This is a genomic window from Acinetobacter sp. SW-226, from assembly GCF_055632855.1.
Window position 1 is genome coordinate 1092054 of sequence record NZ_CM145752.1, and the last position, 57491, is coordinate 1149544.

The following is a 57491-nucleotide window of genomic DNA, read 5'->3' on the forward strand; positions in this document are numbered from 1 at the left end:
TGCAAAGGGTGTTTCACTGATGTTGGTCGATACACATTTAGAAGGTTTTAAAAAAGGGACCAATCTCGATAAAATTGGCCTGCATTCGCAAGACACTTCTGAGTTGTTTTATGACAATGTAAAAGTTCCGAAAGATCAATTGTTGGGACAAGCAGGTCAAGGTTTTGCTTATTTGATGCAAGAGCTACCACGTGAGCGTACAGCAATTGCAGCAACCGCTATAGGTGCAATTCGCGGTTCGATTGATGTCACTATTCAATACGTCAAAGAGCGTCAAGCCTTTGGTCAACATATTTCTCAGTTCCAAAATACACGTTTTGTTTTGGCTCAAGCCAAGATTGATGAACAAGCCACAGCAGCTTTTTACAATCAAAACGTGGAGCTTTATATGCAAGGCAAGTTGGATGTAGAAACCGCAGCAGCACTGAAAAGCTTTTCAACGGATATGCAAATGAAAGTGGCAGATAATTTATTACAGCTCTTTGGAGGCTATGGTTATATGAGTGAATATCCAATTTCACGTTTCTTTGTCGATGCGCGTATACAACGCATCTATGGTGGAACCAATGAAATTATGAAAGAAATTGTCGCACGTAGTTTGTTGGGACGTTAATAGTTACTGAGCGAGAAACCGATCGGTTGGCTAAAGAGCTTGCATTGGTTCTTTAGCGACTGAGTACGAGCAGGCTTTCTTTAATAAAAGCAGGTAAGTCGTGCTGCGTTTGTGATGAAATGTACAAGTTATTGTCATTGACGACCCCTGTATTATATAGCACCGCGCCTGCATCTTCTAAGTCCTGATGAAGGTGGTGGATGCACGTCATACGTCGGCCTTTTACGACTCCTGCATGCATCAAAACTTTTGGGGCATCGGCACTGCATAAAATGGGCTTTTGCGTGTTTGCAAATTGCCTGACAAATAGGACATAGCGTTCATCTTGACACAGGTTGTCAGGTGAGAAACCGCCTGGGATGAGTAAGGCATCAAAGTCATGCACTGAGGCATCATCTATACTTTGGTCGATGGTCACAAAGGCTTTACGCTTTTTACCATAAATAATTTTGCCGGCCTGACTTTCAAGATTAATAATACTATGTCGAGCTGCCCGAAATGCTTCAACAGGTTCAGCATATTCGGCATCCTCAAAGTCATAGGTGACTAAGACCGCAATTTTCTTGTGCATGACAGTACCTACAGTTCATTATTGTTTTGTTTTATTGAGACTATAGAGCAATCTGTCGTGCTGCATACTCTCTTTGTTATGAATACGTCAACTTAAGTAAAGCATATTTTAAAACAAAGTCTAACGCACTGAAATACAGATAAATGGTGATTTTTGCCTAGATGTAGCAAAAATTTTCTAAACCAAGTTTAAGTGTTAAAAACATTAGACTTAGATAAAAATTCAATAATCAGGTGAGGTGTGTTTTTAAGGGTGTTCTGCATAATATGTGCAAGCTCAATACAGATTCCTCAGTGATTTTATTGATGTCGATTATTTAGGCAGTTTATTGATTAACTTGATGATTAAATCAACTGTATGTTTTTAGCACTGAAACATGCAAAGTCTTATTGCGCAAGATTTCAAAGCTAACTATTGTTATACTGTTTGCACAATGTATATGAAGGGCGACATAACAATGATCCAAGACGATCAAAACACAACGACTTCTCTTGACCTCAATCAAATCCGTCAGGATATCGACTCTGTTGATCAGCAGATTCAACAACTTATTAACCGTCGAGCAAAACTGGCGGAAGCTGTTGCAAAAGCAAAATTTGCTTCTGAAGAGAATCCAATGTTTTACCGTCCAGAACGTGAGGCGCAAGTTTTACGTAATGTTATGGAGCGTAATGAAGGTCCTTTGTCTGATGTGACTATGGCGCGTCTGTTCCGCGAAATTATGTCTGCGTGTTTAGCGCTTGAAGCGCCACAAAGTATTGCATTTTTGGGACCTGTCGGCACCTATACACATTCTGCGGTTTTAAAGCATTTTGGTCATGATGCTGTGGTTCGTCCTCTACCTACCATTGATGAAGTTTTCCGTGAAGTGGAAGCGGGCAGTGCACATTATGGTTTGGTACCTGTAGAGAATTCATCTGAAGGTGTGGTTAACCATACATTAGATTGTTTTAAATCGTCTCACTTAAATGTGATTGGTGAAGTTGAATTGCGTATTCATCATCAGTTCCTTGTGTCTGAAAACACCCGCAAAGATAGTATTAAACAAATTTATGCACATCAGCAAACTTTAGCACAGTGCCGTGCATGGTTAGATGCACACTATCCAGGTGTTGAGCGTGTAGCTTTGAGTTCAAATGCAGAAGCGGCGCGTCGTATTCGTACAGAATGGCATTCGGCTGCAATTGCGTCTGAGGTGGCTGCAACCATTTATGATCTTGAAATTTTGCACAGCAATATTGAAGATAATCCAGAAAATACAACGCGCTTTTTAGTGATTGGCCGTGAAAAAGTGCCACAAAGTGGCAATGATAAAACTTCGCTTTTGATTTCAGCACACGATCGTGCAGGTGCATTGCTTGAAATTTTAGCACCTTTTGCAAAGCATAATATTAGCTTGACCAGCATTGAAACCCGTCCTGCGCTGCCTGAAAAATGGGCTTATGTCTTCTTTATTGATTTAGAAGGGCATGTGGAACAAGACAATGTTAAAGCGGCGATTGAAGAGATTCGTCCACTAGTAAAAGAAGTTCGAGTATTGGGTTCATATCCGATAGCAGTATTGTAATCTCCAAGGTGGTTGGGTTTGTAAAGAACTCAACCCTATAACCACTTGTAAGAATGGAAAGGTCACATGTCGTTTGCTCCAGCCAATGAAGGTATTTCAAAGTTAAAACCATATCAACCAGGTAAACCTATTAGCGAATTAGAGCGTGAATTGGGGATTACCGATATTGTTAAACTTGCCTCAAATGAAAACCCTTTGGGTTGTTCTGACAAAGTAAAAGAAGCAGTTGCTGCTGAATTGGCGCAAATTGGACGATATCCAGATGGTGGCGGTTTTATCTTAAAAGATGAAATCCATACTCAGTTTGGTGTGGCGCATAATTGCATTACCCTTGGTAATGGTTCAAACGATTTGCTTGAAATATTTGCGCGCGCTTTTGTTTCTGATAAAGACTCAGTCGTGTTTAGTCAACATGCATTTGCGGTCTATGCTTTGCTCACTCAAGCCATTAATGCTGAAGCAATAGAAGTGCCTGCTCAAGGTTTTTCGCATGATCTTGAGGCGATGGCAGCGGCCATTAAAAGCAATACCAAATTAGTATTTATTGCAAATCCGAATAACCCAACAGGGACTTGGTTTGAAGAAGCTGAATTTGATCGCTTCATGCAAAAAGTACCGAGCCATGTGATCGTGGTTTTAGATGAAGCCTATGTGGAGTATTTCCCAGAGAACTTTAACAGTTTAAAATTTTTAGCCCAGTACCCAAACTTGATTGTCAGCCGTACCATGTCGAAGTGTTTTGGTTTGGCAGCCTTACGTGTTGGCTTTGCTTTAGCATCAGCAGAAGTAACAGATTTCTTAAATCGTATTCGTCAACCGTTTAACGTCAACCATTTAGCTATGGTGGCTGCTGTTGCGGCACTGAAAGATAAAGATTTTATTGAGAAATCACGTGTGGTCAATAAAGCTGGCATGGCGCAATTGGAAGCAGGGTTTAAAGCTTTAGGATTAAGTTTTGTGCCTTCACGCGCTAACTTTATTTTGGTGGACATACAAGCCGACCCAACACAGACTTTTAATGCGTTGTTAAAAGAAGGTGTGATTGTTCGCCCAGTAGGAATTGCGCATCATCTGCGTGTGTCCATTGGTACTGAAGCTGAAAATTCGAAATTTTTAACAGCTTTGGCTAAAGTACTTGGTTTAGAGGCGAACATTTAAATTATGTCTGTGCCACTGTTTGAAAAAGTTGCATTTATTGGACTAGGACTGATTGGTTCGAGTCTTGCACGGGTCATGATTGCTGAGGGTTTAGCAAAGCAAATTGTGGCATCAACACGCTCTGAGAGAACCCTACAGGATGCCAAAGCATTAGGCTTAATCCAACAAGGCTATAGTGACCCTGTAGAGGCAGTTCAAGGTGCGGATTTGGTGGTTTTAGCCTTGCCTGTTCGTGCAACCCAAAAAGTGCTGGAAACCATTAAACCGTATTTGCAAGAACATACGATTATTACCGATGTAGGCAGTACCAAAGGCAATGTGGTCGAGGCGGCTAAAGCCGTGTATGGCGAGGCATTGCCCGCTGGTTTTGTACCGGGACACCCAATTGCGGGTGCAGAACATACGGGTGTGCATGCAGGTAAGGTTGATTTATTTGCAAATCATAAAGTGATTTTGACGCCGCTACCGACCAGTGCTGATTGGGCGGTCGAAAAACTGATTCAACTGTGGCAAGCTGCGAAAGCAGAAGTAATTTGTATGGATGTGGCCAAGCATGATGAAGTCTTGGCGCATACCAGTCATCTTCCACATTTAATGGCCTTTAACTTAGTTGAACAGCTGGCAAACCGTGAAGATAATTTAGATATTTTTCGCTATGCTGCGGGGGGCTTCCGTGATTTTTCTCGAATTGCGGCAAGTGATCCGCAAATGTGGCATGACATCTTTTTTGCTAATAAAAAAGCCATTTTAAATGCCGTAGATGGTTTTGAGAACCAACTGGCAACGATTCGTAAACTCATTGAAGATGAAGATTCACATGCTTTAATGGGCTTACTTGGACATGCGCAAGCAGCACGCCAGCATTTTAACCATATGCTCGCTCAAAAACCTTTCATGGAGAACAATAAAGTGACGACACAGCAATTCACCATATTACCGGGTAAAAAAAGTTTCCAAGGTAAGTTTAGCGTGCCAGGTGATAAATCTGTGTCACACCGTTCAATCATGTTTGGTGCAATTGCGGAAGGAACGACGCATGTGACAGGCTTCTTGGAAGGTGAAGATGCGTTAGCGACCTTACAAGCCTTCCGTGATATGGGCGTGAGCATTGAAGGTCCTAAAAATGGTGAAGTGACGATTCATGGTGTGGGCGTAAATGGCCTAAAAGCGCCAGCAAGTGCGCTTTACATGGGTAACTCAGGGACGTCGATGCGTCTGCTTTCAGGCATGCTCTCTGCACAGAAATTTGACTCTGTAATGACGGGTGATGCATCACTGTCGAAGCGTCCAATGGAGCGTATTGCTAAACCGTTACGTGAAATGGGTGCTCAGATTCAAACCACAGGTGAACGTGGCACACCCCCTGTTTCTATTACTGGAAGTCAAGCTTTACAAGGCATTCACTATGATTTGCCGATGGCATCTGCGCAGGTGAAATCTGGGATTTTATTGGCAGGTTTATGGGCGGCAGGTGAAACATCGGTCACAGAACCAGAACCTACACGTGATCATACTGAACGTATGTTGCGTGCATTTGGTTATGATGTGAAAACAGAAGGCAACCGCATTTCACTGCAAGGTGGTGGTAAGCTCGTTGCTACAGAGATTCAAGTGCCATCAGATATTTCATCGGCTGCTTTCTTTATGGTGGGTGCTGCGATTACCGAAAGTTCAGATGTCACTTTAGAGGCGGTAGGCATTAACCCAACCCGTACAGGTGTGATCGAAATTTTGAAGCAAATGGGTGCAGACATTACAGTTGAGAATGAACGTATTGCGGGCGGTGAACCGATTGCAGACATTCGTATTCAAGGTACACGTACACTCAAAGGCATCCATATGCCTGAAGATCAAGTGCCACTGGCAATTGATGAATTTCCTGCATTGTTCATTGCGGCTGCCTGTGCAGAAGGGCAAACCGTACTAACGGGTGCTGCTGAACTCAGAGTAAAAGAGTCAGACCGTATTCAAGTGATGGCAGATGGCTTAAAAACGATGGGCATTGATTGTACACCGACTGACGATGGCATCATCATTGAGGGTAAAGGTCGATCAGGTGAGTGGGGTGCGATTTTCACTGGTGGTGAAATTGCATCACATCACGACCACCGTATTGCAATGAGCTTCTCAATGGCAGGCTTACGGACTTCTGGTGAAATTAAAATTGTAGGTACTGAAACGGTTGCAACCAGTTTCCCTACCTTTACGCAATTGAGCAATCAAGCCGGTTTAGCGATTCAAGTCACTGAATAAGACCAAAGCTTAACGACTTTGTTGAATTACAGCCAAGCTTTTGCTTGGCTGTTTTGTTTTTACCCTTTATGCTTAAACCCATATAACAAAAAAGCCTTTAGGATGATTAATGAGAAAATTACAATTTACGGCACAGCATGGACAACCGCATAGCCTAAATGACAATGCTGTAGTACAAAAGCAGGTGCAACAGTTACTGGTTCAAAAATTGGGGCAATTTGGCTTTGAAACGTTGCCACAAAGTGGTGATCAGGTGGCTGTGAGTGTGGATAACCATACTTTGCCGTTGTCTATTACTTGCCAAGGTCATGACAACGAAGGAAACTTGGTATGTGAAATTGCTTCTTATCCTGATGAAGAGCAGGACTGGGTAGACCGTATTGCGGAGCGTAGCTTATTGAATCAACTTGCTCAAGCAGTTGAAAATACATTAAAAACAGATAAAAGTTTTACTGAGTTTGAGTGGAAAAATAGTTAGCCGAATGGGGAAAAATGCTGAATATTTTATCATTCAGCATTTTCTAGGACAGAACAAGTTTAATATTTTAATGGGTCAATGCGTCTATTACATGATGTGCTATAAGACCTACTCCACACGTAACCAAGTCTGGCTACGTCCCACAGCTGAAACCCCTAAATACCCACGTAAAAAAAGCTTTTTGCCGTTTGGGCTAATTTTTCCTTTCAGGCTATACAGTTTGCCTGAAACGGGATCAATAATTTTGCCATGCGTATAATTAATATTATTGTCAGTTTTTAAACCCGTAATCACTTGCATGCCAATAATCGGTTTATCTGTGTACGGTGCTGGACAGTTGGTGCAAAATTCTTTTGCTGTGTAACCCGGGCGAGGAGTTGCTTTCAGCGCAGTTCCAGCATAAGTCCCATTAGCTTGCTTTTCAATTTTAACCAGGCCTTTGGGTTCTCCAGTTTTATCGTCGATATAACGCCAAGTTCCTGTAATATCCTGAGCCCAGATGGATGTAGTTGTTACAGCAACTAAAATAGCCCCAATAATTGTTTTCATAAGATCCTTGAATATTTTAAAAATTATTTAAATCTGTAGCTCTATCGAGCCAAGGCATTGATTGTATAATTAATTATTTGAAAAAGGTTATGCAGAATATACCAAGTTAAAAAAGATATAGTTGCATAATGTGCCATGATACGGTTTGAAACTTCACGGATATTTAAATGTGGGGGGCATGTCGGTTTTGAAGCGATCTAATATGGAGTTCAAAAGAGATCATCAAAAAAATATAGAAGATGAAATAAGTGATTAAAAACGCGCTGTTCAGATCAAGACAATAAAATAAAGTGATACCTAAATGTGTAATCAAAGAAAAGTGCGAAGTGAAATGCTGGAAAACTCAAGAAAGAAATGTTCTAAAGCAAGATTATCATTTCTCTCTTGAACTCCTTTAAGCATTAAATCCACAGAAAACGTGTAATCGCGATACGTAACTGCTTTAAATAACCTGTAAAGAAATGGTTTGCGCCCGGTAATACAGTCACTAAATGGCGCTGTGGTTTAGCCCACTGGATCATATCGGAGAGCAATGTGACATCATCGGCTTCACCATGAATAAACAAGATGTCACCCTTAATGTGTGGGGTAACATAGTGACGTACACCCGCTACAGTTGCTGTTGGTAAGCCACATAAAATAGTTTGTACAGGATGAACATCTACTGGAAGCATAGAGTAGCTTTTTGCCATGACATGTGCACCAAAGCTAAAACCACCTGCATAAAAAGGTAAGTCTGCGTGTTGGCTACGTGCGTAGTGTATAACTTCTAAGGTGTCTATCGTTTCGCCGTGACCTTCGTCGTGATCACCAGCACTTTGACCAGAACCACGGAAACTTGGGCGATACACAACGCAACCGCGTTCTAAAAACATTTGTGCAAGTAAAGCAGGAACCTTGTGTTGAGGCGTACCACCTTGCAGGGGATGGGGGTGAGTTACTACCGCGAATCCTTTCACTTCACCCTGTGGATAGTCTACAAAAACTTCAATTTGCCCAACTGGACCTTGAATGAACATCTGCTCAGACATAGAAAATAGATACATATAACAGGAGAATCGGCTAGTTTAACCGTTTATGCTTATTAAAAACACAGATTGGCAATAAAATAAGTCTACTGTTATAGTCTGTTTAATTGTTTTTTAATCAGGTTGTCTATGCTCGCCCTTGTTTCTCCCGCTAAAACTCTAGATTACCAAACTGCTTTACCTACCGATCAGTACACACAACCCAGATTGCTACAACATTCCCAAGAATTGATCGAAGTTAGTCGCAAGTTGTCGGCAAGTGAAATTGCAAACTTAATGAGCGTGAGTGAGAAAATTGCCACTTTAAATGTAGAGCGCTTTCGTGATTGGCAGTCAGAATTTAGCTTTGCGAATGCACGACAAGCCATGTTTGCTTTTAAAGGTGATGTTTATACAGGTTTAGATGCTTATCATTTATCTGCAGATGATATTCAATATGCGCAGCAGCATTTAAGAATGTTATCGGGTCTGTATGGTTTGTTACGTCCATTGGATTTGATGATGCCTTATCGTTTAGAAATGGGCACTAAACTTACGAACCCTCGCGGACACAATTTGTATGAGTTTTGGGGCAATCACATTACTGATTTAATCAACCAAGATTTAGAACAAGCTGGTTCTCAAATTTTGCTGAATATTGCTTCTGATGAATACTATAGATCTGTGAAAGAAAGCAAAATCCAAGCAGAAGTTATTAAACCTGTGTTTTTAGATCAGAAAAATGGCAAATATAAAGTCATTAGTTTCTATGCCAAAAAAGCACGTGGTTTGATGGCTCGCTATATGATTGAAAATCAGATTGATCAAATCGAAGGCTTAAAATCCTTTAATACTGATGGCTATTATTTCGATGCAGATAGCTCGCTAAAAGGCGAGTTGGTCTTTAAACGAGATGAACAGGCAGCATAACGAAAGGGCATTGCAATGGTGCGGTATATAAAACAGTTTCAAGACTATTGGACACATACCGCAAGCCAGTTGGATTTAACTGTGAGTAGTTGTGAAGAACTTTATGGAGCACTGTATAGCGCCTATAGTGAATCACAACGGCATTATCATACGGTGCAGCATATTGTTGAGTGTTTAGCGCATTTTCATGACATTAAAACCCACCTAACAGATGCTTTATCTGTTGAGTTGGCGATTTGGTTTCATGATGTCATTTACAATCCGCAAGCAAATGACAATGAACAGCAAAGTGCAGATTACATGAAGCAGGTGCTTGAAAATGTGCTGGTTGCTGAACAAATGGAAACGATTTATGCATGGATTTTGGCAACCCAAGCACATGCACCGACAGCTAACTTGGATTTAGCTTATCTACTGGATATTGATCTGGCAATTTTAGCCAGCAATCCTATGCGTTTTGCTGAATATGAACGCCAAATTCAGCAAGAATATGCTTGGGTTGAGCCTTCACTTTATGCACAGAAACGTCAGCAGGTGTTAAGGCACTTTTTAGAAATGCAGCCTCTGTATCAAACACCACTTTTCCAAAAGCGCTATGAGCATCAGGCTAAGCAGAACTTAGCCCAAATTTTAAGTGTTTAGAGCCCTTTAAACGCTTCGATGGCTCGCACACGGCTGGATTTTAAATCTACGATTGGTTTGGGATAGTCTAGTTCCATATTCGGCTGCCGAGCATAAGGTTCATGAATGCTTTTGGCATCTAAATGTGCAAGCTCTGGTAACCACTGTCGAATATAGTCACCATGACTATCAAATTTCTGCGATTGGCTTACAGGATTAAAGACTCGGAAGTAAGGCACAGCATCGGTGCCTGTGGAGGCACACCACTGCCATCCACCATTATTGGCAGCCAAGTCACCATCTGCCAAATGTTGCATAAACCACTGTTCGCCCAGTCGCCAATCAATCAACAAGTTTTTCGTTAAGAACATTGCGACAATCATCCGCACTCGATTATGCATCCAGCCTGTCGCAAGGAGTTGTCGCATACCTGCATCCACAATTGGAATACCAGTACGACCTTGTTGCCATGCTTTTAAATCCTCGGGTGCATCTCGCCAAACAATTCGCTGTGTGTTGGCTTTAAATGGCAGATGTTTAGAGACATGCGGAAAATCAAATAGAATATGTTGATAAAACTCCCGCCAAAGTAATTCATCTAACCACGTTTGCTGGCCTGTATTATCAATCATAAATTGACCATGTTGAGCACGAAACAGGGCATTGAGACATTGGCGGATAGATAGGATTCCAATATTTAAATAGGTTGAAAGTTGGCTCGTACTATTCAGAAATGGGAAGTCCCTTTCTTTATGATAGTCACTAACTTTATGCTCAATAAAATCATCGAGCGCCGAAAGTGCATAGGCTTCCGTTTCAGGCCAATAGGCTTTAATTTGATTTAATTCATTCGTATTTGCATCAATCAGTGATTCAATGTGAGGAATGCTTGTATTTAAATCGGTAGGAAGCTGTATGTGCTGCTGTGCAGAAGGGAGTGGGTAGCACTGAGGTAAGCCAATATTTAAACGTTCATAACAGGTTTTCTTAAAAGCGCCAAAGACTTGATAGGGTTTACCTGATTGGTTACGAATACTGTTTAAAGGAAATATCGTCCGATCTTGAAATAGGGTAAATGTAATGGCATGTTGATCGAGACACTTTTGTATTTCAGCATCACGTTTCAGCTCATTTACGCTCACTTCGAAATTTGCAAAGATCTGTTGTACTTGAAGTACATGACATAAGGATGAAAGTTGAACAGGGATATCACGCCACAGAGGAATGTTTAAAATAACCAGTGGAATATTGAGCTCAGCCAGATTTTGTTTCAAATCTTCCAATTGTCGGACATATAAATCTATTTTTACAGGAGCATCATGGTGTAATAGCCATTGTTCAGGAGATAAGATGACTAAAGCAAGCATAGCCCCGTCTTGGCTTGCATGCCAAAGTGCAGCATTATCATGTATGCGAAGGTCTTGTCGAAACCAAATTATGTTCATCAAAAGTTAATCAACTGTAATTTTTTGAAATATAAAATATTACAAAATTGAGCACTTTGATCATATTTTCTTGGCATGTCTTTCACTTAATCTTATGTTATTGAAATAATTAAATCAGAAAAAACTATAAAGTGTGAATATGCTTTTTATCAGATAAGTGTGTTGACCCTCATGTAATTTGTTATGATTTGTAATCATGCTAAAACAGTTATGGATATTGTGAATACCGTGAAAAAGATTCTAATTCCTATTTTTGTATTAGCTGTTTGTTTGCTTGGTTTTGTTGTTTTTCAGGATACTGAAACTAAAAAGCAACAAGAGCTGAATCAACTCATGAACAGTGCTGAACCTAAAGTACAAAACTTGAGTCCGATCTCAAAGGTAACGGTCGTCCCTGAAAAAGTTACGCGCCCACTTCAAAGTGATGCTGAAGTGGTAATAGAACAGGTCTCGATCAAAGTACTTTGATGTTCATAATTGAATAAAAAACGCATGAATCACTTATCATATTGAATTTTAATCAAAAATAAATTTTAAAACAATTAAAAATCAGTGTGTTATAATCCGCGCCGAGATATCTTGAATTTTAGACTTTGATTCTAAAATGACATTTTTGTTGAAAGCTGCATACGGTTTATGCGGCTTTTTTGTTTAGGTATATATGGTGTAAGTTTCAACTTAAATCATTCATGGCTAAATAAACTTTTCCTGAGTTGAGGAAATTTGGCATATCCATTGCTTTAACTTGCAAAAATTGAATTAGATGTTCAGTGTGTTGAATCTAGCAAATTTTGAAAAGTTATACAGTTTTAAAAGTTTATTTACAGGGGCTAGGTCATGACGACTCCTAATCCATCTTCAGAAAATATGCTCGAGCGTATGTTCAAACTGAGTGAAAATAAAACCAGTTTTCGTACAGAGCTTCTTGCAGGTGTAACCACATTCTTAACGATGTGTTACATCATTATTGTGAATCCAATGATTTTATCCGAAACGGGGATGGATCATGGAGCTGTCTTTGTAGCAACTTGTCTTGCAGCCGCAATTGGTTGTTTAGTGATGGGCATTGTTGCGAATTATCCTATTGCACTCGCACCAGGTATGGGTTTAAACGCTTACTTTACCTATTCAGTATGTTTGGGTATGGGGGTGCCTTGGCAGACCGCTTTAGCGGCCGTGTTTGTATCAGGTTTTATATTCATTGCGATCAGCATGTTTAAAATCCGTGAAGCTATTGTGAATGCAATTCCAATGTCACTTAAGCTTGCAATTGGTGGTGGGATTGGTTTATTCCTTGCATTAATTGCTTTAAAAAATGCAGGGATTATTGTTGATAACCCAGCAACTTTGGTGGGATTAGGTGACTTAAAGCAACCAACTGTTCTTTTGGCTTTATTCGGTTTCTTAATGGTGGTTGTGCTACATCACTTTAAAGTGCGCGGTGCAATTATTATCAGTATTCTAGCTTTGACTGCTATTTCAACTGCATTGGGTTTAAGCGAATTTAAAGGTGTGGTGGGTGAGATTCCATCAATTGCTCCGACATTCATGCAGATGGATTTCAAAGGTCTTTTTACTGCGAGTTTAGTGGGTGTTATTTTTGTATTCTTCTTGGTCGATTTATTTGACTCAACGGGTACATTGGTTGGTGTGTCACACCGTGCAGGTTTACTGAAAGATGGCAAGCTTCCACGTTTAAAAAAGGCTTTGTTTGCAGACTCAACTGCAATCGTTGCGGGTGCAGCATTAGGTACATCTTCAACAACGCCATATATTGAGTCTTCAGCAGGTGTTGCTGCGGGTGGTCGTACAGGCTTAACCGCAGTTGTGGTTGCAGTGCTTTTTATTCTATGTTTATTCTTGGCACCATTAGCTCAGTCTGTACCTGGTTTTGCAACCGCTCCAGCTCTGTTATTTGTTGGTGTGTTGATGATTCAGGGGATTACCCATATTGATTGGGATGATATTACTGAAGCAGTACCTGCATTTTTAACTATTGTCTTTATGCCATTTACTTACTCAATTGCAGATGGTATTGCGATGGGCTTTATCAGCTATGCATTGGTTAAACTGTTCACAGGCAAGGCAGCAACTGTACCGTATATGGTTTGGATTGTTGCTGCGCTTTGGGCACTGAAATTTGCAATGTTTGGTGGCTAATTCACCAAATATTGATAAGGGTGTAAACTCCGTTTACACCCTTTTTTATTTTTTAAAGAGGAAGAGATATGAGTCAATTGGAGCTCATTCGTGCTTTACCAAAAGCAGAACTGCATGTGCATATTGAAGGGACATTTGAGCCAGAACTCATGTTTGCAATTGCACAGCGTAACCAAATAGACATTCCCTATAAGTCGGTTGAAGAAGTAAAGCAGGCTTATAACTTTCATAACTTACAGTCCTTTTTAGACATCTATTATGCAGGTGCAAATGTACTGATTCACGAGCAAGACTTTTATGATTTGGCTTGGGCGTACTTTGAAAAATGTGCTGAAGACCGTGTAGTACATACCGAAATGTTCTTTGACCCTCAGACACACACTGACCGTGGTGTTGTATTTGAAACCGTGATCAATGGTTTACAACGTGCTTGTGATGATGCCAAAGCAAAATTTGGCATTAGTTCGCATTTGATTATGTGTTTCTTACGTCATTTAAGTGAAGAAGCTGCATTTGAAACTTTAGCGCAGGCATTGCCTTATAAAGATCAAATCATTGGTGTAGGCTTAGACTCAAGCGAAGTTGGGCACCCTCCTGCAAAGTTTGAACGTGTCTTTGCTAAAGCACGTGAAGCAGGCTTTTTAGTGGTTGCGCATGCGGGTGAAGAAGGCCCAGCAGAATATGTGTGGGAAGCTTTAGATTTGCTTAAAGTGAATCGTATTGACCACGGTGTACGTTCTGAAGAAGATCCTGTATTAATGCAGCGTTTGATTGCAGAGAAAATGCCACTGACAGTTTGCCCACTCAGTAACTTAAAGTTATGTGTCGTTGATGATATGGCACAGCACAATATCCGCCGTTTATTGCAACAAGGTGTGCAAGTGACAGTAAATTCAGATGACCCATCGTACTTTGGTGGTTATATGAATGATAACTTTATTGCGATTACAGATGCATTAGACTTAACAGCAGCAGAGCTAAAACAGTTGGCGCTGAACTCTTTTGAAGCATCGTTTATTTCGACAGAAGAGAAGCAAAAATGGGCGGCTGAAATTGCAACCATTGCTTAATCTAATGTTGCTTTAAAGACAGAGTTCGCTCTGTCTTTTTTATGTGAGGTCGATATGAAAAAAATCATTGCATTGCTTGTGGTTATTTTTGCACTTTTTGCAGTTTATTTACTTAAAACAGATACAGGGCTAACTCAAAAGTTATTAAAGCCAGTGGTGGTATATCAGTGCGGTGTAGAGTTGGAGTCGACACGCTTATGGAAAGTCAGTACAGCATTGATTGGTGAAGAAAAAAAGAATCAACTCCAAACACAAATTTGTGGCTGCGTGGGTGAAAATGCATTAAAGGATATTCCCGCAACAACCTTATTACATGCAGTGGTTGATGAGCAAGTCAAAAAACAGGTAGTACAACAGGGCGTATTGAATACGCTTAAAGGATGCGTGGTGGATGAAGTCCTAAAAGCAACAGATTGATGCTTTTAGGCTGATTCAACTTGGTATTACTTTGCTTGTTTGGTCATGCTGTTTAATACGTTATCTTTATCTATAAAGTGGTGTTTCAGCGCTGCTGCAATATGACCTACCAACAGTAATCCAGCTGCCCATGAAATCCAAATATGTAAAGGTTTTACGATCGCGAGTAACTCTGGATTGTCTTGTACTAAACGGGGAATTTCAAAAAGGTACAAAACCGGTGCAGGGTGTCCAGCACTCCAACTAAATAAACAACCAGTAATTGGCAAAGCCAACAAAATGAAATATAAAGCCAAATGACCAAGGTGTGCCAGTTTTTGCATTAGCGGGGACATACTATCAGGCAGTTTAGGCGCAGGGTGGGTATAGCGCCAAAAGATACGAATCACCACCAGAAAAATAATCGTGGTGGCAATATTTTTATGCAGGGTGATGACATCTCCCTTAAAGCTACCATCCACATCATAACTTAAGAAATTTCCGCTATAAAACCCAATCAGCCAAGCGGCAATAAAGATAATTGCCATCAGCCAATGTAGAACTTGAGCGGTACGCGTGTAATGGGTATTTACTGTGTTCATTAGATTCACATCCATTTTTATGTTGCGCTATTTTATAGAACTATAGATATTGCAAAAATATACGAGATGCAACATAGCGTTGAAATTCTGCAACGCTGTTTAGATGAGTGGTGCGAATGATCTAAAATTATGCAATGGATTAAGTATGATCGGTGCATTTACGAAATAGTATTTCCGAAATGCGAGAATCTTCGGCACAATACGCTGAATTTTAACTGCAAGAAAAGGATAAATCAGTGAAAAAATGTGTCGCAATGTTAGCCCCTTTGGCTTTGGTTCTCTCAGCATGTACCACGACAGGTACTCCGTCAACGGCTGAAACCACAACTCAACAGTTAGGTACAGCGGCGCTCAAAATTGCCATTAATGCAAAATGCACCACTGAGCTGAATAATTTACCCGCATGGAAAACTGCGACTAAACTTATGACAGTAGATCAAAAAGCCGATATCCAAACTGAAATTTGTGGTTGCGTGAGTGATAAAGCTCCACAAAATATTACAGCAGTTGATGTTGCAACGGCAGCGATTGATCCAGCAGCTCGTACAACAATTATTAGCAATGCTGTGACGAAGACCATCAATGCATGTGTGGCTGAAGCGGTCAATTAATCACTGAGTGGCAGGTCAAGAGGTGAGATGAATTCGAACTTCTTGATCAATCTTTTGTACTTTTATTTATTTATCTTTTATATTGAACTGAATAATAAAAATTGAAGCATTATTTGATCAATAAAAAAGGTATATATGTATGAAAAATAATAAATTAATCATGGGTTTATTCAGCTCTGTTTTGCTGACTGCTTGTGTGTCGAATCCATTATCGAGTTCAAACTCAGATGGTTTTTCTGTCATTAAAATGGCGTCTCATGCAAAATGTATGGATGAAATTGAAAATAATCCCACTTGGCTTATGACGAGTAAGTTGTTTTCTGACGATCAAAAACAAAAGAAAAAACGTGAAGTATGTAACTGTGTAGGTGAGAACTCACCAAAGGTCTTGTCCAAAGAGCAACTGGCCTTGGCCGCGATTGATCCTAAAGCAAAGGCGACCTATACCGCTTTAGCAACAACTAAAACTACCGCCACCTGTGCATCCGAAGTGTTAAACTAGACGCAAGAAATTGTTATTAATATTGAGAGTGGCTGTTATCAGCCATTTTTTTATGAGAGTAGAATATGCAAATTGCTGGTGCAGATGAAGCAGGGCGTGGCCCTTTAGTGGGTTCGGTCGTTGCAGCTGCGGTAATATTAGATCCGAATAATCCCATACAGGGCTTAAATGACTCTAAAAAATTGACTGAAAAAAAACGAGAGAAACTCTTCGTTGAAATTCAGGAAAAAGCACTGGCTTGGGCAATTGCAGAAGCAAGTGCCACTGAAATTGATGAAATCAATATTCTACAAGCTTCATTACTTGCGATGCGCCGTGCAGTGGAGAAGCTGGCAGTGCAACCTGACCATGTCTTGGTTGATGGTAATAAAATCCCACAAGGCTTGAGCATGAGTTGTGAAGCAATCATTGGAGGGGATGCTTTACATGCTGAAATTTCAGCAGCGAGTATTCTGGCGAAGGTGACACGTGACCATCAAATGATTGAATTGGATTGCAAGTACCCACAGTTTGGTTTTGCCAAACACAAAGGTTATCCAACTAAGGCACATTTTGAAGCGATTGCTGAACATGGGGTGATTGATGAACACCGCCGTAGTTTTGGACCAGTAAAGAAAGTGATCGAGGCACTTGAGCAAAAAAAGATGCCATAAAAATTTAAAGCGGCTGATCGAGCCGCTTTATGTCAGAAAACTTCAACCTTAACGGTTGTAGTTGTTCTGCTGTGCACCATCATCTTCATAAGCAGGTTGGTAATCCTGATCCAGATGTTGAAGGTGCTCATGCATAGCACGTTCATGCTGAATGCGTTGATAGATCTCTTCACGATGTACAGATACTTCTTTGGGAGCATTGACACCAATACGAACTTGGTTGCCTTTGACACCAAGCACAGTAACGCTTACTTGATCCCCAATCATTAATGTTTCACCGACACGTCGGGTCAAAATCAGCATGTTTATCTCCTTGCAAAACGCTAAACCTGCAGTTGTACTAAAATAAATACATAATTTTTTGTATTTAAAAAAATTTAAACAAATGTTCAATACAACTACATGACATTCTGTTTTTTTTAATGTCTAGCGGTATTTGGCATAACATAGGTTTAAATTTAAGAAAGCCTCGGGTTTAATATAACAGAGCCACTATAGAAAAAACTATAGTGGCTCTGAAATTTTGTAGTCTTTTGCAAAAACTGTCAGACAATGACAAGTTTTTCACTCGATTACTTAAGCACGGGCACTTGACTCGCCATGTTCACGGTCTAAACCGAAAGCCGTGTGCAAAGAGCGAACAGCAAGTTCTAAGTAATTTTCTTCAATAATCACAGAAATTTTGATTTCTGATGTTGAGATCATCAAAATGTTGATGCCTTCATCAGCAAGAGCAGTAAACATCTTACTTGCAACACCTGCGTGAGAGCGCATACCTACACCTACGATTGACACTTTAACAATGTCATCACGTGTAGCAACTTCGCGAGCACCAATAGCTTGAGCGGTTTCTTCAAGAATTTTTGTTGCTTTAGCAAGTTCACCACGGTTTACTGTGAAGGTGAAGTCAGTCGTACCGTCTTCTTCAACATTTTGGATAATCATATCCACTTCAATGTTGGCATTACCAATTGGCGATAAAATTTTAGATGCAATACCTGGTTCATCAGGAACACCTAAAATCGTAAGTTTAGCTTCGTCACGGTTAAATGCGATACCAGAGATAATTGGTTGTTCCATGTTGTCTTCCGCCTCAGTGGTGATTAGTGTTCCGACGTTTTTCTTAAATTCTTCGTCGAATGCGCCATCATCGTCATTATCAAAACTTGATAATACGCGTAAAGGCACTTGGTATTTGCCCGCAAATTCAACCGAGCGAATTTGTAGAACTTTAGAACCAAGTGATGCCATTTCCAGCATTTCTTCAAATGAAATGCGGTCTACTTTTTTCGCCTTTGGCGCAACGCGTGGGTCAGTGGTATAAACACCATCTACGTCTGTGTAGATTTGGCATTCATCTGCTTTTAATGCAGCAGCTAAGGCTACACCTGAAGTATCTGAACCACCACGGCCAAGTGTTGTTGTGTTGCCATTCAAATCAAAGCCTTGGAAACCAGCAACTACAATAACGCGGCCTGCATCTAAATGTTCAGTCATCACATCTGTATCAATTGACTCAATACGTGCTTTGGTAAATGAACTGTCCGTTTTAATGCCGACTTGGCGACCAGTGAGCGACTTAGCTTCAACGCCAATAGAATTGAGCGCCATAGCTAACATTGAAATCGTTACCTGTTCACCCGTAGAAACCATTTGGTCTAATTCTCGTGGGTCAGGGGTTTCGGTAATGGCTTTCGCTAAAGCAAGTAGACGATTGGTTTCGCCACTCATTGCTGATACAACCACTACAACCTTGTGGCCGTGGTCATGCCAACGCTTTACACGACGAGCAACATTTAAAATGCGCTCTGGAGTACCCATAGAGGTACCGCCATATTTTTGAACGATTAATGCCATAGTTGTTCCATATAAACCATGACCCTGAATGCATCATTCAAGGTCAGTTACACAAAAGGTGAAGTTTTATTTCGCTTCAAGCCAAGCAGCTAAATCTGCCATCACTGTTGCAAACTTCTCGTTTAGTGGCGCGCCACCTTGTGCTAAGTCAGGTTTGCCACCACCTTTACCACCGAGCTCAGTTGCTAGATGTTTGATGATGTCACCTGCTTTAATAGAAGCAGTAAAGTCTTTTGCTACAGATGCAATCAGGCTGACTTTGTCACCTTCAACACCTGCAAGGACAATGACTGCATTTTCTAATTTTGATTTCACACCGTCATGTAGATTGCGAAGTGATTTCGCATCCATGTTTTGAACAGTCGTGATCAGCGTTTGACGACCCGCAAGCGTTTGAACTTGGCTAAGCAGTTCAGCAGCTTGGAAGCTGGCAAGTTTTTGATTGAGTTGCTCAATTTGTTTTTGCAAGCTTGATGCAGTGTCGACTAAAGCTTCAACTTTTTCTAAAGTTTGGTCTTTTTGAGCTTTCAATAAACCATTGATGGTATTGATATCACGGTCAGCTTTTTGAGCAACTTCAATGGCTTTTGTACCTGTTACCGCTTCAATACGACGTACACCTGCAGCTACACCACCTTCAGAAGTGATTTTGAACAAGCCGATGTCGCCCGTGCGTTTAACGTGAATACCACCACACAGCTCAATTGAGAAGTTTTTTTCTTCAATGATTGAACCCATTGAAAGGACACGAACTTCATCGCCATATTTTTCACCGAACAACATCATCGCGCCTTTTGCTTTCGCAGATTCGATGTCTAAAAGCTCAGTAGAAACTGTAGTGTTGGCAATTACTTCAGCGTTTACAAGACGTTCAATTTCTTGAAGTTGTTCAAACGAAACGGGCTGATCATTGGCAAAGTCAAAACGTAAGATGTCAGATGCAACCAATGAACCTTTTTGTTGTACGTGTTCACCTAAGATTTGACGTAGTGCAGCATGCAAAAGGTGAGTTGCAGAGTGGTTGCGGGCAGTTGCAGCGCGGATGTCTGCTTTGACTGTTGCTTCTACATGTTGAGCAAGTTTAATGCTACCGACTGTCACGATACCTTGGTGTACAAAAGCACCACCCGATTTCTTGGTGTCTTGGACTTCAAAAATACCCGTGTCATTTTTGAAAATACCTGTGTCACCAATTTGACCGCCGCTTTCTGCATAGAACGGGGTTTGGTTCAGTACGATGAGAGCTTCGTCACCTTCAACCACTTCATCAACTTGTTCGCCATCTTTGTAGATTGCGATAATTTGACCTTCGCCAACCGTTGCGTCATAGCCGTCAAACTGAGTTTCGCCTTCAACTTTAACTACGCTGTTATAGTCAATCGCGAATTTACCTGCATCACGTGCACGTTGACGTTGTGCAGCCATTTCAACTTCAAAGCCTGCTTCATCAATGGTCAAATCACGTTCACGTGCGATGTCAGCAGTCAGGTCAGTTGGGAAACCGTAAGTATCATACAGTTTAAACACCACTTCACCTGGAATCACTGAACCTTTCAGTTGAGCCAATTCGCCTTCAAGCAATTTCAAACCTTGCTCTAAGGTTTTAGCAAATTGTTCTTCTTCTTTCAGTAATTGTGCTTCGATACGGACTTTCTGTGCTTCAAGTTCTGGATAAGCTTGACCCATCACTTCAATTAAAGGTTGCAACATTTTATGGAAGAAGGAGCCAGTTGCACCGAGCTTGTTACCATGACGAACTGCGCGACGGATAATACGGCGTAGTACATAACCACGACCTTCATTTGATGGGTTTACACCATCCGCAATTAGGAATGAACATGAACGTGCGTGATCGGCAACTACTTTAAGTGAAGCAGGGTACTGAACTGGTGTACCTTTTTCGTGTGCTTTTGCTTCAAGTGCTGCGGTATCTAAACCAATAATTTCAGCGGCCGCTTTGAGTAAGTGCTGGAATAGGTCAATTTCGTAGTTAGAGTTAACATGTTGTAAAACAGCAGAAATACGCTCTAAGCCCATGCCTGTATCGACAGAAGGCGCTGGAAGAGGGTGCAATACGCCATCCGCAGTACGGTTGAACTGCATGAAAACGTTATTCCAAATTTCAATGAAACGGTCGCCATCTTCTTCAGGTGTGCCCGGTAAGCCACCCCAGATATGGTCGCCATGGTCAAAGAAGATTTCAGAACAAGGACCACAAGGACCTGTATCACCCATTGCCCAGAAGTTATCTGATGCGTATTGACCGCCTTTGTTGTCGCCAATACGAATAATACGAGATGCATCTAAACCAATTTCTTTGTTCCAGATGTCAAATGCTTCGTCGTCAGTGTGGTAAACCGTTGCATAGAGTTTGTCTTTAGGCAGTGCTAACCAAGCTTCGCCTGTTAGAAAATCCCACGCAAATTTGATTGCATCACGTTTGAAGTAGTCGCCAAATGAGAAGTTACCTAACATTTCAAAGAAAGTATGGTGACGTGCGGTATAACCGACGTTGTCTAAGTCGTTATGTTTACCACCTGCGCGGACACACTTTTGTGAAGACACCGCACGTACATAATCACGTTTTTCTAGGCCTAAGAAACAATCTTTAAATTGGTTCATACCCGCGTTGGTAAACAACAAAGTAGGGTCGTTGGCGGGAACTAGAGAACTCGACGCGACACGTGTATGCCCTTGCGATTCAAAGTAGCTTAAAAAAGCTTCGCGAATTTCAGCTGATGTCATAAAACGAGTACTCACAACCAAGTCACTCCATAATTTCGATTTGGCTAATAGTAGCTGAAGCAAGTCTTATTCTAAATACGCTGACTTCAGTTACTGGCTTAAAAATTTTAAAACGCCAAATTATAACGGAAAAAGGATGTTGCACCAATCACTTTAAGGCGAATTGATGACATTTCTATGTATTCAATCGTTCTTTGATTTTGCTGGTTAATGTTGGATATTTATATCATTTGATAGAAAGAAAGCAGGTTGATAGCTCTAGTCAGGCGGGTCAATTTGTGACTTAAGGGTTCATATTCATCATCTTCACTGATGAATCATAGAAAAAGAAAGCTTAACCAAATCTATATAAATCCATTAATATAGGCCTGCTTTATCTTTCATCATTTTATAAATAAGGGCAAGTCATGCAACGAGTGGCGATAAATGGATTTGGTCGAATCGGACGTAATGTATTACGTGCTTGGTTTGAAAATCCAAAGAACTTTCAGTTTGAAATCGTCGCGGTAAATGATGTGGCAGATGTAGAAACCTTATTGCATTTATTTAAATATGACACGACTCATGGGCGCTTTCCAGGGAAAGTCGATTTAAGTTATGAAAATGAAAGAATTTATTTACATCTTTCTAAAGATCAGGCGCAGCTCAAAGTTGAAGTATTGTGTCAGGCAAACCCGCAAGATCTACCTTGGGCCAGTCTCCATGTCGACGTGGTTCTAGAGTGCACAGGTTTATTTCGCTCGCGTGAAGCAGCAACAGAGCATATCCATGCAGGTGCAAAACGGGTCATTATTGGCGCGGCACCTTTTGACTCGGTTGATGCCGCAATTGTGTATGGGGTGAATCACCATGAGGTGAAAGTCAGTGACCAAATCATTTCCAGTGTGTCATGTACTACGCAGGCCTTAGTGCCTTTGGTTAAAATCATTGATGATGCTTTTGGTATTGATACTGCGCTCATGACGGAAATTCATGCGGTCACTGCTGATCAGTCTGTATTGGATCATGCCCATCGGGACTTAAGACGTGCTCGTGCTTCAGGTCAAAACATTATCCCGACTACATCGTCTGCTTTAGGTGCTTTAAAACAAGTCATGCCAAAAATGGCCGATCGTATTGATGGTTATTCCATCCGCGTACCGACCATTAATGTGGCGGCAATTGATTTGACCTTTATTTCGCAAACACCGATTACCGATCATAAAATCAATGAAGTGTTGATTCAGGCGGCGAAGTCAGACTACCGTGAAATTATGGATGTGACCGATGAACCCTTGGTGTCTTCGGATTTTAACCATTCACCATATTCACTCATTGTTGATTTAACGCAAACCATGGTGGTAGGGCATCAAGCCAAGGTCTTTGCGTGGTATGACAATGAATGGGGCTATGCAAACCGCTTATTGGATTTGTGTGAATCTTTTAGTGCGTCATTAATCTAAAGGACTTTTCTACAGTATCTTTTACTCTGAAAACAAGATGATAGACATAGACCGCATACAGACTTGTGGGTATGATGAGTGTATAAACGAAAATAAAGAAGAGTGCTGCTTATGTTGATCTTAATTTGGGGATTTATTTTGCTGTTGGCGGTCGCAGTGGTGTTTTTAATTTGGTTTCAATTTAAAAATCAGACAGATAAAACTGACCCCTACGCAGAGCAACATCAGCTTCAGGAAAAAGTACACCATCTTGAAGAAAATTTAAAAAAGACTTTAGAGATTATGCAAGATCTTGCAAAAAAGATGCATGTGCAACAGGAAGTGATCGAGCAGACCACCTCTAAGTTGCAAAAAGTTGAGCTACAAAACGCTGAGTTAGTGAATATTCTTGCTAAAGCCGTACAACCAGAACGCTAAAAGTTAAGTTTAGATGAGCACGGTACGCAATAATGCCGCGCTCAGCATACTAATCACAACCGTTGGTAAGAGTGAAAAGCGTGAAGCTGCAAGCAAAGTGATAGCAATAGCGAGTAGATCTGCGATATTGTCCTTCACAAAATAAGGCGCAATCACTGAAATCAGTACGCAGCCTGGGACAACTTCTAAAATTTTCCGCTGTTTATTGGTAAGTGTTTTATTTTTCAGCAAAACATAGCCCAATATACGTGTCAGATAAGTGGTGGCTGCAACCAATAAAATTGCAACAAGAGTCGTGCCGTGAATCATAGCTCATCCTCCTGAATAAATATGAAAGCAGAGGCGATGCCACAGATTGCCCCAATAGGCACATACCAACCCGTCGGTAAATATAAATAAGCAATCGCTGCACTAATGAGACTAACCAGCCAAGGGCGTGCGGCGCTGAAGCCTTTCCACATGCCACGCAATAAAACCAGAAATACCGCAGCAAAGGCCATATCAAAACCGTAACTGTGTACATCTCCAAGTAAAGGACCAAGAATGGCACCTAAACTGGTAAAACTGACCCACATCAAGTACAGGGCAAAACAGATGCCTGCGTAGTAAGACATGCTAAAGGCCTGTTGTAGCCCAAATTTTTTCTTTTGTTCTGCATCGGCAAGAGCTGCTGCCCAACTTTCATCACACATGAAAAACAGAGCAGGGAAAACCTGTCGATTGGGTAAATGGCGTAAATAGGGCACGAGACTTACACCCATGAGTAAATGACGGCTGTTGACTAGAAAAGTAATGAAAATTAAAACGAGAAAATTTGGTGGGTTGGTCCAGACCTCCAGCACAGCAAATTCGGAACCGCCCGCAAAGTTTAGGCCAGTAAAGAGTGGGACTTCTAAATGGCTAAAGCCCTTTTGAGTGGCTTGTGTTCCCAAGACCAAAGCAAAAGGAATAATACCTAGCAGCATCGGGATAGACGTTTTAATTCCACGTTTAAACTCGACATAATCGCTGGAATCATTAAGTTCCTGAGTCGTATTTCTAAAGGAGAGCATTTTAAATCGCCTATACGTGCTATGTTTTAGTGCGGTAGGTGAATAATTTTAGGGTTTTTCCGAAGATATTTTTTACTTTATTTAGCTTAATATTAGGGTTATTTAGCATAATATGCTTTAATTGGTTAAATATGAGCAAAATTATGCTTTAGGGATGGAATTTATGGACCAAACAGATAAGCGCATATTACAAGTACTACAAGTCGATGGAAAACTTCAAAATAATGAGTTGGCTCAGCGCATTGGACTGTCTGCCTCACCGTGTTTAAGACGAGTAAAGCAGCTAGAAGAAGATGGGATTATTCGGGCTTATGTGGCGTTGGTTGATCCTGCTAAGGTGAATTTGCGATTGACCGTATTTGCACGGATTTGGCTCAAAAGTCAGGATCCGCAAACTGTGAACCAATTTGTCGAGTCGATTCGTGAAGTTCCAGAAGTGGTTGAATGTCATTTAATGGCAGGGGATTGTGATTTCTTTTTACGTATTGTAGTTGCAGATTTGGATGCCTATCGACAGTTTCAAATTCACCGTCTGAATAAAATTCCCAATATACAAAGTATAAAAACAGAAATTCCGCTGCAAAATATTAAACAAACGACTGAGTTACCCTTAGCTTAGCGGGTTTAGTCGTGATGTATATTATCCAAGTTGAGTGCAAGCGTGATTAGAGACCTGTTCTGCAAATCAAAGGCGATTTTCCGCTTGGCAAACTTGATCACTACTCTGTGGGCTTCTACGTGAAAGGATTAGTTGTGAGTTAAATTTATAGCTCAATCGTTTTGACTACGCTGTCTACGGAATATTGTCCCCATGCGGAGAGCTGTTCAATAAAGTCATTCAATTGTCTTTGATGAAAGTGGCAGGTCAGCATATAGCATGCGGAGCCACAAACTTTATATGCATATTCAATTTGATCAAACTGTGCTAAAAAAGTTTCAAACTGTCCAAATTGATTATTTTCCATCATGATTCGAATAAATTGGGTCATCTCATAATTTAAATCAACCGTATATTTTTGAATGAGACCTTCGTTTTGCATTTTTGCAATACGATTTCCTACCGCTTGACCTGTGCGATGAACCAATTCACCAATGTCTTTATGACTTAATCGGGAGTCATTTTTAAGAATCTTTAAGATTTTTAAGTCAATTGGATCTTGATTTGCCAGCATAGATGATCGTTCTTTCACTCTGAAAACATTTATAGATACATTCTTTCATATTCAACTGCAAGAGCCGGTTTATTTTACTTATTCTATGGCATTGATACATCAGACTGAAATGAAGATGAGAGGGTGATTTAAATGAATAAAACAGCACTAGTTATTATTGATGTTCAAAATGATTATTTTCCACAAGCTAAGATGGCGCTATATCAGGCTGAGCTAGCATTAAAGCAGATTAATCTTCTAGAAGACGCATTTTTGAAAAATAAACAGCCAATTATCTATATTCAGCATATTTTTAATCAACCTAATGCCCCATTTTTTGAAGCGGGCACGTTTGGTGTTGAATTACATTCAGGCTTGCAATTGACAGCAGACTCAATCGTGGTTGAAAAACATTATCCGAATAGTTTTTTTGAAACCAATCTAAAGACGGTGTTGGATCAGTTTGGTGTTGAAAAATTAGTGATTAGCGGCATGATGACGCATATGTGTGTAGATGCAACTTCCCGTGCTGCCGCGGAGTTTGGCTATGATCCAGTGGTTATTGCAGATGCAACAGCAACACGTGATTTGAGTTATGCCAATAAAACTGTGCAAGCAGAGGATGTACAGACTGCATGTTTAGCAGCATTTCAAATGTTTTCGACGGTGCTGTCAGTAGATGAGTATTTAAACTCATAATTCTTAGATTTGAGTTGCTATGTTGAGGCAAAAGTACACAAGTGATTGGACGAGTACTTTTGCATTGACAACTTACTCTTCGTTTAAAAAGCCTTCTTTAATTTCTTTAGGCAGATCTGCATGCCACCATGCATAAATACTGGCTTTAATTTCTTCATCTTCTTCCGGATCATTTAACGGTTCATCGTCTTCGCGGACAAGCTCGTCTCCGTCGAACTTAAACCAAAACTCCCACGGATCATCATCGCCACAGCCCCATGCTTGTGTGTGAATGTCTGGAAGCAAGGCTTTTAAGAAGAATAAAATCGCTTCAATGAACTCATCGCCTGCTGAGCCATGAACAAAATGGGCAACTGAATAGCCTGCAATAGTGCCTAATGACTCAGGACCCAGATCAAACTCGATGTTATCAATCGTATTTAAAATATCTTCAGCCAGTTCAACACCATGTTCAGGGTTAATGTCACAGGTTAAAGTCGTAAATTGGCCTGCATCACCACGATGTTCTTGGAACAGCCGGTCTAATTTTGCCATGATTTGAGCATTTGCATGCTTGTAATATAAGTTGCTGTGCAATTCCATCAAACGTTCCCCAAGTGAAAATAGTGTGATTAAAATGGTCTATATAATGTGGTGTTGTATTTATTCTTGCTGTTGAATTGAGCAGGAGTATAAAATAACTTGCTTTTTTCGCAAGCAGTCTGTTAATGGGAAATAAAATATAAAACAATGTTTTAAATGATTTTTTTCAATATGTGACATGCTCTGGTATAGTCAGCAGTCGTTTGAGTTGCGATTTTGAGATGATTTAAAATCTAGTTAAGAATGAATGATTCAAAAGCAACAGATTTTATAGCGCGCTGGTTGTTAAAGTTAAAACGATAAATTAAATTTTCCGAAATTGTCTAATGCACAGTACATTGTATCGTGATAGACTAAGAGAAATCGGGTGTGCCCCGATTTTTTTATGCGGATTCGTTCCGCGCTGACAAGATTTTAGGTTTACAACATGCCCATTTCAGAGACATGGTTATTACCTGATGGTGTAGCTGATGTACTGCCAGAACAGGCGCAAGTGATTGAAACTTTGCGTCGTCAAGCATTAGATTTCCTCGCAACACGAGGTTATCAGTTGGTGTACACGCCATTCATTGAATATATCGAATCGTTATCTTCTCTTTCAGAATCGAATCAAGATTTAGACTTAGCCACTTTTAAAGTCATTGACCAGTTATCTGGTCGTTTGCTTGGTGTGCGTGCCGATATGACACCACAAGTGGCTCGTATTGATGCGCATGTACATCCAGTTGAAGGCGTTGCTCGCTATTGCTACGCAGGAACCGTTTTACACACCAAACCTCAAGGCTTTAATACCACACGTGCACCTTTACAATTAGGTGCTGAGTTATTTGGTTCAGATAGCATTGATGCTGATGTTGAACTGATCGACGTGATGATTAGCTTACTTGCGAAAGCAGGCTTTGCAGATGGTATTCACTTGGACTTAGGTCATGTGGGCTTATTCCGTAGTTTGGTGAAAGTTGCAGGCTTAAACAAAGCAACTGAACGTCAACTCTCTGATTTATATCAACGTAAAGCATTGCCAGAGTTGGCTGAATTTACTCAAGATTTGAACTTTGGTGCAGACTTTTATACTTTAGGGCGTTATGCAAGTGACTTAGATGCTTTGCAAACGCATTTAAGTGCAGCAGTGATTGCCGATGCTGAGTTTAAGCAAGCTTTCGACGCATTAAAAACCACACAGTCTGAAATTCAAGCGCGTTGGCCAAACCTACAGATGGGTATTGATGTGGTTGAACTTCGTTCATATCACTACCATACGGGCTTAATGTATGCTGTTTATGCGCCTAATCGTGCTGCGCCATTGGCACAAGGTGGGCGTTATGACGGAATTGGCGAGCACTTTGGTCGTGCACGTCCAGCGACAGGTTTTAGTTGTGACTTGTATGCGCTTAGCGCAGGGCGTTTTCAGCAAAACAGTTTAGTTGTTGCGCCGAAAGGAACACAAACAGATTTGCTCCAAGCGATTGAACACACACGTGCCAAAGGCATGAGCGTGATTCAACTTTTGGGTCAGGATGATTTAACTACACTTCCATATGCGACGCACCAATTGGTGAATGTTGCAGGTCAATGGACTGTAGAACAGATTTAATCACTTCTTCAGGTTAGTTAAAGCCTGAAAAGTTCTTCAATTTTAACAGCATGATGCAATGAGGCTATTATGGGCAAGAATGTTGTGGTACTCGGTACCCAATGGGGCGACGAAGGTAAAGGTAAAATCGTCGACCTGCTCACAGATCAAGCGGCTGCGGTCGTTCGTTATCAAGGCGGACATAACGCAGGTCATACACTTGTCGTTGGTGGTAAGAAAACTGTATTACACCTCATTCCATCTGGTATTTTACGTGAAAACGTACTGTGCTTAATTGGTAATGGTGTTGTACTTTCTCCTGAAGCGCTCATCAAAGAGATGGACATTCTTGAAAAAGAAGGCGTGCCAGTTAAAGAACGTTTACGTATTTCACCAAACTGTCCATTGATTTTGCCAAACCATATCGCATTGGATCAAGCACGTGAAATTAAGCGTGGCAATGCAAAAATTGGTACAACAGGTCGTGGTATTGGCCCTGCATATGAAGACAAAGTTGCACGCCGTGCAATTCGTGTTGCAGACTTGGTACGTGGTGGTGAGCATCTTAAAGCTCAGCTGACTGAATTACTTGAATACCATAACTTCCAATTAACCCAATTCTACGGTGTAGAAGCAGTTCAATTAGAAGATGTGCTTGCGCTTTGTGATCAATGGCGTGAAGTGGTTGCACCACTCGTGATTGATGTTACAGGTGAGTTGCATAAATACCGTAAAAATGGTGACAATATCATGTTTGAAGGTGCTCAAGGCTCACTTCTTGATGTTGACCATGGTACATACCCGTATGTAACGTCTTCAAACACCACAGCTGGTGGCGTAAGCTCAGGTTCAGGTTTGGGTCCATTACACCTTGACTATGTATTAGGTATCACAAAAGCATACACGACACGTGTCGGTGCAGGCCCGTTCCCAACTGAGTTGGTTTACGATGCTGCAAATGACGTAGGTGACGCTATTGGTAAGCACTTAGGGACGATTGGTTCTGAGTTTGGTGCATCTACTGGTCGTCAACGTCGTTGTGGTTGGTTTGATGCGGAAATCTTACGCCGTTCTGTGGAAGTCAATTCACTCTCAGGTATTTGCTTAACTAAACTAGACGTTCTTGATGGTCTAGAAGAAGTGAAAATCTGTGTAGGTTATGAAGCTGCTGATTCTGGTTGTGTTGGTTCTTCTGATGCGTTGGCATTTGAAACTTTAAAACCAATTTATGAAACGATGCCAGGTTGGTCTGAGTCTACTTTTGGTGCGAAATCAGTAGATCAGTTACCACAAGCAGCAATCAACTACGTTAAACGCCTAGAGCAATTAATTGAATGTCCAATCGACATTATTTCTACTGGTCCAGACCGTGAAGAAACAATTATCTTGCGTCATCCGTTTGAAGCTTAAGCGCTAAACACCCATTAAAAAACCCTGCCTTTGTGCAGGGTTTTTTAATGGGTGTTACAGGAGAAAGTTAGGCATTAAGCTTATATTTAATATGGATATAAACAGTTGAACTACTATAGTTTTCCAGACTAAAGTTGCATGAATAAGCACGACATCATGTATAAGTGCTTGTTAGAATAAAATTCAAGATAAACAGATGAGCAGGCAGGATGCAAAAGAATATCGCAGGAACTATTTTTTACTCACTACTTTTTGCTATGGGTGGTGCGCCAACAATCGCGATGATGATTATTCAGGGGCAAACCACTGATCCTGATGTTATTTATAGTGCGCTGATTGGGCTGTCTGTGATTATTGCTTGTATTTTGGTGCCAATTATTCTTATTCAAAATGCATTTTTATTTGCTAAACGTAAAAGTCAAACGCTTGAAGAAAAAATTGAGCCATTAAGCCATCTATATTTGGGCTTAAATATTCTGTGTCTGGTCTATTGGCTTCTGATTCAGTTTCTGTAATAACTTTAAGTTTGGAGTCTGACATTTGTTGTGAATTTGGCTTTGTTGAATATGCATAGTGATGAAGCTGTTTTTACATAATTGCTATGATAAAACATGCTTATGATATTTAACACTTTAGATCTATTCATTATAATTCAACACATTATGTGAAGTGCTTTAAAATGGATGGAGTTAAGCCATAATGAAAAATAAAATATTAATGAGTCTGTGCGCAGCAACGGTGGTCACCATTTCTGGTTGTGCAACTTTTGCGGAGGTTGCAGGTGCGGATACAGCAACTTTAAATGCAGCAGCAACTCAAGGTTTTAACAAAACTGTAAATGAAGCAAAAACCAACAAAACTTTGGACACTTCATCGAGCACGTACAAGCGTATTTATGGTGTATTCAATCGCTTGAAGCCTTATGCTGATCAGATGAATCAAACAGGCACTCGATTTGACTGGCAGTTGGCTGTACTTAAGTCAAATCAAGTCAATGCTTATGTAGCGCCTGGTGGTAAGGTGGTGTTCTATACGGGTATTGTGGATAAGTTGAACCTTACTGATGCTGAAATTGCAGCAGTGATGGGACATGAGATGGTGCATGCTTTAGAAGAGCATTCAAAGAGTAAAGTTGGTGCGCAAGCATTAACTGACTTGGCTTTGGGTATTGGTCTCAGTGCTGCTGGCGTGGGTCAAACTGGGACAGCTGCGGCGCAGTTAGGTAGTCAGATTGGTATTGGCCTGCCGTATTCGCGTAGCTTAGAAAGCCGCGCAGATGAGGGCGGTTTAATGTTGATGGCGCGTGCAGGCTATAACCCACAAGCGGCAATTAGCTTATGGGAGAAAATGAATAAGCTCGATGGGGCTGGTGGTTCTTCATTCCTTTCGACGCACCCATCAAATAGTCAGCGTATTGAAGCGATGCGTAAGAACTTAGCCGCTGCACAAGCAGTTTATAATCAAAGACGTTAATTTCTTTTTGAGCAAAAAAGGACGCTAAAGCGTCCTTTTTTAATATCAGTTTAGGATTTTAAAAAATAATAAATTATTTGTGACAGGTGAAGTAGTGATTCAAACATTACACTTATCACCCCAATAGAAGCAGTACAGATATAGTCTGAGTCATACAACAAAGCAGTGCTTTCTTGTATGACTTAGGGTGCTGGGTTTGGCTGTTGCTGATGAATGGCTTGAATACCTTGTAAAACCTCTTCTGATAAATCAATCTCAAAAGCTTGAATATTTTCTTTTAGTTGGTTTAAGTTTGTTGCGCCAATAATGGTACTGGTCACAAAGAACTGTTGTTTGATAAAGGCTAAAGCCAGTTGTGTAGGTGTTAAACCATGTTGTTCAGCCAGTTGAGCATACTGTTCCGTTGCCCATTCACTCTCAGGGTTGCTATAACGACTAAAGCGACTAAAAAGAGTCACTCGAGCATTCGCTGGGCGCGCACCATTGCGGAATTTTCCTGTGAGGTAACCAAAAGCGAGTGGGGAGTAGGCGAGTAAACCAACGCCTTCATATTTCGCAATTTCAGACATCCCAATTTCGTAAGTGCGGTTGAGTAAGTTGTAAGGGTTTTGCACACTTACAAATTTAGACAGACCAAGTTGCTCTGCAATCTGTAAAAATTTCATGGTTCCCCATGGCGTTTCATTAGACAAACCAATATAACGGATACGACCTTTTTGAATTTCAGCTTCGAGCGCAAGTAAAGTTTCTTCTAGAGATGTTACGGTTTTGGTGCTGTGAGCTTCATCATTTTCATAGCCTAATTTGCCGAAAAAGTTGGTCGGACGTTGTGGCCAGTGTAATTGGTACAAATCAATATAATCGGTCTGTAAACGCTTTAGATTGCCATCTAGAGCAGAAGAAATGTCGTTGGCATTAAAACGGGTTTGTCCGTCACGAATATGACTGCCACCTTGAGATGGGCCAGCAATTTTAGAAGCTAAAAAAAGTTTGTCACGTCCCCCACGCTGCGCAATCCATTGTCCAATAATGACTTCCGTTGCGCCTTGCGTTTCAGGCTTGGGTGGAACTGGATACATTTCTGCAGTATCCCAAAAATTGATGCCTTGTGCTAAAGCATAGTCAAGTTGCTCAAAGGCTTCAGCTTGCGTATTTTGTTCACCAAAGGTCATGGTGCCGAGACAAATTTCAGGAACCAAAATGCCTGTATTGGCTAAGGGTTTAAATTGCATTCAACATTTCCTTTATGGACTGTGCTTTGGGGTCGAATAAGATTAAACAATTATCAACAGTAGGTTAAATCACTATTTTTACAAAGTTTGTCACGATTTTGTCAAAGCAGTTACGAATTGAAGGCATAAAAAAAGCAAATCCGAAGATCTGCTTTTGGCTGTATCAGCTACGAAGAATAAATTTTATTCTTCGTCATCATAATCTTCAGCATGGGCTTTGGATTCTTCTAAAGAGGCATCAAAAATTAAGATAGCTTTACCATCAGTCTCAATCATCCCTTGGTCTTCTAATGTTTTTAAAACACGACCAACCATCTCTCGCGAGCAACCAACGATGCGACCGATCTCTTGACGTGTAATACGGATTTGACGGCCATTAGGTAAGATCATTGCTTCTGGTTGAGCAGATAAGTCAATAAGACAACGTGCAATACGACCTGAAACATCAATAAATGCAAGGTCAGTGACTTTACGCGTGGTGTTTTTTAGACGACGCACAAGCTGTGCAAAAACTGCATAGCTGAGGTCTGGGTATTGTTTGCTCAATTCATGGAAGTTTTCATAAGTCACTTCAGCAATTTCACAAACGTCACGTGTACGTACTTCAGCAGTACGCTGTGAATTTGCTTCGAATAGACCCATTTCACCAAAAAAGTCACCCGCATTTAAATACGCAACAACAATTTCGCGTTCATCGTCTTCACGCAAAATAATAGAGACCGAACCTTTTAAAATCAAATATAACGATTTAGATTCTGAGCCAGCATCTACGATCGTTGTGCGCTTTGGATAACGATTAATATATGCGCGTTTTAATAGTGCTTTCACTGACTCTGGGAGTTGACCTGGAGACAGCGCATCAGTGCTTAATTGTGAAAAGCTTGAAGTCATGCTAACGGTTCCGAAAATGGATAAATTATAGATCGCACAGACCTAGAGTGAACTTGTCACACAGTCAGAGCTGAAATTCCTTATCAACTCAATTTATGGTAGTGTACAGGTACTTCGTCAATTTATAGCTTTTTTTAGGTAGTTGCAATGCAAACAACTGTTCATTGGTTAGAGAATGTTGCTTTCGAAGCAAAAACTCAAAGTGGTCACAGTGTCATCATGGATGGTTCACCCGAATATGGTGGTGAAAACCGTGGTCCAAGACCAATGGAATTGATCCTGACAGGACTCGGAGGTTGTGCTTCTTTTGACATCGTGACTATCCTTAAAAAATCACGTCAAGAAATAACGGATGTTCGCTGTGAACTCAAGGCAGAGCGTGCAGATAGCATCCCCGCAGTGTTCACAAAAATTCACTTACATTTCGTGATTACTGGTCATGCAGTGAAGGAAAAACAAGTCGCAAAAGCTGTGGAATTATCGGCAGAAAAGTACTGTTCTGCGAGCAAAATGTTGATGGATGGTGGCGTAGAAATCACCCATGATTTTGAGATTATTGAAGCAAATTAATCCCTGACTTTTAAGTCATTTGAGGCTGATCTGATGATCGGCCTTTTTCATGCTTCACGCTTTTGTTTTCATTCCGTAAACTGGTACACAGTTCGTTACATGGATAAATAGAAAAAAGAGTTGTTTGTTTGTCTAATAATTGATCAAATGATTTTAAGTTTAGCCCATTTAAATCAATCGGCCATTTCGCTTTGACAAAAAATGCAAGCTTATGCTTGAAAAATGTACATGGTGAACCCATATTATGATTAAGTTCTATTTGTTTATTGTTAAGACAAACTAATGAAAAATAAAATAAAATGTAGAAAAGTTAATTAAATTTGAATTGAATTCTGAGTAATCGTTCCCATATATCCATCAAGTTCAAAATTTGTTGTGAGGAAAACAAGAATGCGATTTGAAAAATTCACAAACCGCTTACAGCAAGCTCTTTCAGATGCTCAATCACTTGCAATGGGGAAAGACCATACCGCAATTGAGGGAATTCATATTTTATCAACCTTGTTGGAAGAAACCTCAAATCTGAGTTTGTTGCAACAAGCAGGTGCTAATCTGCCTGAATTACAAGCCAAATTAAAGCAAGCCCTTGCTGATGCGCCAACCCTGTCGAATCCGACAGGTGATGTCAACCTCAGTGCAGATGCAGTCAAAGCATTGAATTTGGCAGATAGTTTTGCGCAAAAAGCAGGTGATGAGTTTTTATCTACTGATTGGGTAATACAAGCTTTAGCTGAAGTAGGTGCAACCAAAACCTTATTAAATAGTGTGGGTGTTAAACCAGACCACCTGCGCCAAGTCATTTTAAAAATTCGAGGTGATGAGAAAGTCATGAGCAACAATCATGAAGATCAACGCGATTCTCTGAATAAGTACACGATTGATTTAACTGAGCGTGCATTGGCAGGGAAATTAGATCCTGTTATTGGGCGTGATGATGAAATTCGTCGTACCATCCAAGTGTTGTCACGTCGTACTAAAAATAACCCAGTGTTGATTGGTGAACCTGGGGTGGGTAAAACTGCAATTGTAGAAGGTTTAGCTCAGCGAATTATTAACCGTGAAGTGCCTGAAAGTTTACAAGGTAAACGAGTTTTATCTTTGGACTTGGGGTCTTTGCTTGCTGGTGCTAAATACCGCGGCGAGTTTGAAGAGCGCTTAAAAGCAGTATTGAAAGATTTAGCAAAACAAGATGGTGAAGTCATTTTGTTTATTGATGAATTACACACACTGGTAGGCGCAGGTAAGGGCGAGGGCGCGATGGATGCAGGTAATATGCTAAAACCTGCTCTCGCACGTGGTGAGCTACGTTGTGTGGGTGCGACGACCTTAGACGAATATCGCCAATTCATTGAAAAAGATGCCGCATTAGAACGTCGCTTCCAAAAAGTCTTGGTCGATGAGCCGAGTGTAGAAGACACTATTGCGATTTTACGTGGCTTGAAAGAACGCTATGAAGTGCACCATGGTGTAAAAATTTTAGACTCTGCCATCATTGCAGCAGCGAAAATGTCACATCGTTACATCACCGACCGTCAATTGCCTGATAAAGCGATTGATTTGATTGATGAAGCAGCTTCTCGTATCAAAATGGAGCTGGACTCTAAGCCAGAAGCTTTGGACAAACTTGAACGTCGTTTGATTCAATTAAAACTGCAACTTGAAGCAGTGAAAAAAGATGAAGATGCCGGTAGTCGTGCGGAAGTCGCTCATCTTGAAAAGCAAATTAGCGAAGTTCAACGTGAATACAATGACTTGGAAGAAGTTTGGAAAGCTGAGAAAACTTTAGTTGAAGGCACCAAACAAGTTCAAGCTGAATTGGATCAGGCTCGTATTGCGCTGCAAAAAGCGCAGCGTGAAAATGACTTGGGTGAAATGTCGCGTCTTCAGTATGGTGTGATTCCTGAGCTGGAAAAACGTCTCAATGAAGAAGAAGTGGTGGAGGAGAAAGAGGAGCCGAAACTACTACGTAACAAAGTTACTGACAACGAAATTGCAGAAGTTGTTAGTGCTGCAACGGGTATTCCTGTGGCAAAAATGATGCAAGGTGAACGTGAGAAACTTCTCCATATGGAAGAGTTCTTGCATAATCGTGTCGTTGGGCAGAATGAGGCTGTGGTTGCAGTATCCAATGCGGTTCGTCGTTCGCGTGCTGGCTTATCTGATCCGAACCGACCGAGCGGCTCGTTCTTATTCTTGGGTCCAACGGGTGTTGGTAAAACAGAGTTGACTAAAGCACTGGCAAACTTCTTGTTTGATAGTGATGATGCCATGATTCGAATTGACATGTCTGAATTTATGGAAAAACACTCGGTCAGCCGTTTGGTGGGTGCGCCTCCAGGTTATGTGGGCTATGAAGAAGGTGGTGTCTTAACCGAAGCTGTGCGCCGTAAACCGTATAGTGTGGTGTTATTTGATGAAGTGGAAAAGGCACATCCAGATGTGTTTAACATCTTGCTCCAAGTATTGGATGATGGTCGCTTAACAGATTCGCAAGGTCGTGTGGTTGACTTTAAAAATACTGTAATTGTGATGACATCTAATCTTGGTTCAAGTGATGTACGCGAGTTGGGCGATAATCCATCTGATGAAGAAGTGCGAGCAGTAGTCATGAATGCCGTGACGCAACATTTCCGTCCAGAGTTTATCAATCGTATTGATGAGTTGGTGGTGTTCCATTCACTCAAAAAAGCACAAATTCGAGGTATCGCAGATATCCAGTTGGATCGTTTACGTGCTCGTTTGGTTGAAAAAGACATGCGTTTAACAGTCGATGATCATGCTTTTGATTTGTTGATTGATGCTGGTTTTGACCCTGTATATGGTGCGCGTCCACTGAAACGCGCCATCCAACAGCAAGTTGAGAATAGTTTGGCGCAAAAAATATTGTCTGGTGAATTTGTTGCTGGAGACAATATTGTTGTTACAGCGCAAGATGGTCAACTCAGCTTCGATAAAGTAAAAATGAATTAACCATTCAAATGATTAATTTTATTTGTTGAGATTAAAAAACCCAGCTTCGGCTGGGTTTTTTATGGCGGGATAGAAGTGTTAGAAGGTGACATTTTTAAGCATAAATGTGACGTAGGTTTTCATATTTATGTGATGGATATGGCATCTAAGTGCTTTATTTGCAAAATAATTATCTTTATTTAAAAATTGTCTTTATAATTTATTTTAATAAAAAGTAAATAAATTGAGATAGATAAAATGAGTCAATTAAAGTGGGGTGTTGGGGGCATATTGACGCTGGCTGTGGTCGCAGTTGGTGGTAATCTTTATGCAGATAAAAGCTTAAAGGATTATTATCAACAGGGCACTAAACAATCGAATAATTTGAATTTGCAGTATCAACAATTCCAAATGGGTGCTTTAAAAGGGAGTGCGAAATGGAGTGCCGAATTAGTACCAGATCCGTGTAAACCCAAAGACGTGGTTAAATTAAGTGGTCAAGATAATATTCAGCGTAGTTGGAATGGGTATGCGATCCAGTCGGATATTAAAATTACTCAGGCATCAGGAGCACTCCAATCTTTGTTGAAGGAACCACTCAAAGTTGATACGAAAGTCAATTGGTTAGGCACCATGAATAGTGTATTGACTACACCAGTGATTACCCGCAATGAAGCTCAATTCCAGTCTAGATTAGATCCAATGACGTTGCGGTTTCGGGCAAAGCCGATAGAACAACAGCTTAAGATACTGGATTTACAGCTTGAAATTCCAAATTTCACGATCACCGAGCCCAATATGCATATGCAAATGGTGGGGTTAAAGCTAGCAACCAACCAAGGGCTTAATGGCGAATATCTTGAAGCAGGTGAAAGCAAAATCCAGATGGATCTGCTGAAAATGTCAGATCGAGATATCAATAAACCCATTAGTGCTGAAATTAAAAATTTTAGTCTAGAAACGCAAAGCAAATTGACGGATCGGGTTTTAAACACTGAGATGATGCTACGCTTAGATGAAATGAAAATGCCTGCCGCACCTGCAATTCAAAACCTACAGTTTAATTTTAATGTACTCGATGTGAATCGACAAAAAATGCAGGCGCTGTTTGATATTGTGGCGAAAAGTGAAAATAGTTGCTTAGCCAAAGAGACTGTGGAAAAAGATATGGAGCCTGCTTTATTAGCCGTGATCAATGAAGGTTTCCGCTTCGAATCCAAAGAGAACCAGTTTGCTATCGGAGATGGTGTTGCTCAGGCGAATGTGACGGGGCGTATTATGCCGAGTCACCAATCGACTGTGATGGGAATGGTGAAAATGATGCCAAGTTTAATGGAATATCTCTGTACACGACAAAAATAGATAACTCATTGAAATAATGGCATAATACTTGTTTTCTGACGACGAATATGATGACACATTTCAATGAGTTACATCTCATCTTAAACAAATATCTAAAGTGGAACAAGTCACATGTAAAATGTTTTACACTGATTATGATTGCATTAATTGTAAAACAGACCTGTAATCTTTCTTCTGCATCTAAAGCCTTACCCATCAAGTGCTTACCACAATCATTTTATCGACGTATACAACGCTTCTTTGCAGGTCAGTATTTTGATTATCGTCAAATTTCTCAGTTGATTTTCAATATGTTTTCATTCGACAAAGTGCAACTGACTTTAGATAGAACCAATTGGAAATGGGGAAAACGAGATATCAATATCTTGATGTTAGCCATCGTCTATCGTGGAATAGCGATACCTATTGTTTGGACATTGCTCAATAAACGTGGAAATTCAGATACAAAAGAGCGTATTGCTTTGATTCAACGCTTTATCTCTATTTTTGGTAAAGACCGTATTGTGAATGTGTTCGCAGACAGAGAATTTATCGGTGAGAAATGGTTTACATGGTTAATTGAAAATGACATCAACTTCTGTATACGTGTTAAAAAAACTTTATTGTGACCAATCACTTAGCCAGGAATCATAAAATTAGTGATTTATTTCGTCATCTTCAAGTTGGTCAAACTGAATGTCGTAAACGACGTATTTGGGTTGGTCGAGTGAAACTGTATATTAGTGCGCTACGATTAGAAGATGGGGAACTTTTACTTGTTGTTTCTCCTATGTTTAATGCTTCTGCTATTCGTGATTATGCATTACGCTGGGAAATCGAAACCTTATTTAGTTGTCTCAAAGGACGTGGATTCAATCTTGAAAATACTCGTTTAACAGACCCTGGACGAGTCAAGAAATTGATAGCAGTGCTAGCTATCGGTTTCTGTTGGTGCTATTTAACAGGTGAATGGCAACATGATCAAAAAAAAGCGATAAAAATAAAGAAGCATGGACGACTCTCAATGAGTTTATTTCGCTATGGTTTAGACTATGTTCAAATGGCGATTCAGCGTTTAATTGGTTTTGGGAAAAAAGAAGAGTTTAAGGAAATTTTGGCAATTTTAAGAAGGCAGAATCCTGATAGGATAAGGGTTCTGTGAAATTTGTCGTGTACAGAGATGGAATATAAAGCAGATGTTCAGTTTGATAAAAATATGATCTCGCGCATCATGAATAATTATCTGCAAAAAGGCGGGATAACGATGTCTGATCAAGAAGTTGAAAGCATGCTTTCGACAATGCAAAGTTCAGGTCAGGTGAAACGCGAAGGTAATACTATGAAAATGTCAGTTGAATACAAATATGGGCAAACCAATTTTCTCACTGAATAATGCAAAATATGTTGCTGTAGCAAATAAAAGGGGACGTATTTCGCACTGCTGTCCCATAGTTAGACTTAAATAAAAAACCTGAGTCCAAAGTAGTTAAAATATAAGTGCGAACAAACACTTCAACTACAAGGATTCAGGTTTTGTCACATCAGAATACTGTATTTCATCAATTACTCAAACCCATTTTGAGACAAGATTTTGAACGTCTTGCAAAACAATACCATCAAGGACAAAAATTAAGATCTGCAACACGATGGGATCAATTTATTGCTATTTTGATGTCTCAATGATCATGTCGTCAAAGCTTAAGAGACATTGAGTCTAATCTCGAATCACAACAGGAAAAGCTTTACCACCTTGGCGCCAAAAGAATTGCACGAAGTACGCTAGCAAGAATCAATGAAGAACAACCAGCTAGCTTGTATCAACAATTGTTTATCCAATTACTTCAACATTGTGAAAATTCCAAGATTGCTCATAAATTTCGATTTAAAAATCCATTATATTCACTTGATGCGAGTCATATTGATCTTTCACTGTCATTGTGTGAATGGGCAAAAGTACATGAGTCCAAAGCCAGTATAAAACTTACAGTTGGGTTAAATCATAGCAACACCATTCCTGAATTTGTTGCGCTTGGTGATGGTATTGAAAATGACATGGTACAAGGTCGACGACTCAAATTCCCACCTGGAAGTATCATTGTATTTGATAAAGGGTATGTTGATTATCAGTGGTTTGCAGACATGACCAACCAAAAAGTCAGCTTTGTCACTAGGCTGAGACCAAAGACAGTTTATGAGGTGAAATCAAAACAAGATGTGTTCGTCAGTAAGGGGATTCTTGCGGATGAATATATTGAGTTGAGTAGTGATTATGCTAAAAAGCGTGGTGCACCTAAGCGATTAAGACGTATAGAGTTTTATGATACTGAAAAGAAAAGGACATTTGAATTCCTAAGCAACAATTTTCATCTCGCTGCATCAACCATTGCTGCAATTTATAAAGATCGGTGGAAGGTAGAACTATTTTTTAAAGCGATCAAGCAAAACCTAAAATTGAAATCGTTTTTAGGCCGTAGTCGCAATGCGATCCAAACACAAATATGGATTGCCTTAATTGCCTATTTACTGGTGAGTTTTGCGAAACATATGGCGCAGGAAGGATGGAGTGTTCAAAGATTATTAAGAATTATTCAGGTGAACTTATTTGAAAGGAAACCATTGAAGGCTCTGTTTTTACCTGACAAAAAGTGGAATAAGCAAGAAGAACCTCAGCTGAGGTTCTTCTTGTGATATTTATGGGACAGCAGTGACGTATTTCGTCCCTTTTTATCTTTGAAAATTGTCCATGTAAAATTTAATGAAGATGAAATCAAGTTTCATCTTTAATGCATTAATTTTTTGGATGGGTGATTTTCCATGCCCGATGGATTTTTTGATTACGTTTGAAATCAGGCCCAATGGTTTCACTGGTGATTTCTTCGACATCAAAGAATGCCAAAATTTCTTCGTCCATTTCAAAGCCACGGTAGTTGTTTGAAAAGTACAAAGTGCCATCTGTGGTTAAACGGTTCATGGCGCGTTTAAGCAATGATAAATGGTCACGTTGTACATCAAAGGTACCGTAGAACTTTTTTGAGTTTGAGAAAGTTGGTGGGTCAATAAAGATCAGATCATACTGTTCATGACCTTCTTTCAACCATTCAAAACAATCGCTGGCAAAGAACTGATGTTGTTCATCGGCATGATCGACCGTTAAGCCATTCAAGACGAAGTTTTCTTTAGACCAACTCAAATAGGTGTTTGACAGATCGACGCTGGTTGTACTTGCCGCACCACCTAAAGCTGCATGTAAGCTGGCTGTAGAGGTATAACTATACAAGTTCAAGAAGTGCTTACCACGCGCTTCTTGTGCGATGCGTAAGCGGATTTGACGGTGGTCTAAGAACAAGCCAGTATCTAAGTAATCAGTTAAGTTAACTAAGATTTTTGCTTTGCCTTCTTGCACGATAAAACGTTTTGAAGCCGTACTTTGTTTGGTGTACTGGTTTTTACCTTCTTGGCGAGCACGTGTTTTGATAAAGATCGCATCACGGCCTAAACCTGTTACAGCACGAATCGCCTGTAAAGCGAGATTGAAACGTTTCTTGGCTTTTTCAGGATCGATTTTTTTCGGTGGTGCGTATTCTTGTACATGTAAACGTTCGCCATACAAATCGACTGCAACGTTAAAGTCGGGAAGGTCAGCATCATATAAACGTAAACAGTGAATGTTTTCTTTTACCGCCCATTTCTTTAAGGTCTGCATGTTCTTTTGTAAACGGTTAGCAAAGTCTTCAGCGCCTTCAATTGCTTCAAACTGCTGAGGCTGCCAAGTTTCTAAGAACGGCTTGATCACTGCAACAGGTTTCACGGAACCTGAACGCACGTAAATTGGCAGTTTACCATTCATCAAACGCATGGTTTGCGGGTCATTCAGCGCCAATACATCGGCTTGTTCAACGGCTGCTGCGATAACCGCTGCGGTCTGATTTGGGAAGTTCTTTTGCAGTAATGCGGACAAGCCTAAATATAAAGCACGGTTTGAGGCTTTATCACCCAAACGCTCACCATAAGGAGGATTGGTCACAATAAAAGCTGTTTTGCCTTCTGCTTCGAAGTTTGGCCAATCTGCCAAAGTCCGTTCTTCGATTTGAATGTGGTCGAGTAGACGTTCAAATCCTGCAGCGATGATGTTTTGTTTGGTGGCTTTTACTGCTTCCCAGTCAGCATCAAAAGCATAGAACTTAGGGAGCGGTTGTTCCAACGCTGCCTGATGTCGATCAGCTGCTTCCGCTTTGATGCTCATCCATAGTTCGTGATTATGACCATTCCAACCATTGAAACCGAAACGACGGACTAAGCCGGGTGCACGGTCTGTCAGCATCATCAACGCTTCAATAATGAATGTCCCTGAACCACACATTGGATCGAGGAAAATATCGGGTCTTTTTGACAGCAGCTTGGCTTTTTGTAAAATCGCAGCCGCTAAGTTTTCTTTAATTGGGGCATCGGTCATATAACGACGGTAGCCACGTTTATGCAGTGAGTCACCAGATAAGTCTAAACAGTAGGTGTGTTCAGTTTTGCCTGCGAGTGCATAAATGGTAATTTCAGGTTGCTTAATGTCAATACTTGGGCGCTTACCCACAGCTTCCATAAATGAATCGACGATACCGTCTTTTACACGTAGCGTTGCAAACTGGCTGTTGACCTTAATTTCACGTTCAATATGTAAACGTACAGCAAAGGTACTTTGTGGTGCAAAAATCAGAGACCAATCAAAATTGATTGCACCTTCATAGAGCTCTTCAGCAACATCGCGTGCATCATGACTACGTTCTAATTCGTGGACGTGAATAGGCGTGAGTACACGTGATGCAAGACGTGACCACATACAAATGCGATAGGCATGCTCAAGAGTGCCTTTGAAAACTAAACGCCCAGGGAAACGTTCAATGTTTTGAACACCTAAACCTTCTAATTCTTCTTGGAGTAAGGTTTCTAACCCATCAGCACAAGTAACCCAATAGCTGCTTAAACGTGAAGCGGTATTCATAAATTTGAGAGACCAAAATAAAACAAAATAAACTCGCTAAAGTTTAACGTATTTTGCCTCTGAATGGTTTTTTTAATGTGCTTCTAGCTTTAGGAAATAGCAAAATAAATGAATTGCCATGTGAACAATAACGTTTTTGGTACGCATTTTGCTAAATCCTTGCAAGTTTAATTTACTGACTGATTTCTGATAGATCGTCAGTAAATATTTTTCATTTGAAAGGGGAAGAATATGTCGACCAAGTTAGACCGAGGTGTTGTAAGTCATGCTGATACTTTTTCAATTGCAACTTTACTTTATGCACGTCTTCGCCGTGTATCGGGGCGCGTAATTGATGTGCTTTATTTAGTTGAAAATCCAAGTTATGCGCGTCAAATGACGGAGTTGGCTTTAAGCACAGAGGATGCCGAATTGATTCGTTTGGTGAGCCGTTTAGATAGTGTTATGGACTTATTCAACTATGAGGAACCAGAAGCTATCGAGAAACCAAAAAACATGAATAACAGTCGCTATGAGTCAGGAGCAACCGAAGAAGAAATTTACCGAGCTCAAGTGTCGCATCACTATATTGGTGCTTTACGATAAAAATCATTCAAATTTGATCAGCTCTCGAAAGAGGGCTTTTTTATAGCGATGCGAAACGTATCGGTGAAAGAATGTGCAATGTGCTAGATGATCCTCAATGGATTTGAGTAAAATTTTGAGAAAATAGATGCTAAAAAATGTTTAATTTAACTAATTGAAATAATAAATAAGAATTTCATAATCTTAGTTTTGAAGCCGATGATAATTAAGGCAATTGTTTTAAACTGAGGTCCAAATCAAAAAGAAAATCTGTATAATGCGTTAACTTAACGTAGAAGGAATCTCTCATGCACTTGGCAGCACTGCATACTCCGAGTCAGATTCAACTCAACCAAGATGGTCATCTCAAACACTTCCTTACCATCGAAGGTCTTTCTAAAGAAACTCTTACAAAAATATTGGACACTGCGCAGTCCTTTTTTAATGACCAAAATCAGCTGATGACGAACAACCTCTTAGAAGGTCGAACGGTCATGAATCTCTTCTTTGAAAACTCAACCCGTACTCGTACCACTTTTGAAGCTGCTGCAAAACGTCTTTCTGCAAATGTATTAAATATTGATATCGCACGTTCGAGTACTTCCAAAGGTGAGACGCTTAGAGACACTTTGTGGAACTTAGAAGCGATGGCGGCAGATATTTTTGTGGTACGTCATTCATCGTCAGGTGCCGCACATTTCATTGCCCAAACTGTTTGTCCACATGTCGCAATTATTAATGCAGGTGATGGTCGTCATGCACATCCAACACAAGCCATGTTGGACATGTTAACCATTCGCCGTGAAACCAAAAAGAAGTTTGAAGATATTTCAATTGCCATCATTGGTGATATTAAACATTCACGCGTGGCACGTTCAGATGTTGCTGCATTACAAACTTTGGGCTGTAAAGACATTCGCGTGATTGCACCGAATACACTGTTGCCCTATGGTTTTGATGAATATGGTGAAGGTGTACGTCTCTTTAATAACATGGAAGCAGGGATTAAAGACTGCGATGTGATTATTACCCTACGTATTCAAAATGAACGTATTGATTCGCCTGCGCTGTCATCTCAAGCTGAATTCTATAAAATGTACGGTTTAAACAAAGAACGCCTTGCGATGGCAAAACCTGATTGCATCGTGATGCATCCGGGGCCTATGAACCGTGGTGTAGAGATTGATTCCAGTATTGCCGATGGCCCACAGTCGGTGATTTTAAATCAGGTGACCAACGGGATTGCAGTACGTATGGCAGTTTTGGCGCTTGCAATGCAAGGTCAACTGCAAGAGCAAGGTTTGTTAGACGCGATTGCGGTGTAAGGAAATAAGTCATGACTGTTGTAAAAATTGAAAATGTACGTGTCCTTGACCCAATTCATCAAACAGATACGGTTCAAACAGTATATGTGGAAAATGGCAAGTTGGTTACAGAAACAGCTGGCATCACAGAAACTATGGATGGACATGGTAAATGGTTGATGCCAACCATGGTGGACTTATGTGCACGCCTACGTGAACCAGGTCAGCAACAGCACGGGACATTAAAGTCAGAGGGTCGTGCTGCACGTGAAAATGGTATTTTACATGTGTTTACACCACCAGACTCCAAACCAATTGTGCAAGACAATGGTGCTTTGATTCATGGTCTGATGGAAAAAGCCATGTTGGATGGTGGTATTTATCTAGAAGTGATTGGTGCCCAAACCCAAGGCTTACAAGGCAAGCAACCTGCAAATATGGCAGGTTTGAAAAAGGGCGGTTGTACGGCAGTGTCAAATGCCAATGCGCCTTTTGCAGATGATGATGTTGTACTACGTACTTTAGAGTATGCAGCAGGCCTAGGCATGACTGTGGTGTTTTATGCAGAGGAACCACAAATTGCCAAAGATGGTTGTGTGCACGAGGGTTTCGTTGCATCCCGTCAAGGTTTACCGATGATTCCTGCAATTGCTGAAACCATTGCGATTGCCAAGTATTTGTTGATGATTGAAGCAACGGGTGTTCGTGCACACTTTGGTTTGCTGTCTACAGGTGCTTCTGTGAATTTGATCAAGATTGCTAAAGATAAAGGCCTGCCAGTCACTTGCGATGTGGCGATGCATCAACTGCACTTAACAGATCAGTTGATTGATGGTTTCAACTCACTTGCGCATGTTCGTCCACCACTACGTGCTGAGTCAGATAAAGAGTTCCTTCGCCAAGGTGTGAAAAATGGCGTGATCGACGCAATTTGTACCCATCATGAACCATTGAGCAGCTCTGCAAAGCTAGCACCATTTGCTGAAACACAGCCTGGCATTAGCGCTTTTGATACCTATGTGGCTTTCGGTGTGCAATTGGTACGCGAAGGTTTATTTAGTCCTTTGGAATGGGTTGAGAAAGTCACAACTGCACCAGCAACAGTAGCAAATATGCTTGAACGTTGGACTGTTGAAGCAGGCTGGGTATTGGTTGACCCAGAGTTAGATTGGATTGTGAATAAAGACAATATTTTGTCGCAAGGGAAAAATACACCTTTAATCAATCAAGTCGTGAAAGGTAAAGTTATAAAAACTTTTATTTCTTAAGTTCCAGCCTATATTTCAAAATTGACTAAAAAGTCAGCTTAGGCTGGCTTTTTTATTGATTTGACGAAAAGTAATGTAAATACAATATTTTACAAAGTACAAAAAATGAGCAGATAAACTAAAAAATGACAATGAAAACAATGCGAAAAAAGTGGGGGGTAAGATTTCATGAATGTCGATTTTATGGATTTACTAGAACAAAATGTCTCTGCTATTGTTTTAGAAGGGGATACACAACATTTACTTGAAAAAAATCAAGCAATTCAATCTTTTTTACCTATTTTACTGTCTGTATTGAAGTCAAAATCTGAGTTAATTTCTGCATTTCAACAGCAGCTCAACCCACGTTTAAATGATGCTTTTGCATCACATATAGGGTTGAAGCAACAATTTCTCGAACAAGTGAGGGGGAGTGCCCCTACCGATGAAATTGAAAGTACCTTGAGCCGTTCGATTACACCTGCCTTGGCATTTTTAGCGACAGAGGCAGGTTCTTCTGAACCCGAAGCGATTTTACATTTGCTACAGGTGAATGCTGCTTCTATTAACAATGCACTGCCTGAGTGGGCAAGAGCATTACTGTCTGGATTAGGGGTAAATCCTTTACAGGGGCAGGCTACACATGTCTCACCTACAAGTGTCTATAGCTCTAAATCAGAAGAAAAACGCTCTTTTTTACTGCCAGTCTTTGCTTTGATTATTTTAGCTGCGTTGTTCGCGTTTATTTTTAGAACCTGTACAGATAAAACAGATTCAGAAATAACACCTGCCAATAACGTGAGCGCCAGCCAACCTGCAAAATTTCAAATCACAACTGGGGCGACAGGGGATCTGGTGACTTGCCAAATTTTATCGGGGAATGCCAGCTATGTTGAAATTTTGCAAAAGGAAGTGAAGCAAACTTTTAACAACAGCATTGGATGTGGGGTTGATACACAGAACATTTATCATACCGCGTTTATTGATCAAGACGTGATCCCCAGTGTTTTGCGTACCCTAAAAGGTGTGCCAAATGTTAACCTTACTTGGTTGGGTGATCAGCTCTCAATTCAAGCCAACGATCCAGCCAATGCAGCTAAAATAGTAGATCAAATTAAACCTTTATTAAGGGATATGAAGCTTACAACACAGCAACCACTAGATGTGAATCGTGCAATTGATACCAGTATTAGTGATGCTGAACGTGCATTAGCTGAAATTAACCCAGCGCAAGTTCGAGCATTAGATGTTGCGACTGCATTAAATTTGCAAATTATCAACTTTGACACGGCTTCATCTACAGTTCCCGATGCCAATAAGTCAATTTTGGATCAGGCAGCGGCTCTGATGCAAAAAGCACCTCAAGCCAAACTGACAGTGATAGGACATACTGATGCAACAGGAGATGCGAGTATCAATAAAACCTTGTCGCAAAACCGTGCGCAAGCTGTTGTGGATTATTTAATTTTTAAAGGTGTCGATCCTGCACAGCTTCGAGCGATCGGTTATGGGCAAGAAAAGCCAATTGCAGATAATCAAACCACTGAAGGTAAGTTTAAAAACCGCCGCATTGAGTTTGAAGTTTTAAATACGGACACTGGTGTCGTACGTGAAATAGGCGAAAGTGGTGTTGAAAAGGTTAATTAAAAGGTATTTAAACCCTGCTTAGGCAGGGTTATTTTATTTATATACTCGCGTAAAGCTTTATTTTTTGGTTAAATACGCAGCGAAAACAACGACCTTATGGTTTATAACAATGATGAAGAAAACAATTTTTGCCAGCTTAATCTTGAGCAGCTTATTTTTGAGTGCTTGCAATCGTTCAGAGAACAAAACAGAAACAGCTGCTGAGACGCAAGATATGTCGGATTGGAGTTGTACAGCCCCTGCCAATGTCGAACAAATTCAAGCACATTTAAAAACGGAATATTTAAAAGCCTTAGACCGCCGTTTACGTGATAGTCGTGAATATGAGGCAGATGAAAAACTATTAGCGCAAATTAATAAAGGCATTCGTTTTGAAATTAAAGGCATTTCAACAATCACAGAAAAACCAGAAACAGCAAAGCAGTTGGACTGTGAAAGCCAGTTGGTGGTGATTTTCCCGAAAGGTTTACAGAAACGTGCTGAAAATGCATTTTTAGCGCGTCCATGTGAAGAGTGTGAAGATGGTTATCAAAGTACTCTACGCGATGTCCTAGAAGATGGTGAATACTCACTCCGTTTGGACAATGATCAGCTACAAGGCGCATTTAGCTATAACATCATAAAAACAGATAAAGAGGGCATTAGCCTCAACGTACCTAATCAAAATGGTGTGATTGATGGTGTGGTTCTCGTAACACAAAATGCAGTGCAGTTTGCAGCCTATGAAAAAGAAAATGCAGAAATCCAAGCGAATATGAGGCAGTATAACGAGCAAGAAGTTGCGCAGATGGAACTGGCTCAAAAAGCCATGAATATCCGTAAAAAAGAACTGGATGCAGACCAAGTCAAAGTGGTGGAACGCCTGAATCAAACTTGGGATAACTTGACTGAGGAACAAAAACAGCAGCTACAACAAGACCAAACCGAGTGGTTTGAAAAACGTGATGTAGACTGTAAAGTGATTTCTCAAAAAAGTGTCTATCAAATGGCGGATAGTGAAAAAGAAACCTATCAAAAGCAGTCACAATATTGGGATGATGCGTTACGTGCCCAAGATCAACAATTGCAATATACCAAGTGCTTTAACCAAAAAACGACCGAGCGTGTTGTGTATTTAAATAATGTGTTTAATTAAGTAGCCTACACTATAAGTACACTTTTTGAGTATTTGTAGAATAAGAAAAGGACGAAGAGAATTCGTCCTTTTCTTATTTGGATTAAGTTTTATCTTTGGTTTAGTTTAAAGAATAGCAGGCATTTATTCATGTATGGGAACCATACCTTTAAAAACAGGATCGTTGCTTTAAAGGCATTGGATTATTTTTCTATTGGTATTAAATGGTGTTGAATTAGCGGATCAGAGCAACACCTGTCACTTTTTGAATGTCTTCAAAACTGACATCTTTCGCCAGTTCAACCAATTTCACACCTTCCTGAGTAATGTCCATGACACCGAGGTCAGTAATTACGCGATGTACGACATTTTTACCTGTCAGGGGCAGGCTACACTGCTCGACAATTTTCGGTGTACCATCTTTTGCAGAGTGTTCCATGAGCACCACCACTTTTTGCACTCCAGCAACCAAATCCATTGCGCCGCCCATGCCTTTGACTTTTTTGCCTGGAATCATCCAATTAGCCAAATCGCCATTTTGTGAGACTTCCATGGCCCCTAAAATGGCAATGTTGACATGACCTCCACGGATCATGGCAAAAGAATCTGCACTAGAGAAAAATGCAGCGCCCTGACGTGCCGTAACCGTTTGTTTTCCAGCATTGATTAAATCGGCATCGACCGTTTCCGCTGTTGGAAACTCGCCAATACCTAACAATCCATTTTCAGACTGCAACCAGACGTTGACGTTTTCAGGAATATAGTTGGCCACCAGTGTGGGTAAGCCAATGCCTAAATTGACATAAAAACCATCTTCCAGCTCAAGCGCTGCACGTTGTGCCATTTCATTACGAGACCAAGCCATGGGTTAAGCCTCCTCTTTTAATGTGAGTTGTTCTATACGTTTTTCAGGGTTTGCATTCAGCACAATGCGATTGACATAAATACCTGGCAGGTGAATCTGGTCTGGATCTAAAGCGCCAATTTCAACAATTTCCTCAACTTCGACAATGCAGACTTTTCCAGCCATCGCACATACAGGGTTAAAGTTTTGTGCGGTTTTACGGAAAGTTAAGTTACCTGCAGTATCGGCCTTGTATGCCTTCACGAGTGCAATATCAGCGGTGAGCGAGTTTTCTAGAATATAAGGCTTGCCATTAAACTCACGCTCTTCTTTGCCTTCGGCAATGAGTGTACCTACACCTGTTGCGGTAAAGAAGGCGGGGATACCTGCACCTCCAGCACGGAGTTTCTCTGCCAGTGTGCCTTGAGGGGTGAGCTCCACTTCAAGTTCACCACTTAAAAACTGACGTTCAAATTCTTTGTTTTCACCCACATAAGAAGCAATCATTTTTTTGATTTGTTTGCTTTCTAATAAGAGACCTAAGCCGAAACCATCGACGCCTGCATTGTTTGAAATACAGGTAAGGTTTTTCACGCCCGTTTGTTTTAAGGCCGCAATCAGACTTTCTGGAATACCGCATAAGCCAAAGCCACCAACCGCTAGGGTTTGACCATCTTGAACCACATCTTGTAGTGCATCCTTTGCACTTGAATAAACTTTATTGACCATAGTGTTCTCGTTATCAATTGAATGGCTTAGGCACAGCGCTTTTGCCAGTAGGCATTGGCATAATTAGATGGATTGGTACGTTGTAGTACTTGGCTGATGTTTTGGCTGGCAATCATCAGTGCATCAAGATCAATCCCTGTGTCATAGCCCATATTGGAGAGTAGGTAGTAAAGGTCTTCTGTGGAAACATTGCCCGATGCACCTTTGGCATAAGGGCAGCCGCCTAAACCAGCAATGGACGAATCAAATACACGAATGCCTTGTTCTAAAGACTGGTAAATATTGGCAATCGCCATGCCATAAGTATTATGAAAATGTCCTGCTAAACTCGCAGCATCCATTTCAGCTAAACATGCCTGCCAGACTTTTTTCACGCGGTCTGGTGTCGCCGTACCAATCGTTTCACCTAAGGACACTTCATAGCAGCCCATGTCCAGCAAACGTTGACTGACGTGTACAACTTTGCTCGGCGCAATTGCGCCTTCATAGGGGCAGTCGACAATACAAGACACATAGCCACGCACTTTAATGTTATGGGATTTCGCCGCAGTCATGATGTCTGCAAATTTTTCAAAGCTTTCATCAATGGAGCAATTGATGTTTTTTTGAGTGAAGCTTTCGGAGGCTGCGGTAAAAACAGCAACCTCCTGACAGCCGACAGCCAATGCAGACTCAAACCCTTTTAAGTTCGGAGTCAATAAACTAAGACTGATATTCGGATCTTTAGGTAAGCTGGCAAAGAGTTCATCACTCTGTGCCATTTGTGGAACCCACTTTGCAGAGACACAAGAGCCCACCTCAATAGCACTGAGTCCTGTCTGCATTAAATCTAAAATCAGTTTACGACGGTCATCCAAAGTGAGTGGTGTCTTTTCATTTTGCAAACCATCTCGTGGTCCGACTTCAACAATTCTGACAAATTCACTCATGCGGCACCTTCCAAACTTGAAAACTCAACCAATTCATCGCCCGCTTTGACCTGATCACCGACTTGGAAGTAAGCCGCAGAGACAATGCCGTCATGTGGAGCACGAATTGAATATTCAATTTTCATCGCTTCAAGCGTGAGGAGAACCTCATCTTTTTTCACTGCACTGTTGTTTTGTACCAAGACTTGCGTGATCACACCCGGCATTGGTGCTTTTAAGTTATTGGCATCAGAAGCATCATCTTCGGTATTAAAGTTAGGCTGAATATGTGCAAATTTATAGCTTTGACCGTCTGCATACAGGGTTAGACCGTGTGCATTTGAACTATAAGCATAGCTCTTTTTACTTGTTGCACATTCAATTTTAGCTAAATGTGTCTCTAACAATTCACCTTGAATGAAAATGCTATGTCCATTGTATTTTGCGGTAAAGCCTTTTGCCGTTGGGCTGAAATAGACTTTATGTTCTTCATCGTTCAGTGCCAGTTTAATGGCATAGCTGGCATTAATATTTAAACGCCATAGAGACTCGGCTTGCCAAACAGGATTTGCAGCTGTTTTATTGCTGGAAAAACGGGACAAGAGTTCAATCAATGCCGCCGTGATGATGAGCTCTGCAGAGGCTGTTTCATTGTGTTGTAGTAAAAACGCTTCTTCACGTTGAATTAAGTTGGTATCTAGGTTGGCGGTTTTAAACGATTCTGAACGGACCAAGCGGTCTAAGAATGCAATGTTATTGCCCAAGCCATCGACATGAAACTGACTGAGAGCATGGTGCATTTGGGTGAGTGCTGCTTCACGATTTTTTGCCCAAACAATCAATTTGGCAATCATTGGGTCGTAAAAGGTCGTGATTTCATCCCCTTCAACAATACCACTGTCTACACGGACATGCTCATTTTGCTGAGGGTAGTGCAGGTAGTGAATTTTACCAATCGCAGGTAAGAAACCTTTTTCAGGTTCTTCAGCATAGACACGCGCTTCTAATGCATGACCATGAATACTAAGTTCGTGTTGTTGTTTAGGCAGTGGTTCACCAAAAGCTACACGTAGTTGCCATTCCACCAAATCTTGCCCTGTAATCATCTCTGTTACAGGATGCTCAACTTGCAGACGGGTATTCATTTCCATGAAATAGGCCGTACCGTCTTGTTCCACAATAAACTCAACTGTACCTGCACCGACATAATCTACTGCACGTGCTGCATCAATAGCGGCTTGGCGCATGGCTTCGAGTTTTGGTTCTGCCATTTTGGGTGCAGGCGCTTCTTCTAAGACTTTTTGGTGGCGACGTTGCACTGAACAGTCGCGTTCAAATAGATGCACATAGTTACCATGCGTATCACCAAACACTTGCACTTCAATATGGCGCGGTTGTACCACATAGCGTTCAACTAAAACATCGTCATTACCAAAGCTTGAACGTGCCTCACTTTTACATGAAGCCAAATGGCTTAAAAAGTCTTCGCCGCGATCAACCAAACGCATGCCTTTACCCCCACCGCCAGCACTGGCTTTAATCAGCACAGGGTAGCCAATGGCATCGGCTTGTTGTTTTAAAAAATCAGGATCTTGGTTGGTGCCATGGTAGCCCGGTGTCAGTGGTACGCCTGCTTTTTCCATTAAAGATTTAGAGGTGGCTTTAAGGCCCATGGCTAAAATGGCATCTACAGGTGGGCCAATAAAGACAATGTTGTTTTTTTGGCAGGCATTGGCAAATTGGTCATTTTCAGATAAGAAACCATAACCCGGATGGATTGCTTCTGCACCTGTGTCTAAGGCAGCTTGGATAATACGTTCAATTTGTAGGTAGCTTTGTGCAGCAGGAGATTCGCCGATATAAATGGCTTCGTCCGCTTGTTGCACGTGCTGTGCCCGAGCGTCAGCATCTGAATAGACTGCAACGGTGGCAATGCCCATTTTTTTTGCAGTTCGGATCACACGACAAGCAATTTCACCACGGTTTGCAATTAAGATTTTATTAAACATATCGATATCCTTTCTTGTTGTTATGCCGTCGTCTTGATCCAGACTGGACTGTGTTTATTTAAAAAAGCATTTAAGCCATTTTTCGCCTCTGATCCTTGGCGTACATGGGCAATATGTTGTGCGGTTTGCAACAACAATGCTTCGGTTAACACGTGTTGATCGACCATTTGGATAAGTTGTTTTGAAGCTGTTTGTGCTTCTGGCCCACCCAAAAGTAAGGCATCGACCATTTCTGCGACTTTTTCATCCAACTGTTCAGCATCGGCCACCACATGCGCCAGACCAATGTGTAGCGCTTGTTCCGCAGAAATACGTTCTGCGGTTAAAAAGTAGCGTGAAGCTTGACGTGCGCCAATCGCACGAATCACATAAGGGCTAATGGTTGAAGGGGCTAAACCTAAGCGCACTTCAGAGGTCGCAAACTTAGCATCACTGCTTGCGACACAAATATCACAGGCAGAAGCCAGTCCCATGCCACCACCAAAAGCAATGCCTTGTACGCGGGCGATGGTCGGTTGTTTTAATGTCGCTAAACTTTGTAGCATTTTCGCCAGTTTTAATGCATCGGCTTCATTTTCAGCCTGTGAGGCTTGTCCCGCTTCTTTCATCCAGTTCAGGTCTGCACCAGCCGAGAAGCTTTTGCCACGTCCAGCTAAAATCACGACACGGACATCATCACGCGTATTGAGTTCGCTAAAGCAGCGGTGCAGTTCTTCAATCACTTGAGTATTGAAGGCATTATGCATTTCTGCACGATTAATCCATACCGTTGCCACTTGGTCGCGTTGTTCGAGTTGTAAATATTGAAAGCTCATCGCTTATCTCCTACATGCGGAACACGCCGAATTTGGTCGGTTGAATGGGTGCATTTAGGGCTGCGGCTAAACTTAAACCGAGCACCTGACGGCTTTGTGCAGGATCAATCACACCGTCATCCCACAAACGCGCCGATGCATAATATGGATGGCCTTGACGTTCAAACTGATCGCGAAAAGGTTGTTTAAAATCATCTTCTTCTGCCGCAGACCAAGACTCGCCACGTTTTTCAATTTGATCTCGCTTTAGGGTCGACAATACACTTGCCGCTTGTTCACCACCCATGACCGAAATACGCGAGTTCGGCCATGTCCACATGAAACGTGGTGAATATGCACGACCACACATACCGTAGTTGCCTGCACCAAATGAACCACCAATCACAAGAGTGAGTTTCGGTACATTCGCAGTTGCAACAGCCATGACCAGTTTGGCGCCATTTTTTGCAATACCTTCATTTTCGTATTGGCGACCGACCATAAAGCCAGTGATGTTTTGGAGGAACAGTAGGGGAATATTGCGCTGCGTACAGAGTTCAATAAAGTGAGCCCCTTTTTGTGCAGACTCTGAAAATAAAATACCGTTGTTGGCAATAATGCCAACGGGCATGCCATAAAGTTTAGCAAAACCAGTGACTAAGGTGGTGCCAAAGCGGGCTTTGAATTCATCAAAACGTGAACCATCGACAATACGCGCAATTACTTCACGAATATCGAATGGTTTGCGTGCATCACTTGGCACAACGCCATATAGTTCTGTTGCATCAAATAACGGTTCTTCAATCTCTGTTGCACGCGTATGTGGCGTTTTATTCAGGTTCGCCACGATGTTACGAGCAATGGCGATTGCATGTTCATCGTTTTCCGCCAAATGATCGGCCACACCAGACAGGCGAGTGTGCACATCACCACCACCTAAGTCTTCACTGCTGACCACTTCACCTGTTGCCGCTTTCACCAGTGGTGGACCACCTAAGAAAATTGTCCCTTGGTTACGCACAATAATGGTTTCATCAGACATGGCAGGTACGTATGCACCACCAGCCGTACAACTGCCCATTACCACCGCAATTTGGGCAATTCCCATGCTCGACATGCGTGCTTGATTGTAGAAAATACGCCCAAAGTGATCACGGTCAGGGAACACCTCGTCCTGCATTGGTAAATAGGCACCGCCTGAGTCCACCAAATAAATACATGGCAGATGGTTTTGCTCCGCAATCTCTTGAGCGCGTAAGTGTTTTTTCACAGTCAGTGGGTAGTAGGTGCCGCCTTTCACTGTCGCATCGTTGGCGACGATCATGCAAGTCACACCATTGATCTGGCCTACACCAGCAACGACACCTGCCGCAGGCACATCGTCTGCATATACGTTTTGTGCCGCCAACTGACCAACTTCAAGGAATGCCGTGCCTGTATCAATTAACTGATCAATACGATCACGTGCTAACAGTTTTCCGCGTGCCAAATGTTTTTGTCGCGCCGCTTCACCGCCGCCTAAAGCAATTTGTTCTGCTTTTTGCTTTAAGTCATCGACCAAGCTTTGCATCGCGGTTTGGTTGGTTTTGAAGTCTTCACTTCGAATATTGATCTTGCTATGTAATTGATTCATCACGAACATCCTTGTCATTTTTATTGTTGTGGAGGATTAAGCTGTTTCATTAAACAGTTCACGGCCAATCAACATACGGCGAATTTCAGAAGTTCCCGCGCCAATTTCATAGAGTTTTGCATCGCGCCATAGACGGCCTGCAGAAAATTCATTGATATAGCCATTTCCACCTAAGGTCTGAATGGTTTCACCTGCCATCCATGTGGCTTTTTCCGCAGCATATAAAATTGCACTGGCTGCATCTTTACGTAGGCTACGGCTATGGTCAGCCTTGTCGCACTCAGCACCCACGGCATAAACCAACGCTTTACATGCCAACCATGTTGAGTACATATCGGCAATTTTGCCTTGCATCAACTGGAACTCACCGAGCGCTTGGCCGAATTGTTTACGGTCATGGATATAGGGAATCACGGTGTCCATGCAGGCATCCATAATGCCTAAAGGACCTGCACTCAGAACTGCACGCTCATAGTCCAAACCACTCATAAGTACTTTCGTGCCGTTTCCTACACCGCCCATCACGTTTTCTTTTGGCACCTTTACATTGTCAAAGAACAGAGGGTAAGTGTTCGAACCTCGCATACCCAACTTGTCTAAATGTGTGCCATGGCTAAAACCTTCCATGCCTTTTTCTACAAGGAAAGCCGTCATGCCTTTAGCGCCTGCATGCAAATCCGTTTTGGCATACACCACAAGCACATCAGCATCGCCACCATTAGTGATCCACATTTTTGAGCCATTTAACAGAAAGAGATCGCCACAATCTTCAGCTTTGAGCTTCATGCTGACTACGTCTGAGCCTGCGTTTGGTTCAGACATGGCAAGTGCTCCGACATACTCACCTGAAATTAGCTTTGGTAAATAACGTTGTTTTTGTTCCTCGCTGCCATTTCGGTTAATTTGATTCACACATAGGTTAGAATGTGCACCATAAGAAAGACCAATCGAAGCTGAAGCACGTGAGATTTCTTGCATGGCAATGATATGTGCCAAATAACCTAGGCCTGTACCGCCATATTCTTCACTGACGGTTAGACCGAGTAAGCCCATATCGCCAAATTTTTTCCACAGCTGAGCAGGGAATTTGTTGTTCTGATCGACTTGTTGGGCAATAGGAGTAATTTCTTTGGCA

Annotated in this window: 54 protein-coding genes and 1 pseudogene (2 of these 55 cut by a window edge); 33 read left to right on the plus strand and 22 right to left on the minus strand. The window is 41.1% G+C overall.

Annotated features, from left to right (window positions below):
* Positions 1–613, plus strand: partial view of an acyl-CoA dehydrogenase family protein gene (locus ACZ8ZH_RS05155; protein ID WP_110975390.1) — the 3' portion only. The gene continues 530 nt to the left of window position 1, outside the view; the window shows 613 of its 1143 coding nt (coding positions 531–1143); its start codon lies off the left edge, out of view; it ends in the stop codon at positions 611–613.
* 52 nt (positions 614–665) lie between these two features.
* Here ACZ8ZH_RS05155 and ACZ8ZH_RS05160 read toward each other — a convergent pair whose 3' ends face one another.
* Positions 666–1184: a DJ-1/PfpI family protein gene (locus ACZ8ZH_RS05160; RefSeq protein WP_110975389.1), complete on the minus strand. Its 519-nt coding sequence runs from the start codon at positions 1182–1184 to the stop codon at positions 666–668.
* Between the two features lie 457 nt (positions 1185–1641).
* Here ACZ8ZH_RS05160 and pheA point away from each other — a divergent pair, with 457 nt between their 5' ends.
* From pheA to ACZ8ZH_RS05180, 4 genes are all read left to right on the plus strand, one after another.
* Entirely contained in the window at positions 1642–2751 is a 1110-nt protein-coding gene (gene pheA / locus ACZ8ZH_RS05165) for a prephenate dehydratase (protein WP_110975388.1), read from the plus strand.
* Positions 2752–2817: 66 nt separating this feature from the next.
* Positions 2818–3909, plus strand: a complete 1092-nt coding sequence (hisC, locus tag ACZ8ZH_RS05170) for a histidinol-phosphate transaminase (protein WP_119063043.1) — start codon at positions 2818–2820, stop codon at positions 3907–3909.
* 3 nt (positions 3910–3912) lie between these two features.
* Entirely contained in the window at positions 3913–6162 is a 2250-nt protein-coding gene (locus ACZ8ZH_RS05175; protein ID WP_119063042.1) for a bifunctional prephenate dehydrogenase/3-phosphoshikimate 1-carboxyvinyltransferase, read from the plus strand.
* 109 nt (positions 6163–6271) lie between these two features.
* Positions 6272–6640, plus strand: a complete 369-nt coding sequence (locus tag ACZ8ZH_RS05180; RefSeq protein ID WP_086207877.1) for a hypothetical protein — start codon at positions 6272–6274, stop codon at positions 6638–6640.
* A 108-nt stretch (positions 6641–6748) separates the two neighbouring features.
* On the opposite strand, the gene ACZ8ZH_RS05185 is transcribed toward ACZ8ZH_RS05180, so the two are convergent.
* Positions 6749–7189, minus strand: coding sequence for a DUF2147 domain-containing protein (locus ACZ8ZH_RS05185; protein WP_086207876.1), 441 nt, complete (start codon positions 7187–7189; stop codon positions 6749–6751).
* Positions 7190–7590: 401 nt separating this feature from the next.
* Positions 7591–8220 (minus strand): alpha/beta hydrolase, encoded by a 630-nt coding sequence (locus ACZ8ZH_RS05190; protein WP_119063041.1) that lies wholly within the window; start codon positions 8218–8220, stop codon positions 7591–7593.
* A gap of 126 nt (positions 8221–8346) precedes the next feature.
* Between ACZ8ZH_RS05190 and yaaA the strand changes: the two genes are divergently transcribed.
* Both yaaA and ACZ8ZH_RS05200 read left to right on the plus strand, forming a co-directional pair.
* Entirely contained in the window at positions 8347–9126 is a 780-nt protein-coding gene (gene yaaA / locus ACZ8ZH_RS05195) for a peroxide stress protein YaaA (RefSeq protein WP_119063040.1), read from the plus strand.
* Between the two features lie 15 nt (positions 9127–9141).
* Positions 9142–9768, plus strand: coding sequence for an HD domain-containing protein (locus tag ACZ8ZH_RS05200; RefSeq protein WP_119063039.1), 627 nt, complete (start codon positions 9142–9144; stop codon positions 9766–9768).
* Here the strand turns inward: ACZ8ZH_RS05200 and phrB are convergent.
* Entirely contained in the window at positions 9765–11192 is a 1428-nt protein-coding gene (phrB, locus tag ACZ8ZH_RS05205; RefSeq protein WP_470247927.1) for a deoxyribodipyrimidine photo-lyase, read from the minus strand. The genes ACZ8ZH_RS05200 and phrB overlap by 4 nt on opposite strands.
* A 228-nt stretch (positions 11193–11420) precedes the next feature.
* Here phrB and ACZ8ZH_RS05210 point away from each other — a divergent pair, with 228 nt between their 5' ends.
* The 4 genes from ACZ8ZH_RS05210 (at position 11421) to ACZ8ZH_RS05225 (ending at position 14839) form a co-directional block, all read left to right on the plus strand.
* On the plus strand, positions 11421–11660 hold the full coding sequence (locus tag ACZ8ZH_RS05210) for a hypothetical protein (RefSeq protein WP_228146951.1): 240 nt from the start codon (positions 11421–11423) through the stop codon (positions 11658–11660).
* A 369-nt stretch (positions 11661–12029) separates the two neighbouring features.
* Positions 12030–13352 (plus strand): NCS2 family permease, encoded by a 1323-nt coding sequence (locus tag ACZ8ZH_RS05215; RefSeq protein WP_086207870.1) that lies wholly within the window; start codon positions 12030–12032, stop codon positions 13350–13352.
* Positions 13353–13420: 68 nt separating this feature from the next.
* Positions 13421–14422: an adenosine deaminase gene (locus ACZ8ZH_RS05220; protein WP_119063037.1), complete on the plus strand. Its 1002-nt coding sequence runs from the start codon at positions 13421–13423 to the stop codon at positions 14420–14422.
* 54 nt (positions 14423–14476) lie between these two features.
* A complete protein-coding gene (locus ACZ8ZH_RS05225) occupies positions 14477–14839 on the plus strand; it encodes a hypothetical protein (protein ID WP_110975379.1) in 363 nt (120 codons plus the stop codon).
* Between the two features lie 26 nt (positions 14840–14865).
* Here ACZ8ZH_RS05225 and ACZ8ZH_RS05230 read toward each other — a convergent pair whose 3' ends face one another.
* A complete protein-coding gene (locus ACZ8ZH_RS05230) occupies positions 14866–15420 on the minus strand; it encodes a cytochrome b (RefSeq protein ID WP_119063036.1) in 555 nt (184 codons plus the stop codon).
* A 236-nt stretch (positions 15421–15656) separates the two neighbouring features.
* On the opposite strand from ACZ8ZH_RS05230, the gene ACZ8ZH_RS05235 reads away from it, so the two are divergent.
* From ACZ8ZH_RS05235 to rnhB, 3 genes are all read left to right on the plus strand, one after another.
* The gene (locus tag ACZ8ZH_RS05235) at positions 15657–16031 is read left to right on the plus strand and encodes a hypothetical protein (protein WP_086207866.1); all 375 of its coding nucleotides are present in this window, start codon (positions 15657–15659) and stop codon (positions 16029–16031) included.
* Positions 16032–16170: 139 nt separating this feature from the next.
* On the plus strand, positions 16171–16533 hold the full coding sequence (locus ACZ8ZH_RS05240) for a hypothetical protein (protein WP_119063035.1): 363 nt from the start codon (positions 16171–16173) through the stop codon (positions 16531–16533).
* Positions 16534–16598: 65 nt separating this feature from the next.
* The gene (gene rnhB / locus ACZ8ZH_RS05245; protein WP_119063034.1) at positions 16599–17186 is read left to right on the plus strand and encodes a ribonuclease HII; all 588 of its coding nucleotides are present in this window, start codon (positions 16599–16601) and stop codon (positions 17184–17186) included.
* Positions 17187–17234: 48 nt separating this feature from the next.
* On the opposite strand, the gene csrA is transcribed toward rnhB, so the two are convergent.
* The 3 genes from csrA to alaS all read right to left on the minus strand — a co-directional run bounded on the left by csrA (position 17235) and on the right by alaS (position 21803).
* Entirely contained in the window at positions 17235–17489 is a 255-nt protein-coding gene (gene csrA, locus ACZ8ZH_RS05250) for a carbon storage regulator CsrA (RefSeq protein WP_086207863.1), read from the minus strand.
* Positions 17490–17762: 273 nt separating this feature from the next.
* Positions 17763–19043 (minus strand): aspartate kinase, encoded by a 1281-nt coding sequence (locus tag ACZ8ZH_RS05255; RefSeq protein WP_086207862.1) that lies wholly within the window; start codon positions 19041–19043, stop codon positions 17763–17765.
* Between the two features lie 66 nt (positions 19044–19109).
* Positions 19110–21803, minus strand: a complete 2694-nt coding sequence (alaS, locus tag ACZ8ZH_RS05260) for an alanine--tRNA ligase (protein WP_171405781.1) — start codon at positions 21801–21803, stop codon at positions 19110–19112.
* 392 nt (positions 21804–22195) lie between these two features.
* Here alaS and ACZ8ZH_RS05265 point away from each other — a divergent pair, with 392 nt between their 5' ends.
* Both ACZ8ZH_RS05265 and ACZ8ZH_RS05270 read left to right on the plus strand, forming a co-directional pair.
* On the plus strand, positions 22196–23230 hold the full coding sequence (locus ACZ8ZH_RS05265) for a type I glyceraldehyde-3-phosphate dehydrogenase (RefSeq protein ID WP_086207860.1): 1035 nt from the start codon (positions 22196–22198) through the stop codon (positions 23228–23230).
* Between the two features lie 111 nt (positions 23231–23341).
* Positions 23342–23647 carry a hypothetical protein gene (locus ACZ8ZH_RS05270; RefSeq protein WP_086207859.1) on the plus strand — a complete coding sequence of 102 codons (306 nt, stop codon included), beginning with the start codon at positions 23342–23344 and terminating at the stop codon, positions 23645–23647.
* 9 nt (positions 23648–23656) lie between these two features.
* On the opposite strand, the gene ACZ8ZH_RS05275 is transcribed toward ACZ8ZH_RS05270, so the two are convergent.
* Together ACZ8ZH_RS05275 and ACZ8ZH_RS05280 are read right to left on the minus strand one after the other, a co-directional pair.
* Entirely contained in the window at positions 23657–23956 is a 300-nt protein-coding gene (locus ACZ8ZH_RS05275) for an AzlD family protein (RefSeq protein ID WP_119063032.1), read from the minus strand.
* Positions 23953–24699 carry an AzlC family ABC transporter permease gene (locus ACZ8ZH_RS05280; protein ID WP_119063031.1) on the minus strand — a complete coding sequence of 249 codons (747 nt, stop codon included), beginning with the start codon at positions 24697–24699 and terminating at the stop codon, positions 23953–23955. The genes ACZ8ZH_RS05275 and ACZ8ZH_RS05280 overlap by 4 nt, the downstream gene beginning before the upstream one ends.
* A gap of 163 nt (positions 24700–24862) precedes the next feature.
* Between ACZ8ZH_RS05280 and ACZ8ZH_RS05285 the strand changes: the two genes are divergently transcribed.
* Positions 24863–25318 (plus strand): Lrp/AsnC family transcriptional regulator, encoded by a 456-nt coding sequence (locus ACZ8ZH_RS05285; RefSeq protein WP_086207856.1) that lies wholly within the window; start codon positions 24863–24865, stop codon positions 25316–25318.
* A 145-nt stretch (positions 25319–25463) separates the two neighbouring features.
* Here the strand turns inward: ACZ8ZH_RS05285 and ACZ8ZH_RS05290 are convergent, their stop codons facing one another.
* Positions 25464–25871 (minus strand): Lrp/AsnC family transcriptional regulator, encoded by a 408-nt coding sequence (locus tag ACZ8ZH_RS05290; protein WP_119063030.1) that lies wholly within the window; start codon positions 25869–25871, stop codon positions 25464–25466.
* Between the two features lie 132 nt (positions 25872–26003).
* Between ACZ8ZH_RS05290 and ACZ8ZH_RS05295 the strand changes: the two genes are divergently transcribed.
* Entirely contained in the window at positions 26004–26549 is a 546-nt protein-coding gene (locus ACZ8ZH_RS05295; RefSeq protein WP_119063029.1) for a cysteine hydrolase family protein, read from the plus strand.
* 72 nt (positions 26550–26621) lie between these two features.
* Here ACZ8ZH_RS05295 and ACZ8ZH_RS05300 read toward each other — a convergent pair whose 3' ends face one another.
* The gene (locus tag ACZ8ZH_RS05300; protein ID WP_086207853.1) at positions 26622–27131 is read right to left on the minus strand and encodes a hypothetical protein; all 510 of its coding nucleotides are present in this window, start codon (positions 27129–27131) and stop codon (positions 26622–26624) included.
* Positions 27132–27558: 427 nt separating this feature from the next.
* On the opposite strand from ACZ8ZH_RS05300, the gene ACZ8ZH_RS05305 reads away from it, so the two are divergent.
* The 4 genes from ACZ8ZH_RS05305 (at position 27559) to ACZ8ZH_RS05320 (ending at position 31587) form a co-directional block, all read left to right on the plus strand.
* The gene (locus ACZ8ZH_RS05305; RefSeq protein WP_086207852.1) at positions 27559–28725 is read left to right on the plus strand and encodes an ATP phosphoribosyltransferase regulatory subunit; all 1167 of its coding nucleotides are present in this window, start codon (positions 27559–27561) and stop codon (positions 28723–28725) included.
* Between the two features lie 69 nt (positions 28726–28794).
* A complete protein-coding gene (locus ACZ8ZH_RS05310) occupies positions 28795–30114 on the plus strand; it encodes an adenylosuccinate synthase (RefSeq protein WP_086207851.1) in 1320 nt (439 codons plus the stop codon).
* A 209-nt stretch (positions 30115–30323) separates the two neighbouring features.
* On the plus strand, positions 30324–30629 hold the full coding sequence (locus ACZ8ZH_RS05315; protein WP_086207850.1) for a hypothetical protein: 306 nt from the start codon (positions 30324–30326) through the stop codon (positions 30627–30629).
* A 184-nt stretch (positions 30630–30813) separates the two neighbouring features.
* Positions 30814–31587, plus strand: a complete 774-nt coding sequence (locus tag ACZ8ZH_RS05320) for a M48 family metallopeptidase (RefSeq protein WP_086207849.1) — start codon at positions 30814–30816, stop codon at positions 31585–31587.
* Between the two features lie 182 nt (positions 31588–31769).
* Here ACZ8ZH_RS05320 and ACZ8ZH_RS05325 read toward each other — a convergent pair whose 3' ends face one another.
* Positions 31770–32819 (minus strand): NADP(H)-dependent aldo-keto reductase, encoded by a 1050-nt coding sequence (locus ACZ8ZH_RS05325; RefSeq protein WP_119063028.1) that lies wholly within the window; start codon positions 32817–32819, stop codon positions 31770–31772.
* Positions 32820–33002: 183 nt separating this feature from the next.
* Positions 33003–33710 (minus strand): cAMP-activated global transcriptional regulator CRP, encoded by a 708-nt coding sequence (gene crp, locus ACZ8ZH_RS05330; RefSeq protein WP_086207848.1) that lies wholly within the window; start codon positions 33708–33710, stop codon positions 33003–33005.
* Between the two features lie 147 nt (positions 33711–33857).
* Here crp and ACZ8ZH_RS05335 point away from each other — a divergent pair, with 147 nt between their 5' ends.
* The 6 genes and pseudogenes from ACZ8ZH_RS05335 (at position 33858) to ACZ8ZH_RS05360 (ending at position 41258) form a co-directional block, all read left to right on the plus strand.
* A complete protein-coding gene (locus ACZ8ZH_RS05335) occupies positions 33858–34280 on the plus strand; it encodes an OsmC family protein (protein ID WP_004982311.1) in 423 nt (140 codons plus the stop codon).
* A gap of 390 nt (positions 34281–34670) precedes the next feature.
* Positions 34671–37250, plus strand: a complete 2580-nt coding sequence (gene clpB / locus ACZ8ZH_RS05340) for an ATP-dependent chaperone ClpB (RefSeq protein ID WP_086207846.1) — start codon at positions 34671–34673, stop codon at positions 37248–37250.
* Between the two features lie 237 nt (positions 37251–37487).
* The gene (locus tag ACZ8ZH_RS05345) at positions 37488–38591 is read left to right on the plus strand and encodes a DUF945 family protein (RefSeq protein WP_470247870.1); all 1104 of its coding nucleotides are present in this window, start codon (positions 37488–37490) and stop codon (positions 38589–38591) included.
* 50 nt (positions 38592–38641) lie between these two features.
* A protein-coding gene (locus ACZ8ZH_RS05350; RefSeq protein WP_470247926.1) for an IS4 family transposase occupies positions 38642–39732 on the plus strand; the annotation gives its coding sequence in 2 pieces (ribosomal slippage) (positions 38642–39182 and positions 39182–39732; 1092 coding nt in all).
* A 102-nt stretch (positions 39733–39834) separates the two neighbouring features.
* A complete protein-coding gene (locus ACZ8ZH_RS05355) occupies positions 39835–39963 on the plus strand; it encodes a hypothetical protein (protein WP_470247871.1) in 129 nt (42 codons plus the stop codon).
* 140 nt (positions 39964–40103) lie between these two features.
* Positions 40104–41258: pseudogene (locus tag ACZ8ZH_RS05360) on the plus strand (IS4 family transposase).
* 100 nt (positions 41259–41358) lie between these two features.
* On the opposite strand, the gene rlmKL reads toward ACZ8ZH_RS05360, so the two are convergent.
* Positions 41359–43563 carry a bifunctional 23S rRNA (guanine(2069)-N(7))-methyltransferase RlmK/23S rRNA (guanine(2445)-N(2))-methyltransferase RlmL gene (rlmKL, locus tag ACZ8ZH_RS05365; protein ID WP_086207844.1) on the minus strand — a complete coding sequence of 735 codons (2205 nt, stop codon included), beginning with the start codon at positions 43561–43563 and terminating at the stop codon, positions 41359–41361.
* A 231-nt stretch (positions 43564–43794) separates the two neighbouring features.
* On the opposite strand from rlmKL, the gene ACZ8ZH_RS05370 reads away from it, so the two are divergent.
* The 5 genes from ACZ8ZH_RS05370 (at position 43795) to ACZ8ZH_RS05390 (ending at position 49460) form a co-directional block, all read left to right on the plus strand.
* Complete coding sequence (locus ACZ8ZH_RS05370) at positions 43795–44148, plus strand: hypothetical protein (protein WP_470247872.1); 354 nt, start codon at positions 43795–43797, stop codon at positions 44146–44148.
* A gap of 287 nt (positions 44149–44435) precedes the next feature.
* Complete coding sequence (locus ACZ8ZH_RS05375) at positions 44436–45452, plus strand: aspartate carbamoyltransferase catalytic subunit (protein ID WP_086207842.1); 1017 nt, start codon at positions 44436–44438, stop codon at positions 45450–45452.
* Positions 45453–45463: 11 nt separating this feature from the next.
* Complete coding sequence (locus tag ACZ8ZH_RS05380; protein ID WP_119063026.1) at positions 45464–46699, plus strand: dihydroorotase; 1236 nt, start codon at positions 45464–45466, stop codon at positions 46697–46699.
* Between the two features lie 168 nt (positions 46700–46867).
* Complete coding sequence (locus tag ACZ8ZH_RS05385; protein ID WP_110975264.1) at positions 46868–48325, plus strand: OmpA family protein; 1458 nt, start codon at positions 46868–46870, stop codon at positions 48323–48325.
* A 112-nt stretch (positions 48326–48437) separates the two neighbouring features.
* The gene (locus ACZ8ZH_RS05390; protein WP_171405785.1) at positions 48438–49460 is read left to right on the plus strand and encodes a DUF1311 domain-containing protein; all 1023 of its coding nucleotides are present in this window, start codon (positions 48438–48440) and stop codon (positions 49458–49460) included.
* A gap of 214 nt (positions 49461–49674) precedes the next feature.
* Here the strand turns inward: ACZ8ZH_RS05390 and ACZ8ZH_RS05395 are convergent, their stop codons facing one another.
* The 7 genes in view from ACZ8ZH_RS05395 to ACZ8ZH_RS05425 are tightly spaced (at most 36 nt apart) and all read right to left on the minus strand, a layout consistent with a single transcriptional unit that may run on beyond the window.
* Positions 49675–50304, minus strand: a complete 630-nt coding sequence (locus ACZ8ZH_RS05395) for a CoA transferase subunit B (RefSeq protein WP_078426227.1) — start codon at positions 50302–50304, stop codon at positions 49675–49677.
* A 3-nt stretch (positions 50305–50307) separates the two neighbouring features.
* Positions 50308–51012 (minus strand): CoA transferase subunit A, encoded by a 705-nt coding sequence (locus ACZ8ZH_RS05400; protein WP_119063024.1) that lies wholly within the window; start codon positions 51010–51012, stop codon positions 50308–50310.
* 26 nt (positions 51013–51038) lie between these two features.
* The gene (locus ACZ8ZH_RS05405) at positions 51039–51941 is read right to left on the minus strand and encodes a hydroxymethylglutaryl-CoA lyase (protein WP_119063023.1); all 903 of its coding nucleotides are present in this window, start codon (positions 51939–51941) and stop codon (positions 51039–51041) included.
* On the minus strand, positions 51938–53929 hold the full coding sequence (locus ACZ8ZH_RS05410) for an acetyl-CoA carboxylase biotin carboxylase subunit (RefSeq protein ID WP_086207836.1): 1992 nt from the start codon (positions 53927–53929) through the stop codon (positions 51938–51940). Before ACZ8ZH_RS05410 ends, ACZ8ZH_RS05405 begins: the two co-directional genes overlap by 4 nt.
* A gap of 20 nt (positions 53930–53949) precedes the next feature.
* Positions 53950–54744 (minus strand): enoyl-CoA hydratase/isomerase family protein, encoded by a 795-nt coding sequence (locus ACZ8ZH_RS05415; RefSeq protein ID WP_119063022.1) that lies wholly within the window; start codon positions 54742–54744, stop codon positions 53950–53952.
* Between the two features lie 10 nt (positions 54745–54754).
* Positions 54755–56356 (minus strand): carboxyl transferase domain-containing protein, encoded by a 1602-nt coding sequence (locus tag ACZ8ZH_RS05420; RefSeq protein WP_119063021.1) that lies wholly within the window; start codon positions 56354–56356, stop codon positions 54755–54757.
* A 36-nt stretch (positions 56357–56392) separates the two neighbouring features.
* Positions 56393–57491, minus strand: the 3' portion of a protein-coding gene (locus ACZ8ZH_RS05425; protein ID WP_119063208.1) for an isovaleryl-CoA dehydrogenase. It continues 74 nt past the right edge of the window; only the last 1099 of its 1173 coding nucleotides appear in the window; its start codon lies off the right edge, out of view; its stop codon occupies positions 56393–56395.

What these genes read in the sequence shown, in the direction of transcription:
- pheA (WP_110975388.1), top strand. Translation starts at nt 1,642, where the DNA reads ATGATCCAAGACGATCAAAACACAACGACTTCTCTTGACCTCAATCAA.
- clpB (WP_086207846.1), top strand. Translation starts at nt 34,671, where the DNA reads ATGCGATTTGAAAAATTCACAAACCGCTTACAGCAAGCTCTTTCAGAT.
- ACZ8ZH_RS05240 (WP_119063035.1), top strand. Translation starts at nt 16,171, where the DNA reads ATGAAAAATAATAAATTAATCATGGGTTTATTCAGCTCTGTTTTGCTG.
- ACZ8ZH_RS05320 (WP_086207849.1), top strand. Translation starts at nt 30,814, where the DNA reads ATGAAAAATAAAATATTAATGAGTCTGTGCGCAGCAACGGTGGTCACC.
- ACZ8ZH_RS05185 (WP_086207876.1), bottom strand. Translation starts at nt 7,189, where the DNA reads ATGAAAACAATTATTGGGGCTATTTTAGTTGCTGTAACAACTACATCC.
- ACZ8ZH_RS05265 (WP_086207860.1), top strand. Translation starts at nt 22,196, where the DNA reads ATGCAACGAGTGGCGATAAATGGATTTGGTCGAATCGGACGTAATGTA.
- hisC (WP_119063043.1), top strand. Translation starts at nt 2,818, where the DNA reads ATGTCGTTTGCTCCAGCCAATGAAGGTATTTCAAAGTTAAAACCATAT.
- ACZ8ZH_RS05190 (WP_119063041.1), bottom strand. Translation starts at nt 8,220, where the DNA reads ATGTCTGAGCAGATGTTCATTCAAGGTCCAGTTGGGCAAATTGAAGTT.
- ACZ8ZH_RS05180 (WP_086207877.1), top strand. Translation starts at nt 6,272, where the DNA reads ATGAGAAAATTACAATTTACGGCACAGCATGGACAACCGCATAGCCTA.
- ACZ8ZH_RS05385 (WP_110975264.1), top strand. Translation starts at nt 46,868, where the DNA reads ATGAATGTCGATTTTATGGATTTACTAGAACAAAATGTCTCTGCTATT.
- ACZ8ZH_RS05345 (WP_470247870.1), top strand. Translation starts at nt 37,488, where the DNA reads ATGAGTCAATTAAAGTGGGGTGTTGGGGGCATATTGACGCTGGCTGTG.
- ACZ8ZH_RS05270 (WP_086207859.1), top strand. Translation starts at nt 23,342, where the DNA reads ATGTTGATCTTAATTTGGGGATTTATTTTGCTGTTGGCGGTCGCAGTG.
- rlmKL (WP_086207844.1), bottom strand. Translation starts at nt 43,563, where the DNA reads ATGAATACCGCTTCACGTTTAAGCAGCTATTGGGTTACTTGTGCTGAT.
- ACZ8ZH_RS05275 (WP_119063032.1), bottom strand. Translation starts at nt 23,956, where the DNA reads ATGATTCACGGCACGACTCTTGTTGCAATTTTATTGGTTGCAGCCACC.
- ACZ8ZH_RS05295 (WP_119063029.1), top strand. Translation starts at nt 26,004, where the DNA reads ATGAATAAAACAGCACTAGTTATTATTGATGTTCAAAATGATTATTTT.
- ACZ8ZH_RS05255 (WP_086207862.1), bottom strand. Translation starts at nt 19,043, where the DNA reads ATGGCATTAATCGTTCAAAAATATGGCGGTACCTCTATGGGTACTCCA.
- ACZ8ZH_RS05280 (WP_119063031.1), bottom strand. Translation starts at nt 24,699, where the DNA reads ATGCTCTCCTTTAGAAATACGACTCAGGAACTTAATGATTCCAGCGAT.
- ACZ8ZH_RS05415 (WP_119063022.1), bottom strand. Translation starts at nt 54,744, where the DNA reads ATGAGCTTTCAATATTTACAACTCGAACAACGCGACCAAGTGGCAACG.
- ACZ8ZH_RS05175 (WP_119063042.1), top strand. Translation starts at nt 3,913, where the DNA reads ATGTCTGTGCCACTGTTTGAAAAAGTTGCATTTATTGGACTAGGACTG.
- yaaA (WP_119063040.1), top strand. Translation starts at nt 8,347, where the DNA reads ATGCTCGCCCTTGTTTCTCCCGCTAAAACTCTAGATTACCAAACTGCT.
- ACZ8ZH_RS05315 (WP_086207850.1), top strand. Translation starts at nt 30,324, where the DNA reads ATGCAAAAGAATATCGCAGGAACTATTTTTTACTCACTACTTTTTGCT.
- ACZ8ZH_RS05325 (WP_119063028.1), bottom strand. Translation starts at nt 32,819, where the DNA reads ATGCAATTTAAACCCTTAGCCAATACAGGCATTTTGGTTCCTGAAATT.
- ACZ8ZH_RS05215 (WP_086207870.1), top strand. Translation starts at nt 12,030, where the DNA reads ATGACGACTCCTAATCCATCTTCAGAAAATATGCTCGAGCGTATGTTC.
- ACZ8ZH_RS05410 (WP_086207836.1), bottom strand. Translation starts at nt 53,929, where the DNA reads ATGTTTAATAAAATCTTAATTGCAAACCGTGGTGAAATTGCTTGTCGT.
- ACZ8ZH_RS05380 (WP_119063026.1), top strand. Translation starts at nt 45,464, where the DNA reads ATGACTGTTGTAAAAATTGAAAATGTACGTGTCCTTGACCCAATTCAT.
- ACZ8ZH_RS05160 (WP_110975389.1), bottom strand. Translation starts at nt 1,184, where the DNA reads ATGCACAAGAAAATTGCGGTCTTAGTCACCTATGACTTTGAGGATGCC.
- ACZ8ZH_RS05310 (WP_086207851.1), top strand. Translation starts at nt 28,795, where the DNA reads ATGGGCAAGAATGTTGTGGTACTCGGTACCCAATGGGGCGACGAAGGT.
- ACZ8ZH_RS05290 (WP_119063030.1), bottom strand. Translation starts at nt 25,871, where the DNA reads ATGCTGGCAAATCAAGATCCAATTGACTTAAAAATCTTAAAGATTCTT.
- ACZ8ZH_RS05225 (WP_110975379.1), top strand. Translation starts at nt 14,477, where the DNA reads ATGAAAAAAATCATTGCATTGCTTGTGGTTATTTTTGCACTTTTTGCA.
- ACZ8ZH_RS05285 (WP_086207856.1), top strand. Translation starts at nt 24,863, where the DNA reads ATGGACCAAACAGATAAGCGCATATTACAAGTACTACAAGTCGATGGA.
- ACZ8ZH_RS05355 (WP_470247871.1), top strand. Translation starts at nt 39,835, where the DNA reads ATGTCTGATCAAGAAGTTGAAAGCATGCTTTCGACAATGCAAAGTTCA.
- ACZ8ZH_RS05220 (WP_119063037.1), top strand. Translation starts at nt 13,421, where the DNA reads ATGAGTCAATTGGAGCTCATTCGTGCTTTACCAAAAGCAGAACTGCAT.
- csrA (WP_086207863.1), bottom strand. Translation starts at nt 17,489, where the DNA reads ATGCTGATTTTGACCCGACGTGTCGGTGAAACATTAATGATTGGGGAT.
- ACZ8ZH_RS05400 (WP_119063024.1), bottom strand. Translation starts at nt 51,012, where the DNA reads ATGGTCAATAAAGTTTATTCAAGTGCAAAGGATGCACTACAAGATGTG.
- rnhB (WP_119063034.1), top strand. Translation starts at nt 16,599, where the DNA reads ATGCAAATTGCTGGTGCAGATGAAGCAGGGCGTGGCCCTTTAGTGGGT.
- ACZ8ZH_RS05370 (WP_470247872.1), top strand. Translation starts at nt 43,795, where the DNA reads ATGTCGACCAAGTTAGACCGAGGTGTTGTAAGTCATGCTGATACTTTT.
- ACZ8ZH_RS05390 (WP_171405785.1), top strand. Translation starts at nt 48,438, where the DNA reads ATGAAGAAAACAATTTTTGCCAGCTTAATCTTGAGCAGCTTATTTTTG.
- ACZ8ZH_RS05405 (WP_119063023.1), bottom strand. Translation starts at nt 51,941, where the DNA reads ATGAGTGAATTTGTCAGAATTGTTGAAGTCGGACCACGAGATGGTTTG.
- ACZ8ZH_RS05230 (WP_119063036.1), bottom strand. Translation starts at nt 15,420, where the DNA reads ATGAACACAGTAAATACCCATTACACGCGTACCGCTCAAGTTCTACAT.
- ACZ8ZH_RS05420 (WP_119063021.1), bottom strand. Translation starts at nt 56,356, where the DNA reads ATGAATCAATTACATAGCAAGATCAATATTCGAAGTGAAGACTTCAAA.
- crp (WP_086207848.1), bottom strand. Translation starts at nt 33,710, where the DNA reads ATGACTTCAAGCTTTTCACAATTAAGCACTGATGCGCTGTCTCCAGGT.
- ACZ8ZH_RS05375 (WP_086207842.1), top strand. Translation starts at nt 44,436, where the DNA reads ATGCACTTGGCAGCACTGCATACTCCGAGTCAGATTCAACTCAACCAA.
- ACZ8ZH_RS05335 (WP_004982311.1), top strand. Translation starts at nt 33,858, where the DNA reads ATGCAAACAACTGTTCATTGGTTAGAGAATGTTGCTTTCGAAGCAAAA.
- phrB (WP_470247927.1), bottom strand. Translation starts at nt 11,192, where the DNA reads ATGAACATAATTTGGTTTCGACAAGACCTTCGCATACATGATAATGCT.
- ACZ8ZH_RS05300 (WP_086207853.1), bottom strand. Translation starts at nt 27,131, where the DNA reads ATGGAATTGCACAGCAACTTATATTACAAGCATGCAAATGCTCAAATC.
- ACZ8ZH_RS05200 (WP_119063039.1), top strand. Translation starts at nt 9,142, where the DNA reads ATGGTGCGGTATATAAAACAGTTTCAAGACTATTGGACACATACCGCA.
- ACZ8ZH_RS05305 (WP_086207852.1), top strand. Translation starts at nt 27,559, where the DNA reads ATGCCCATTTCAGAGACATGGTTATTACCTGATGGTGTAGCTGATGTA.
- ACZ8ZH_RS05395 (WP_078426227.1), bottom strand. Translation starts at nt 50,304, where the DNA reads ATGGCTTGGTCTCGTAATGAAATGGCACAACGTGCAGCGCTTGAGCTG.